This window comes from Chryseobacterium pennipullorum, assembly GCF_003384725.1.
GTDB classification, from domain to species: Bacteria; Bacteroidota; Bacteroidia; order Flavobacteriales; family Weeksellaceae; genus Chryseobacterium; species Chryseobacterium pennipullorum.
Map to the genome: position 1 here is coordinate 57,672 of NZ_QNVV01000012.1, position 57,671 is coordinate 115,342.

Here is a 57,671-nt window from a genome sequence, read left to right on the forward strand (position 1 = left end):
TCTTTAATTTTTTTAATTCGCTGGCGATGGTTCTATAGGTGATGATACGGTATGAATTTACGGACAGGTGGGCGTATTGAAGCACCTCCATGCCGTTCCGTCATACAGTTTCAGGCATTTTGCTGTGGTGTCATACACCATCATTCCTTCCTGTGGAGATGCAATTGCATTTACCTGAAGTGTGCTCATTCTGCTGATGACAAACCCCTGGGTATTGGATTCTAAAACAGCATGGGCTGATTTTCTGAGCATCGGCCAGTTGTTGCTGTTGCCGCCGGCTCTTTTTAAAAGGGTAATTCCAAATTTGGAATCTATCCCTGCAGTTCCTGTATTGGCATTATCGTAGCATACACATTTCTGTATGAAATAATCATTGGTTGCAGGATAATACGTGTCACCAAATACCGGGGAGGATGTGGATACAAAATTGTTGGTTGCTCCGTTTGTTCCCTGTTGTTTAATTTCAAATTTAAATGTTTCGTTAGGCTCATCAAGTCCGTCATTTACTGACGTGATGTTAATTGCCACACCATCTTCATCGTTATTGGGACTTGAAAACCCTGGGATCACCCCTCCATCATAGTTTCCGGGAGGTACTGTGATCAGATAAATACTACTTCCCGGGGTGTGAGATATGGTTGGAGTACCGTTTGAATTGGCAACAGGCGTTAAGCTGATATCACTATCTGTAATAAATGCGGTCCCATTCGCAGGATTTACCAGTTGAACAGCTACTGTGGTTGCTCCCGTTACAGCACCACTAATTCTCAAAAACAAATTACCGTTGCTTGATCCTTCACATGAAGATAATGCATTAGAGAACTTTAAATCGATAAGCGGGTTGAGCGATATTCTGATGTCATCAAGGAAGTTACCCAGACCCGGACTTCCACCATCAACAAGAGCTCTGAAACCTACACGGTAAACACCGGAGGTTCCTGTAAAAGTATATGTACCTTGGTTAAGTGACCATGCAGACATACTCGCTGGGGTCGTGGTTGCTTTTACAGTGGCAATGTTTACCTGATTCTGATTTTCAATAACCATGGCGGCCTGTTCTGCAGCAACAGATCTTGCTCTGTGTCTGAAAGAATACGTAATGATATCTCCATTAGCCAGGTACATATTCTGATAAATCATTGAACTGACGAATGAATTCAGTTCGACGAAATTGGTTCCCTGGGCAGCAGGAACATTATTAAAGCCCGTACCCCATACTTCAATAGGATGGCAGGCACCCGAACTTCCGGCGGTACAGGCTCCGGCCTGCGTAGGGTGCGAGGTGTACCATGGGGATGTTGCTGCGGTACCGGCATCAAAGGTAGCACCGAATCCGAAATTAGCATCAAGCTGGTTCACTGTAGCATTTGCCACACCAAACTCGAGACCTGGATTTACCACCACTCTTGTCTGAGCAAAACCGGTTTGCGAAAACGTTAGCAATGAGAGTAAAAAAGCAGAGAACGACAGTTTTTTTGCATTCGCTGAAAAAAAAGTTTTTTGAATAGTAGTTTTCATAATCATGTTATATTCTTATACCAGTATGAATGAATGTTTTTAAAATAAAAACACTTTATAGTGAGAAATTTAGTAAAAAGTGAAAAATTATTTGATAAATAAATATGAAAAATATCCATATTTTAAAGTGTTTTAAATGTCCTAATTTAAATTATCGTAAAAATAATTTTTGTAATTATAATAGCTTATGGTTGCAAAAATACTAAAAAATATATTTATTGTATTGATTTTTTACACCTTTAATTCGTTGTAAAACAAGTGTTTCGTACCACATTTTAAACAAAGATTACAGAATAATCATCATAAGTGATTTTTATTTATATATTCTTAATATTACAATGCTTAGTGAATTATTATTAATTTGTGTTTTTTATTGATTTATTGTCAATGAAATGTATTTGCATATAAAAAAACATTTATAAATAGGGAAGCCCTGATATTCAGGGCCAGACTATGGATGGATCTCCGGAATTATTCATCCATCGCAGGAAAAGCTTATCATCCGTTCACGGATACAATAAGAGGCAGCCTTATTCAGACTGCCTCCTATTCAAAATATATTAAAATTGTCGTGCTTTTCAGCGTTTGTTTCATCTATTTATTCATTCTGCTTGATTTGTGGGTTATTATTAATCTCTTTATTCGGGATCTGGAATCTGAATTTATCAGGGGTCAGATTAAATCTTCCAAAAGTGTGGTTGGTTCCTGAATATATTCTTTCCAGGGGAATATTCAGCCTTTTCATATCAAACCAGGCGTAGCCTTCACCCCATAGCTCTATTCTTTTTTGAAGGATAATTTCATTGATGAGCTCACTTCCTGATTTTGAAGACAGGGTGTATGCCTGATCTCTTTTTGAAGAAATTTCGAACAGTACCTGTCTGGCTTCAGCTTCTCTTCCTTGTCGGGCAAGCGCCTCAGCTTCTATATAGTACAGGGAGGAGGCCCTGATGTAAATATAATCCCCTTCAAAGAGGCTCGGATCTTTGAATTTCCAGCTTACATATGGCGGATAATTTTTTGTCTTTCCGTTGAAAGTATAAGACGCATTTTGGCTGCCATTGAAGACCTTTTTACGGTAATCGGTCTGCGGAATCTCATCATAAAGACGTTTGTCAATCAGCTTACGGATCTGGGCCGCACCTGCATACCCTTCGTTGGTATTATCGAACATGGAAAAGAAAGAAGCATAGTAATTTCCTATACTCATTGTAGAGATGGTATTGTGGAACCCCCAGATCACCTCAGGATTGTTGATGTTGGAAAACCCTGTTGTTGTATAATCGTTTTCTGTCATTAAGGCAATGCCATTTTTACTTTGGGCAGCATATTGACCTGCTTTTATAAAATTTCCTGTTTGTAAATAAACTTCGGCAGCAATAGCTTTAGCTGTCCTTTGATCAATCTGGGCCCGGGTCGTACGGGCAAAGCTGTCCAGAAGTTGGATAGATTCTTCTATATCTGTTGTAATCTGTCCGTATACTTCCTGGACGGTGGATCTTGGAAGTCCCTGTTCTGGATTGGCACTCGTAAGTACTAAAGGTAAGCCTGGTTCGGACTCATGTCCTTTGTAATCATGAGCATAAAACCGGATCAGGTAAAAATAAGAATAGGCTCTCAAGGCCAGCAATTGTCCTTTAATTGCTCTGTTTTTGGTACCTGTATCGTTCCTGAGCTCATCAAGGAGCTTGTTGATGATAAATATTCTGGCATAGAAAGTCGTCCAGACAATTTCAGCGGCGGAATTACTGGCATTTGTTGCTTCATAATTATAAAACATTCCCAGGTGTTGATTCGTAGACTGGATAACATCATTAGACATCAGGTCAGCTCCTGATTTTATTCCCATAATTCCAAAATCGGAATGAGAAGTCGTACCCCCTGCGCCATTACTGCGGAGATCCAGGTATATGCCACCCAGAATTTTTTCAGGGCTTGATTGGTCCGTATTCAGCTGCTCGCCGGAAATATCTCCGTCCGGTAAGGTATTGAGATCACTGGCACAGCTGGTGGTAAGGCCAATGGCTATCGTTGCGATAAAGTATTTTATTGTTTTCATAGATTCTGTTAAAAAGTTAGTTTAAAGCCTAAAGACACACTCGACAGCAGGGAATACCTGTAGGAATCGGATACTCCGGTTAATGAAGCTCTTGGATCATAACCTTTTCTTTTCGACCATAAGTATAGATTGTTTCCTGTCAGATAGATTTTCAAACCGGATAAGCCTGCCTGTTGGGCAAACCCTTCAGAAAGCTGATACGACAGGGTAACATCCTGGAGGCTGATGTAGTCTGATTTGATCAGATACAAGGTGGAGTTTCCGTTCTGATTCGTTGAAGTAAGGTCTACCCTCGGTAAAGCCGCACCAGGATTTTCCGGTGTCCAGGTTTTGTCCAGATCGGTAGAATAATTGGAACCATACGTATCTGAATGGAACAGGCTTCTGTAAATGTCATCATAGCCGTATCCACCAAACTGGTAGGCAAAATTAACCGATAAGTTCAGCCTTTTATAGGTGATATCCGTCCCGAATCCACCATATACTTTTGGAATTGCAGATTTTCCGGTATTGTAGTCGGTTGCTTCCTTATAATTGTTGGTTACAGTCTTTTCTAATTTTTGGGTGACGGGATTCAGTGCAGTACGGTACCATAAGGCATCACCATTTTCGGGATTTACCCCTGCAAATTCCTTCAGATAATAGGTATATCGGTCACCCCCTTCGGTAAGAATAAACAGTCCGGTAACCAGTCCTGTATTTCTCTGCTCCGCCGGCAGCTTGGTGATGGTATTTTTGTAGTGGGTGGCGTTAGCATATATATTCCATTGAAAATCGTCGGTGCGAAGAATATCTGCATTGATGTTGGCCTGTATTCCCCTGTTCGTCATATCGCCGATATTTCCATACTTCACATACGACCCTGAATTAGAAGGGGGCAGGGGAAGAGTATAAATCATATCAGATACTTTTCGCTCAAAATAATCTGCGTTCAGCGTTAGCCTGTTTTTGAAAAGTGAAACTTCAAACCCGGCGTTCAGATTTTTGGAAGTCTCCCACTTAAGATCTTTATTTCCCTGCTTCTTCAGAGAAAGAACCGGTTTGTCATCACCAAAATTATTGATCCCGTAAATATCCTGATAGGCATAATAATCTCTCGTGGAGCTATCGATAAGGATATTATCATTTCCCTGCTGTCCGTAAGATACTTTCAGCTTTAAGGCATTGACCACCGAATTGTTTTTTAAGAAATTTTCTTTGGCTACATTCCAGGCAGCTCCCAGTCCGTAGAAATTACCCCATCTACTTTCCGGAGAGAACACAGACGACCCGTCTCTTCTTATATTGGCATTAAAGAAATATTTATTGTCGTAATTATAAAGCAATCTTGAAAAATAACCTTCTACTGCATATTCATAGCCGCTTCCTGATAAATCTGTTATTTTCACGGCATTATCAAAAGACAATGAATTAGGGAGTAAAAGCTGTTGCTTTGTGCCTGATATTCCTTCGTTTTTAATCTTGTTCAGTTCATGTCCGATGAGAATATTAAAGTTGTGTTTATCCAGTTTTTTCTGATAGGTAAGCAATTGCTGGTGATTCAGGGTGTATTTAAACTGAGAACCTCTTGTTATCGTTCCACCGACGGAAGAAGAGGTACCGCCTTCTGTATTTCCAAACTGAAGGTTTCGTACATTTTCAAGATAAGCCCCGAAGTTGTACGTGAAATCCAAACCTTTAATGATTTCATAATTTAATCCGAGATTAATATTGCTAACATTGGTTGTTGTTTGAGATTTATCTTTCTGAAGGTTGCCTACGGGGTTTTCAAAAACGGCATAGGATCTTGAGGCTCCGTTAGGTCCACTTCCGTCTCCATAATCATATAAAGCATTTCCGTCATTGTCATAAAGCCTTTGGTAGCGATTGTCGCGGAGAAAAACGGGATAGAAAGGGGCGATATTTCTGGCGAACTGGAAGGGATTCGAAAAGCCTCCCGTTTCCCCAAAGTCTTGTTTGCTGTAGGTATAGGACAGGGCTGTGTTTAACTTTAATTTTGAGGTAATGGAGTAGTCTACATTGGATCGAATTCCAAACCTTTCAAATCCGGAGGAGATAAGATAGCCTTTATCGTCAAGATAATTTAAAGAAGTATAAGACTTTACCTGATCACCATTGGCATTGATTCCTACTGTAGCCTCCCTTCTCAGAGCAGGCTTGAAAAGCAGTTTTCTCCAGTCATCCTGATAGAGCAGCTGTGCATCAGAATTGAATGAGCCATCCTGTCTGATCAGCTGATTGAAAGGAACATTATACACATTATATCCGAGCTTTCCCAGTGCGCCAATTCCTACATCATGCGGGGTAGGACCGGAAGGAACAGCACCCGGCTGCGTCAATCTGGCAATTTCTCCAATTCTCGCCCTGTTATAATAAGCCGTGTAATAATCCTGTGGTGAAGTGTAGACCGGATAATCTTCTATAGATCTGAAGTTAACTCCGGTTCTTACATCAGCCTCGATACTGAGTCCCTTGCTTTTGCCCCGTTTGGTGTTGACAATAATTACTCCATTGGCCCCCCGGGAGCCATATAATGCATTGGAAGAAGCATCTTCCAGAAAAGAAATACTTTCGATATCTGATGCCGCAATGCTGTTGAGGTTTCCACTGTAAGGAATTCCATCCAGTACAATTAATGGATCGCTGGAAGCATTGATAGAGCCTATTCCCCGCATTCTGATTGTAGGCTGGGAGCCGGGCTGACCGGAAGAGATCACCTGTACTCCGGCTACTTTACCTCCGATTCCCTGGAGGATATTTCCGTTTTGAAGATTGGAAAGATCTTTAGCCTTTAATGATTGTACAGATCCGGTTATTTCTTCTTTTTTCTGCTTTCCAAAAGCAACGACCACCACTTCTTTGATGGCATTTTCTTTGGAAAGGCTGTCTTTCGTTTGTGCGAAGCCATATTCTGCAATGAGGAGCAGGGCTAATACACCGAGTTTGCATTGTTTTTTTCTCATTCTATATCATATTTAAGTTTAAAATTGAACGGGTGTATTACTGTTGATCTCTCCGGTGATGAGATAATAAGTTCCTGCCTCCTTTTTCAGGGAGGGTGTAGTAGGGACATATGAAGTTAAGGGAGAGTTACCCTGATCAGATCATGCTTTGAACTGGCCGGGCTTTAATTCCTACAGTAAGGTGTATTTCTTCGGAAGGTTATGACATCATCATGGTACACATACTCATCATAGATTCAAAACACAGGTCTTTAGAATTGATGTGATGTTTTGAATGGCCATTTTCTGTACAGTCTTGCGGCTGAACAGCTGCAATAGCCGTGATGGTAAACTGGTAAGAATCAAAGTCGTTCTTATTCATGAGAATAAAGTTTATTTTTTTTAACTGGGTCAAAATTATTTAATAATTCATAAAGATGGCTAAATACGGGTATGAGAAAAATCATATTAGTCTACTAAATTAGTAGGTTATTGAAAATAGATAATGATTTTAAAGTGTATGTTGCTGTAAATAAGCTGTTTATTTGTTTTTGTTAAATGTTAAAAAGTTTTAAAAAAAGTGCACTGAGCATAATGAATTAAAATTAACATCATAAGTCTATTGTTTTTATAGACTTTTTGTTTATTTTATGACATCGGGAGTAGGGATCCTCCGTAAATAGTTTAACCCTTACAGGATGACAACTCTGTGATTAAAATGGAAGTGTGGTAATAGTAGAATGTTGTCCTATTTTGTAGGCTCACAAGAGTTTTAAAATCTGTGAAAATCTGTGGGATCTGTGGGAAACTATATCTCTCGCGGATTTTGCAGATCACGCAGATTTTATTTTAATACTTTTTATCGGCTTAATGAGCTTAATTTGTCGGATCTGTTTTAATCTGCTTACTGCCTTGAAGCAAACCAAAGAATAAAGACAGAGAGCCTTTCTCTAAAATGAAATCTGTGAAAATCTGTGTGATCAGTGGGAAACTATATCTCTCGCGGATTTTGCAGATCACGCAGATTTTGCATTTATTATCTTCACGTCTCTTCCCTTGAAGCAAAAGGAGCCACAATTATAGACAGAGAACCTTACGCTAAAACGAAATCTGTGAAGATCTGTGGGAAATCGAAATAGATTCTTGCCTAAATATTGCTTTACACCGTGTATCCCAATAAAAAAGGAGCCTACCTTTCGATAGACTCCTCGGTGAAAACAAGATTAATATGATATTTATAACTTTTTAATATCCGGAGCTGTCAAAGGATTTTGATCCCAGCCTCCACCCAGAGCGCGGTAGACTGCGACACTGGCTTTAAGCTGATTGACTTTTTTCTCCACCAGCTCAAATTTTGATTCGAGGGCATCACGCTGGGTCAGTAAAACTTCCATATAATCAGCGCGGGCGTACTTGAATAGATCATTTGAAATATCAATGGATTTCGTTAAGGCATTCACCTCTTTGGTTTTGATATTGACGCTGCTTTCCAGGTTATGGATTTTAGACAGCTGATTCGCTACTTCGATATAGGCGCTTAGGACCGTCTGTTCATAATGATAGACGGCCTGAATCTGTTTTGCATTGGCATTGGAATAAGCTGCCTTGATGGCTCTTCTGTTGATCAGAGGAGCAGTAAGTTCTCCTGCCAGAGAAAACAAAAAGGATTGCGGTTTAATGAGATAAGTCGGGTTAAAGGCCTGCAATCCGATACCGGCAGCAAGGTCAAGGGAAGGGTAGAATCTTGCTTTGGCCACCTGGATGTCGAGTTTTGCAGCAGCCAGCTCATATTCTGCCTGCTTGATGTCCGGGCGGTTTTCCAAAAGCTCCGAAGGAATTCCGCTGTATACCGCTTGCGGAAGAATAGCATCAAAAGAATCCTGAGTCCTTTCCACAGATTGCGGAAACCTTCCCACAAGATAATTGATTTTATTCTCCGTTTCAATGATTTTCTGTTGAATATCGTATTGCATGCCCTGGGTTTTCAGCACCTGGGCTTCAAACCTCTGGACTGCCAGCTCGTTGGATCTGGCATTCTTTTTCAGATCCCTGATAATGTCGAGAGCGTTATTTTGGATTTTAATATTTTGATTTAAAATAACCAGCTCATTGTCCAGGGCTAATAATTCGTAATAAGAATCTGCAATTTCCGAGATCAGGTGGGTTACCATGAAATTCTTTCCTTCGATGCCTGCCAGATAGCGCTGTACCTGAGCTTTTGTGGCATTGTGAAGTTTACCCCAGATATCCGTTTCCCACTGAGCCTGTGCTCCAACTCCAAAGTCGAACAAAGGTTCGGGCATTTCTTTCCCCGGTTCTATGTCTGTATTGGCTTCCATTGCTCCGATATTGGTGTACCGGCTTACTTTGTCAACGCCGGCGCCAGCCTTTAAACCAACCGAAGGAAGATATTCTCCTTTTCGGGCTTTGATTTCATTTTTAGACATTTCGATTTCCTGAAGCACGATATTCAGCTCCTGATTATTCTGAAGTGCCTGATTGATCAATGCCTGAAGGTTCGGGTCGCTGAAATATTCGTTCCACTTTAGCTTTCCTGTGTTTTGGGAATCATTTTCTGCGGAGCTGTATTTTTCAGGAACCGTTTTATTTTCTGTGCGCTCTGCTATTTCTATAGGTTTACAGGCAGTAAGACTTAATAAGAAGACTGCCAGACCTGTGTATTGATATATTTTTCTTTTATTCATAATGGATCATGTCTTCGCTTAGAGGTGATTCGTCTTCGTCTTTAATCATTTTTTTACCGTCAGACCATTTGGCAAATATGTAATAGAGACCCGGGATCACAATGACCCCGAATACAGTTCCTATCAGCATTCCTCCCAATGAGGAGGCCCCAATGGTGTGGTTTCCTATTGCACCGGCACCTCTAGCAAAAACAAGCGGCACTAATCCTGCGATAAATGCAAATGAAGTCATCAGGATAGGTCTGAAACGGGCTTTAGAGCCTTCTACAGCAGCGTCCAGAATAGAATCACCGGCCTGTCGCCTTTTGACGGCAAACTCTACAATAAGTACGGCGTTTTTACCTAATAACCCGATGATCATGATCAGTCCAACCTGTGCGTAGATATCATTTTCCAGTCCCATTGCTTTCAACAAAAGGAAAGAGCCGAAAACCCCTACCGGTAACGAACACAATACAGCAAACGGAATCAGGAAACTCTCATATTGTGCGGCCAATACAAGATAAACGAATACAAGTACCACCAGGAAAACATAAATCGCTTCATTACCACGCTGTGCCTCGTCAAAAGATAATCCTTCCCAGGCTACTTTGTATCCGTGAGGTAAAGATTTAGCCGCAGTTTCGTTGATAGCCTGAATCGCATCAGCGGTGGTGTAGCCGGCAGCAGGAAGTCCTCTGATGGCTGCCGAATTGTACATATTGTAACGGGTAATTTCGTTGGGTCCCTGTGTCTTTTTCATGGTCATGAAAGCAGAATAGGGAACCATTTCATCCCTGTCGTTTTTTACATATAAGTTCATGATATCGGTAGGAAGCCTTCTGAACTCCGGGGAAGACTGTACATACACTTTAAAGAACTGCCCGAAACGGATGAATCCTTGCTCGTAGGTGCTTCCAATCAGGATGTTGAGGTTATCCATGGCTTTTCCTATAGAAACCCCCTTCTGCATGGCCGCATTGTTATCGAATACCAGCTCATACTGGGGATAGTTCGCCGCAAAGAATGTGAATACTCCACTAAGCTCTTTACGTTTTTTAAGCTGAACGATAAAGTCCTTATTAGCCTTGTCAAAGTCCTGATAATTGGTCGTTCTGTTCAGGTCTAGCAATCTCATGGAGAACCCTCCTGAAGATCCGAATCCGGGAACGGCAGGTGGTTCAAAGAATTCAATCGTAGCTCCAAGGTCTTTTGATTTTTCTTCAAGCTCCTTCATGATTTCTTTGACCGAATGTTCACGATCGCTCCATGTCTTAAGGTTAATCAGACAGGTTCCCGCATTCGATCCACGTCCTTCCGTCATGATTTCGTATCCTGCCAGTGAGGATACCGATTCTACACCATCTACCCCCATTGCTATTTTCTGCAACGTTCTCGACACTTTATTGGTCTGTTCCAAAGTAGATCCCGGAGGCGTCTGAATAATGGCATAGACTGTTCCCTGGTCTTCATTCGGGATAAAACCACCCGGAAGTGCTTTGTTGATTACAAAGATTCCGGCACAGAAAGCGATCAGGATACCCCATGTCACTATTTTACGGTTGACAATTTTTCTAAGGAAAGCCGCATATTTACCGGTTACTTTATCAAAACCGTTATTGAAAGCATCTAATGCTTTAGTGAAGATATTAGACTTTTTAGGTTTTCCATGATTGTTTTTCAACAACATAGCAGCCAATACCGGAGTTAAGGTAAGCGCTACAACTGCTGAGATGACAATGGAACTTGCCATGGTAATCGAAAACTGGCGGTAAAAAGTTCCAACAGGACCCGTCATAAACGAAATGGGAATAAATACGGCCACCATTACAGCCGTAATGGCAATAATTGCTCCTGCAATTTCTCCCATCACCTCCTTTACTGCTTTATAAGGTGTCATATTACTTTCCTCCATTTTGGCGTGAACCGCTTCAATCACAACAATGGCATTATCAACCACAATTCCGATGGCTAATACCAAAGCGAAAAGCGTGACCAGGTTGATGGTTAATCCGAAAAACTGAATCACAAAGAAGGTTCCGATCAATGAAACGGGTACTGCAATAATGGGGATCAGGGTAGAACGCCAGTCACCAAGGAAGATGAAGACCACGATCGCTACGAGGATAAAAGCATCTCTCAAGGTATGCATTACCTGCTCAATGGAAGCATCAAGGAATTGTGAAACGTCGTAACTGATTTTATAATCTACTCCCGGCGGGAAATTGCCTTTCATTTCCGCAAGTTTTGCTTTCACGTCTTTAATCACATCGTTGGCATTACTTCCGTAGTTTTGTTTTAATACAATAGAAGCGGAAGGATGCCCGTCCAGGTTAGAATAAATATCAAAAAACTCACTGCCAAGCTCTACTTTAGCCACATCTTTTAACTTAACATTTTCCCCTTCTGCATTGGATCGAACGATGATGTTTTCATATTCTTCAGGTTTATTGTACTGGCCCTTATACGTCAATACATATTCAAGGGACTGGGCGGCAATACCGGAACTTTGCCCGATTCTTCCCGGACGTCCGATAATACTCTGTTCGCCGATCGCCTTCATCACTTCATCTACAGAAATGTCATACGCACGCATACGATCAGGGTTTAGCCAGATACGCATTGCATATCTCCGGCTCCCCAGGATCTGAGATTTGGCAATCCCATGAATACGGTTGATTTCCGGGATGATATTCACCATAGAGTAGTTGTACAGGAACTTTTCATCCATACTTTTATTCGTACTGTAAAGGTTCACGTACATCAGCATGCTTGGCTGAATCGGGTTGACGACAACGCCTTCTTTTTGTACCAGCTCTGGCAATAGGGGCATTACCTGATCTACTCTCGTTTTTACCAGCACTACTGCCTCATTCGGGTCAGTTCCGGGATCAAAAACTACATTTACGGTGGCTTCTCCGGCACTGGTGGCATCGGTGGTGATGTACCGCATTCCCTGAACACCATTAATGGCATTTTCAATGGTGATCAAAGAGGATTTTACCAGTACATCAGCACTGGCACCAGGATAGGCGATAGAAACGGCTACTGTTGTTGGGGCAATCTTGGGAAACTGTTCGGTAGGAAGTTGTTTCATGGCGATACCTCCCATAAACAGGATGACCACCGATATCACAATCGCGAATACCGGCCGGTGTATTACTTTTTTAAACATAATGCTGCTTTTGGATTACTCTGCATACAGATCGAGGTTCGACATTACTTTCTCGGGTTTTTGATACCTGGAAGCGATTTTCTGGTTTTCCTGTACCATTCGGAGACCGTCCAGAAGGATTCTTTCATCCTTTCCAAGTCCGGAAGCAACCACATAAATGTGCGGGAGTTCAGCAGCAACTTTTATTTCCCTGGCTTTTACTTTGCCCTCTTTGGTGATCACATAGACGTATTTCTTTTCAAGCTCTTCAAACGTAGCTTTCTGAGGAATCATCATGGCATTCGCATAAGGAGAAGTAATGACGATATTTCCTGTCTGTCCGTATCTCAGCAATCCCTTTGGATTAGGGAAAGTGGCTCTGTAGGCGATATTTCCTGTTTCGTTGTTAAAGTCAGATTCGATGGTCTGTACAATACCGTCCTGTGAAAATTCCTTGCCATTGGCCATTCTCAGACGAACATGCATCGGGTTGCTATCCTTTTTAGTGTCCATCTGATCCAGATATTCCGCTTCAGGAACGTTAAAATATACCCACATTTTGCTGTTGTCAGAAAGTTCGGTAACCAGCTCACCTTCATCTACAAGGCTTCCTTTCCGAACATGCAGTTTTCCAACAATTCCGCTAAAAGGAGCGCGGATTTCTGTAAATCTCAAATGGGTATTCATTGAAGACAATTCAGCCTGGGCTTTTTCATATTTTGCTCTGGCCATGGCCATTTCCTGAGGGGCTACGATGTCTTTATCAGAAAGATTCTTGGTATTCTGATATTCTATCTGCGCATATTTTGCCTCAGCTTTGGCACGGTTGACATCAGATTCATAAAGGTTGGGCATGATTTTGAATAACAGTTGCCCTTTTTGTACAAATTGTCCTTCATCTACATAAATAGACTGGATGTAGCCTTTTTCCTGCGCCCGAAGCTCAATATGATTGATAGAACGGATTTGTGCTACGTAATCTTTGTTAACCAAAGTATCTTTTACAAGAGGACTTGTTACGTTGAATGATGCTGTTTCTTCTTTTTCTTTTTTTTCAGATTGACAGGCTACAAACAAGAAAATAAGGCACAAGTGTATATACATGAGACTTTTCTTGACCATGATAATAATGTTTTTGTAATAATTTATAATTGAAAAATAGACTTCCATGCTCTCCCAACAGAGTAGAAGAGTACATGAGGGATCAATACAAAGCTTTCCGGAAATTCAGATCACAATTACGGATTGGGCATGTGATTCCTTTCCCGGATTTGAGAAGGATCCCTGATAGGGGTTTTCGTAAAAATTACAATGATATCACAGTCTGATGACCCTGTACTGGATGTACAGATCATCATCTAGAGGCTTTAAGTGTTCTGAGTGTGCCAGTGAAACAGCAATTTTTCTGTCGTGAAACGTGGTGACAAAACCTGACATCAGATGCCAGAAACCGTCTTTGAACAATGCAATGAGCTCCGCAGAGCCTGAGGTTTCTACATTGTCCTCGTTTTCGGTATCATTTTCAGAAAGATCTGCCCTGATTTTATTGTACCGTGGGTGACTGATATTATAAACGTCATTGGCTTCATGAGTGGTAAGAAAAGCAAAGGATTCTTCGATGTCTTTCTTCTGATGAACCAGCATATCAGTGGTAAATTCAATGCCGGAAGAAGTATCTGTTGAGATATACTGCTGAATTTGCCCATAGTACCAACCTAAAACGGTAAGCAACGCAAATAATAGGCTGTACACATATTGATGAAATCTGTTCCGCATTCCGGAGACAAAGGTACTTAAACTTAAAAATAACTGCAACCACCTGAGATTAAAAAAGTGTTAAAATAGCCATATTTTATATATCAGGTTGATTTGGATAAGAAGAGGATAGATCCGGCTAAGTTCAACTGAGCCGGTATCCGGAATTTTACCTCAACAAAAAAATATAAAAATGAATATTGTTTTAACAGGTTCCATTGGGAACATCGGGAAGCCACTTACAGAATTGCTTGTCCATAAGGGATATTCAGTGACTGTGATCAGCAGTACTGCTGAAAGAATAAAGAAGATTGAAGATTTAGGAGCAAAATCCGCAATAGGAAGCATGTTCGATGTGGATTTTCTGGCTCAGACTTTTAGAGGGGCTGATACAGTCTACTTAATGGAAACCATGGAGGCGGCAGGCGATATGTTTGATAAAAGCATTGATTTTATCGGAAGGATCCGTGAAATAGGACAGAATTATAAAAAAGCCATCGAAGAATCCGCGGTGAAGAATATTGTTCACTTAAGTAGCATCGGAGCCCATACGGATATAGGAACAGGAATGATTGTCTTTCATCATCATGTAGAAAACATTCTGAAAGAGTTGCCGGAGGATGTAGCGATCAGGTTTATCCGTCCGGTGGGGATTTATTTCAATATGTTTTCGTTTATCACTACGATTAAAAACACGGGATCTATCGTTTCAAATTATGGTGGTGATCAGAAAGAACCATGGGTATCACCGGTGGATATTGCAGAGGCTGTCGCTGAAGAAATAGAAAAGTCTTTTAAAGGAAGAACGGTAAGGTATGTGGCCAGTGATGAAGTTTCACCCAATGAAATAGCGAAGGCACTTGGTATTGCAATGGGTAAACCTGGTTTGCAATGGAAAGTAATTTCTGACAGGGATTTATTGGAAAACTGGTTGAAAATTGGGTTCAATGAGCAGGTCGCCAAAGGTTTTGTGGAAACTCAGGCAGCTCAGGGGAACGGAACCTTATATGAAGATTATAACCGGCATAAACCTGCATTGGGAAAGGTTAAACTGGCTGATTTTGCAAAAGAATTTGCTGTGGCTTATCATAGTGATAAGTCAAAAAAATATAATGGGAAGGATAACGAAATCGTTGTCAAAACAATTTGTAATTTTATGCATTATGGAGCAGAGAATAACTAAAAGGATTAAAACGGTCTCTGAGTTCCACCGATCACGGGGCCTGGCATCTCCTGAGCATCCGTTGATCAGTGTGATAGATTATAGCACTGTGAAGAGACCTCATGATATTGGTGAGGTCAACTGGATGTTGGATTTTTATCAGATCTCTTTGAAAATAGGACTCAATGGCGTCTTAAAATATGGGCAGCAGGAGTATGATTTTGAAGACGGTACTATGTTTTTCATTTCTCCAAATCAGGTGTTCAGGATTAAAGAAGAACCTGTTCCACATGCAAAACAATCAGGATGGATGCTGTTGATCCATCCTGACTTTCTTTGGAATACCTCCCTTGCCAAAAGGATCAAACAATATGACTATTTTGATTACTCCATTACAGAAGCGTTGTTTCTTTCCAAAAAAGAAGAACAGATCATTCATGGAATTGTAAAGAATATTCAACAGGAGTATCAGGCCTCTATTGATAAATTTAGTCAGAGCATTATTATTTCACATATAGAGACTTTACTCAACTATGCGGAGAGGTTTTATGAAAGACAGTTCATTACGAGAAAAATCAGCAATCATACCCTTCTTGATCGTTTGGAAGATTTGCTGAACGGGTATTTTAGCAATGATCAAGCTGTTTCATACGGATTGCCAACGGTGCAGCATATTGCCAAAGAACTTCATGTTTCGCCTAATTATCTCAGCAGGATGCTTACCCTGCTCACAGGACAGAGCACGCAACAATTCATTCATGATAAACTGATTGAAAAAGCGAAAGAAAAACTTTCTACCACCGATTTATCAGTCAGTGAAATTGCTTATGAACTGGGTTTTGAACATCCGCAATCTTTTTCAAAGTTATTTAAAAATAAAACCCTGCTTTCTCCTATGCAATTCAGAACTTCATTTCGATAAAAATGAGGGTACTTTAACAGTTTTATGGTAGGTTTTTTGTGGTAACAGTCGGTAATCAGAAAAAATAATTATATTTTTGATTGTAGCTTTGTTTGCCCGGTTATTTTAGATGAAATAATTTTTTAAAAGGATTGCATCCAATCCATCGTGCAGAAGGAAAGTCTATCATTACTATGAAAAAAAATCTTACCTATATCTTACTTTTTGGTTTCCCGTTGTTGTGGGCCCAAAATAAACTGACTGAACATCCGGCTTACGAACAGAACCGGATTGCGTTAGAAAATGAAAATAAAGCACTGGCGTTTGATGCCGATATCAAACTATCAGATGCTGAGAACATACTGGATAAAAAACTTTTTGCATTGCGTAAGGAGCTGATCAGTGAAACAGAAAAGCAAAAGATCCCTTTGTACAACCGGTCGTTTAACGAATTAAAACCCATGATCGAGGGCAGCAGATTGTTTAAACTGATACAGACGATGCCTAAAGGCGGGTTGCTGCATACCCACAGCGGAGGGGTAACCGATATGAAATGGGTGATTTCGGCAGCCAGAAAGTATAAGGAGTGTTATGTTTTTGATCAGCAGGATACGCAAGAGTTTATCTATGGGCAGCTGGCATTTTTTGAAAACGGCAAAGTTCCCAAAGGATTTACCAATTTGGATAAAAAGCTGACTGCAAATCCTCAATTTGAAAAAGAACTGCTGGATCTCCTTCTTCTGAAGCGGGACAACCTATGTTCCTATAACGACTATTGGATTGAGTTTGAAAAGCGTTTTACACGCATTAATTTGCTGTTGCCTTACCGTCCTTTTTTTAAGGAATATTACCTGAAAGGATTCCGGGATTTAGCCAAAGATAAAGTGCAGCATGTGGAGATCAGATACGTTTTTGATGAGCTGTACGATTTTCAGCATGGGAAGTATCCGGTAAAAACATCCGTTACGGATCTGCAGGATATCGTGAAAGAAATGAGAAAAACAGATCCTAACTTCAGCGTAAAGCTAATTTATTCCAGCTTCAAATTTCTGGATCCTGAAGGGGTTGAGAAACAGCTTGAAATGGCTTTTCAGCTTAAAAAAGAATTTCCCGATATGATCTCTGGCTTTGACCTGGTGGCCGATGAAGCCGCCGGGAATAGCATTTACACATTCCGTAAAAGCTGGGAAAAGCTGAATGCGCTCAGCAAAAAGTATGGTACAGATATGCCGCTCTTCCTCCATGCCGGTGAGAGCAATTCTGTGTATAACACCAATGTCCTGGATCTTGCCTTGCTGAATAACCAGAGGATCGGTCATGGCCTCAATCTCATTTATTTCCCCAAAGCAATGGAAGCAATCAGGAAACAGAATAAGCTGGTTGAGATCAGTCCGATCAGTAACCAGGTCCTGGGGTATGTGAGTGACTTCAGAAATCACCCTGCGCGGGTTTTACTGAATAACGGGGTACAGGGTTCCATCAACAGTGACGATCCGTCGGTGTATGGATATGAAGGACTAAGCTATGACTTTTGGGTAGCATTTGTCTATTGGGAGCTTGATGTGAAAGCACTGAAAAAACTGGTATTCAATTCTATTGCTTATTCTTCCCTGAACGAAAGCGAAAAAGCGAAAGCCATTAGTAATCTTACCGTACAATGGGATGATTTTATTCAAAAAGCCAATCTGCAATTGCGCTGATCAGTGATTGGCCGATAGATATAAAAGCCGTTATCACAATTTGTGATAACGGCTTTTTCTGTTTGCCCGGATAACTGTATTAAATCGTTTTAAGATAAAGCTCCTGTAGCTCTTCTGCCGTAAAGGCTTTAGACTGAAGATTCTGCACCAGCTGTCCCTGTTTCATAATTCCGATATTCGAGGCCACACTTACTGCATTGAAAATATCATGGGTAGCCATGAGTATGGTTCTCCCTTCCTGTCCCAGCTGACGGATAATTTCCGTAAACTCTGCAGTGGCAATAGGGTCCAGACCACTCGTAGGCTCGTCCAGTAAAAGGACTTTGGCATCTTTGGCCAGGGCAATCGCTATTCCTACCTTTTGGCGCATTCCCTTAGAATAGCCGCCCAAAGTTTTATGATGGGCCGCTTCCTGCAGTCCGGTATGTCTCAAAAATGCGGACAGTTCAGCTCTGGTATAATTGAATCCTGCTATTTTGGAAAAGAAATCGAGGTTTTCCATGCCGGTAAGGTTAGGGTATAAAAGCACGGTCTCCGGAATATAAGCCAGTTCTTTTTTTATTTTTTGCGGATGATCTGTCACCGATATAGTATTGATAAAAGCATCTCCGGATGTAGCTTTGATGAGTCCCAGAAGAATATTGATTGTTGTACTTTTGCCTGCTCCGTTTTGGCCTAACAAAGCATAAATTTCTCCCTTCTCAACTTCTAAATTAAGGGATTGAAGTGCTGTGAAATCATTATATTTTTTGTGTAGATTAATGGTTTTTAACATAGTTTTCGGTATTTATTTTGTGAAAAAAGAAGAAGTAAAACGATGATGATCAAATACGGTAAGAAAAGCTGCAGCATATTCAGTTTTTCAGGTTTTGCGAAATGGTCTACGGTTTGTGTGGCCCAGTTCACGGATTCTGCATTCTGACCTGAAAAGATAAGAGGATAAGAAAACAAACGTTTTCCTTCATGAAACTTTTGCAGTGCCGCACTGTATTGCAGGTGATTATCCATTCCGGTCTGAGCCAGCCGGCTCTCGGTAAGCTGAGTATGGATGTTGGGAAGAAAATAACCAAGGAAAACGGCGGCACGGTTACGCTTGTCCATTTTTTCTCTGTAAAGAAGTGCAGATTGTGAGGCTTCCGCATCTCCCATATGCTGCATGGCGTAATACCAGGTCCAGGTGAAGGTATCATTCTCTTCTACGGTAAACTTCCTGTACTGAGGATATACTTTGTAAAACTTTTCCATGGTAGGTTTCTTGGGCTCATCCCATTTGTTGTGGTAACCTTCACGCTGTTCCATAACTGCCTTAAGGGATTCCTGAACAGGATAAGACTTTTGGATCAGCAGATTACACCCCATCGGAATAATGAAGTTCATAGCAACCCACGCAATAAGAAGGATGAGGGCATTCTGAGCAGATGATTTTCTGAACAGGATGATCCAGCGGCATAATACAAACCAAAAGAGAATATAAAGCCACCCCGAGAGGATAAAAAGTATATAGAACTTGTCCAGAGGAATCCGGATCCAAAGTGTGGCAATGATGATCAAAAGAAGGTAGATCAGGCTTACCGCAATACCCCGTATGATTATTTTGGCATTTAGAAATCTTCCCAGATGCCCGCTTTGTACAGAAAGAAGTTTCCAGGTTCCTTTTTCTTCCTCTTCGGAGATAAGGTTATAACAGAAGGCAATAATGACCAGTGGGAAAAGAAAAATAAGGACAAAGCTAAAATCGAAATTTCCGACAGCAGCATTGGCAGGATTATAAAAATCCGAATTATAACGCTGTTCTTCCAGATTTCTTATGGTAACGCCCTGTATCGACGGATTCAGATCGCGCATACCTATATTCAGTGCTGCAAGCTTTGGCGTTTCATTCACCAGGTTGAATTTGACGTAATATAAGATCAGGCCCAGATCATCTTTGTGAAATTTTACATTGCGTGCAATGCTTTCTTTTTGAAAATTGCCGCTCTTTGCAATGATGTCTTCATTTCTGTCCAGGAATTTTTTTCCGGTATATATCGCCATAAGGCCTGCCGCCAGTAAAAATACCAGGGCGATAAGATAGGCCTTGTTGCGGTAAAATTGTTTATATAAATAATGATTCATTAGATAAGTTTTAGGTTTCTACTGCTTATTTCGATGATGAATACACAGGCTGCCAACCAGAACAACAGGGCTGCAGCAGATATCCACTGATTCTTCATGCTTTCGGTAAGAGAAGTATACTCATACTCGAAATCAGGGAATTCTTTCCAGTTTTTTCCGTCGATCACAGCCGGAGGACCTCCTTTTTCCGGTTTTATATTGCTGATATACTGTATCTGCAGATCATTCAGCCGCTGTGCCATCTTGTAGCGGTATTCTTCGGCCTGTTTCTGAAACTGGATGTAAGAGAAAAAATCTGTTCCCGTTGCTGCCATAGAAAAATGTCTGATGGCCAGAGAGGGATCTATAAACCCGAACAGCTCAGAGAATTTCTGCTGCTGGTGATACTGTTCCTGTAACCTTTTCTGGTGCGAAATGTAGATCTGGGAACTGATCTTTTCGCCCTCCTTCATCACAAACCCACTGTAGTTGAAGGGCAGCTCATTGGTATTGGTTACTCCGTAGTGAAGAAGCAGAGAATCTTTAATCTTTTTGAAATGAGGATCATCCGGATTATGGCTGTCTCCCGCTTTCAGAATATCTTTTTCCAGCTGGGTTTCAAAAGCAATACGGGATGGGGTAGAGTACAGATTCTGTGCAGCAAACTGGATGCCTTTCGGAAGAAAAATTACCAGAAGAAGCCAGCATCCGATCAGGCTTACCAAAGCCGTTGCAGAAGTCCTGCTTACTGATGATATTACCACCGCCAGGGTGCTGATAAAGAAATAATAAATCATATAAGCGGGCAGGAGAGAAAGTATTCTCAGTACAATATCGTTAAGGAGAACCGTTTCCGAAAATGCGGCAGTAAACAAGACCACGGGTAATACAGGCAGCAGAAAGAATAATGAAAACTGCCACAATCCAAGGATCTTGCCCCAAAGAATATCCCTGTTGGACGCCCCCTGAATGCTTAGTATTTTCAGTGTGGTGTTCTCACGCTCCTGAACAATAAGTCCGAAACCAAGAAAAAGGATGATCAACGGAACAATGCTCTGAAGAATGAATGCACTGCTGAAGGCTCCGAAACGCACCAAAGCTCCGGAACTTCCTGCCTCGGAAAGATTGGCGGTATTCTGTTTGTGGGCTTCCAGAAAAATAACATTACCCAGATAATCATCCAGTCCGTTATCAAAAAGACTTAAAGGATGAGCGGTCCGGAACACCAGGTATCCGTAGTGGGCCATCCTGTGCGGATGCTTGTCTGGCCGGTCTTCCCAATGTTCCCGCACCTCGCTGCGGTATTCTTTGATCTGGGAAACGTTGTCTGTATATTGCATGAATCTGACCCCGATGCTCATCATACAGAATAAGAGCACAATAACGGTGATAAGCAGGTTTTGTTTTCCTTTGATCAAATCCTGCCGGGTTTTTCTGACGATACGTCGTAAGTTTGACATAGGCATAGTTTAAAAATTATAGGTAGCAGTTAATAGATAATTTGTGGGAGCTCCCGGAAAAAGTCTGAGATAATTCTGTGCACCCACCCAATAAGACGTGTTGGTGATATTATTGACCGTAAGAGCCAGCTGCACTTTCGACTGTAAAAGAGTATAATAGACCGCAGCATCCACAGTGGTGTAAGCCGGAAGCTCAAATCCTCGGGTAAACCAGGGAACTTTAGAACTCTGGTACAGCATACCTAACCCAACTCCGAAGTCGCTCAGGAAGCTTGTTTTTGAAAAATTATAACGGGTCCAGATATTGACGGAGTTCTTAGACGTATTCTCCTTTCTTTGACCTATGAGAGTTGCGTCTGCATCGTCTACTATCCGGGCGTCAATATAACTGTATCCGGCGTAGATGTGCCATTGAGGAAGAATATAGCCTGTCACTTCAGCCTCAAAACCTCTGCTGCGGTCGGCACCACGCTGGATAAGCTGATCCGGTTCTGCAGGATTATTGGCATTGATCAGGATATTTTTCTGATTGATCTCATATACCGCAAGACTGGCCGAAAGCATCCCGAACAAACGCCCTTTAACCCCTATTTCCTTAAGATCAGAAGTTAAAGGTTTGAATTGGGCAGCAGATTCCGAACCGGTAAACCGCCCGGTGTTGGGCATTAATGTCACCGTATTGGACTGGGGCTGGTATCCGGTAAGATACGTTCCATAAAGGTTGATCTGATCCGTCAGGCTATAGGTGATTCCCAGTCTGTATAAAAACTTATTGTTGCTGAATGAAGATTCATCGGCTTCTTTAAAGTGGGTTGTATCTTTAAACCATTCATGACGGATCCCGGACAATACTTTGAATTTTTTCCACGTAAAAAGATGCTGAATATAGGCTGCATGAGTGGTGGTAAGTGCAGCAGGCAGCTGGGTCGTCACATTGGTCTTATACAAATCTGCTCCCTGATAATTTTGCGCTCCAGGACTTAAATCGAAAGGAGTGACGTTCGGTTTGGGTACTGTTATTCCCTTGTAGAGGATCGTTTCATAAAGTTCTGCATTGGCAGGATTATAAGAGGATGCCACAGAACCGTCTTTCATCAGAAATCCTCTTGCAGCATTCTGCAGGCCTCCTTTTCGCTTTTCCCAGATCTGGTTATCGTACCCGATAAGAGTTTGATGTTCCACCTGCCCGGTTTTAAAGTTGAAATTAAAATAGGCATTCAGGTTGTCCGTAGCCCAGTTTTGCTTTCTCTGGACAAACTGCATCATAGCCAGGCTGGATATGGGTTTGTTTTCAATATCAGGGACGAAAGCCCCCGTAGTGCGATGCTCCTGAAGATCTTCTTTCCACAGCTGCTTCATGTAAGAGGCATTAAAGCTGATATGCTTATTAATAAGCCTGGAAAAATTTCCCATAATGATCAGCTCTCTCGTTTTAAAAAAGTCGTCAGGAGCTCCAAGATTTAAACTTTTCGGGGTGCTGTTAAGGTCGGTTTTCCCTGCTACCGCTCCAAAAATAGGCTGGCCGCGGTCCAGGTTTCCATTGAGATGATTGATGACCATCTCTACATTCAAAGAAGTTTTTTCATCCGGGATATAGGTAATGGAAGGCGAGATCAGAAAACCACTGTTGTTAATATGATCCCTGAAAGATTTTGCATTCTGATACGCCCCATTAAAACGGTACAGTAAAGTTTTGCTCTTATTCAGAGGTCCTGTAAGGTCTGTTGTAATCCGGTAGGTATCAAAACTTCCGCCTGAGAGACTGATTTCGTGCCGTGGATCTGGTAAAGGCTTTTTAGTTACCATATTGATGGTCCCTCCGGGATCTACGCTGGACATGGTGATGCTGGCAGGACCTTTAAAAACCTCCACGCGTTCTATATTGGAGGTCATCGGCTGCAGAAAATAATACTGCCTGGTTCTCATTCCGTTGATGATCTGACCTTCTTCATTCTGGCTGATTCCCCGGATGTTGTACTGATTGTAATAGCTTGAAGGAGAAACACCGCTTATATTTTTCAATACTTCTCCCAGCTGAAAGGCCTGGCGTTCACGGATGAACTCTTTGGTAATGGTATTAAGCGTTAAGGGAAGATCCTTATTCTTCATGGCTGTTTTAGTGGCGGCAAAAGAATAATCAGAAATATAATCTTTTGATTTTCTGCCGATGATCTCTACCGTTTGTATTGATCCTGAAGCAGAGTCTTTGCTCACCGACTGAGCATTCAGTAAAGAGGATGAAATAATAGCTCCCAAAGCAGAAAGCTGTATGGTTTTGCCGGAAATGAGGTTCATGACTTCCGGACCGTTAAAGTGGTTGATGCGCATTACAAATAGAATGATACAGACATCTGTGATGTCGTATATTAATAAAAAGGATTTTGTATACAGAGAGGTATACAAATGCCCACAGAAATAGACTTACAGATCATAAAACCTGCAATAGGTAAGTGGCTGCAGCGAAAAAATAATCAGGCTGCAGTATAGAAATCTGCTGGGGGTGCGCGGGAGCTGAAAAAATCGAGTAAACACCGATAGGTAATGGCCTTCGGTTGAGGCATTTCACTGTCGTTGGCAGTGTTTACAGCAAAATCTACCGTTAAAGATTCCGGCAGAACCACATTGTTCATATGCAAATGGAGGGCACACTGGCAATGGTCATCCTTGGAGAAGGTAGGTCCTTTTTCTTCCTTAGAATCTTTTTTAGGGAAGGTTTTGGTGGTTGCGTGCTTCGCATGTTCAAGACATATACTTATTCCACTGACGTTCGATAAGAAGATCAGTAACAAAGAAAAGACAAAAAAGGTTTTCAATGTTTTTTGCATAAGAAGCGTCAAAAATAGGGATAAAATTTTATAAAATGAAACTTTGTTGCAATAATAAATAGAGAACAGACTCAATATAATCATCCAAAACAGAAAATCGATGCTTAATGTGTTTGTCTGTACGATATGGCTAAAGACTGTGCTAAAGTAGTATTGAATGTTATAACCAATTCAGGGATAGATTAATCAAGATTTTCAGCAGCAAAAATATGATGGCAGATAATAGTTTTGAATAAGGAAAGGCTCAAAACTGTAGAGTAGAGCTGGTGAAAAAATAATGTAAAATCTACAGAAATAAAATCTTTGCACCAGAAAAAATACCCTCCGTACATGATATTTTTAATCACTAAAATCCTTAAATCTAGGTAGTTTCCCATTCGCATTTTATTTGTAAGTTAGTTCCGCCAAAAATAAAACAGGATAAAATATACCGAACGATTTTGATGCAGAAGGATTCGGGTTGTTTCATCCCTCACGATGTAAAAGAAATGATACACCATAAACCTAAAATTTATTAACATGAAGAAGACCCTGATTATTCTATCCGTAGGCGCTTTGCTTGCTGCCTGTAAAAAAAAGGCTGAACAAAAAACAGATGCTGCCCATGATACTGTCGCTATAGAAAATTCCAGAGCAGCAGAAAAATCTTCGGGTGGAACAGATCATTTTGATATCAATTCCATACCGGTTTCCACTGCTGAGGTGGGTGATCTTCCCTTTTTCAGTTTTCCCAAAGGGCTGGCATTTCAAAACAAGCCGGTACAAAGAAGTTATGATATGCTGTTTTTCCCGCTTAAAGGCGTAATGACGCCTATAGAAGGAAAAGTCTGGAAGACCTATGTTGTCAACGAGAAAAGCAATACAGAAGAATGGTCGTTGCCGTATTTTTTGAAAAGCTATGATGACGCGATTACAAAAGTGGGTGGAGTGAAAATATTTGACGGTAAAGTTTCCCAGCAGGAGCTTGACAGAATAAAAGAAGAAGCCAAATACTTTGGCGAAGAAGGCTCTATAGATTATTGGAATGAACCTGTGAAAGTATATGTCATCAGAAGGACCAATGGCGATGATATTTATATTCAGCTCTATGGAAATACAGCGACCGGAGCCATACAGATTCTACAGAAAGCCCCGTTTGAACAAACCATTTCAATCCTAAAATCTGATGAAATAAAAAAAGAATTAGATGCAAAAGGCAAGGCTGTACTGCATATTAATTTCGATACCGACAAAGCGAGCTTACAACCCGATGGCAAAACAGCCGTAGATGAAATCACAAAAGTCCTGAAAAACGACAACAATCTAAAACTGGCTATCAACGGATATACCGATAACAGCGGAAATGATGCCCATAATCTCCAACTCTCAAAAGACCGTGCTACAGCCGTATTGAATGCCATCACCACATCAGGCATCGATAAAGCGAGACTTTCAGCAGAAGGCTTCGGCAGCAAAAATCCGATTGCAGATAACAGTTCTGAACAAGGGAAGGCGCAAAACCGTAGAGTGGAGCTGGTGAAAAAGTAATATATAAAGACTGCTGTAAAGTTTCCCGAATTTAGGCTAACAAATAATATAATTTCTTTTAGATTTGCTCCAAAGTCAGGAGACTTCGGAGAGAGGGGGGCTATCAGTAAACATCCCATAATCGCAAATTCAGGGTACGACAGAGAATCTGGTGAAGCAGAATTGAATAAAGGGATTGCCCAATTGATTGCTTATGGCGCATTATTCTTAGCCAACCCCGATCTTCCCAAGCGTTTTGAATTAGGAGCTGAACTCAACGCACCAGATAGAAATACTATGTTTTTGAGGAGGAGTACAAGGCTATACCGATTATCCTTTTCTACAGGATTAACAGTTTTTTAGCCTTTAATGATCTTTATAACCGGATGATTGAGTGAGTATTGTTGCTTAGGGTATACTTTACTTAAAATCCCAACGAAAGCTGGGATTTTTTGATTTTTGCTTTACAAAGTTCTGAGGCTTTGGGCTTGTAAATAGAATCATTTCTTTTGAGCTTGAACCAAAGTCATGAGATTTTGGAGAGCAGAGAGTATATGATTTAAATCCATATCTAAATCTAAATAACGAATTTTCCAGATAATTTTGCTTCACAATCTGGATCATTCATAATAAATTCATTGAATGTTTTTCTTAAAATTCCATTATTATGTTTTAAATAATCTTTGAAGATCGCAAGTATATCTTCTTTGAAAGTATCAAATGTTTCTCCTCGTTTTTTACATTTCCTGTGGTATTCATCAACAATCATTTGTTTCCAATCATAATTATCTCCAGCAATTTTAGTTTTATATCTATACTCAATGTCATAAATTTCCATCCAACGTTCCTTTCTAGTTGAGTTTATGGTAGGTGTACAATCAATTTGTAAATTCCAATTATTTAAATCATCTAAATTTGTATCAGGAGATATAATGCTTAAAATTATTTCATGATTATCTATGTTTGAATATGGATAAAATACTTCTTCTCTAATGATTGGATTAACTTTGACATTATATGGTATGTCTTTTTGTCCTTTATTTGGGGCTTTATTACAATTTCCACAAGTTGGAACTAAATTGTGGAAATTTACACTGCAAAACGGATATTTTCCTTTAGAGATGTAATGGTCATAATCGTTTTTAGCTTTGTCATTAATTGGAAGTAAACTTTCCATGCCACAAAATGGACAAACGGATGTTTTATTTAGATTTCGAAAGGTATTAAAATGAGTTATCAAATCACCACACTTATCCTTTAACAATTTATATGCAGTTTTAGAAGTTAGCATATTATATAAGACACCTTCAGAATTATATAGTTCTTTGACTTCTTTTCTTATGCTTTCATGAAGATCTTCATATTTGTATGGCATTATCACATTATTACATACACCTTCTACATTATTATTATTTGTATATGCATCTTTTACTTTATTTTTATCTTGTGGAGTTGGTAATGCTATATAAGCATTGAACAATGCTTCCAATTTAACATCTATTTGAGTTTTGTAATTATCTATAATATCTTGAAAATCTGGATGAATTAAATAACCATGGGAATAAACTGTTTGAGTATCATCAAACATTCTTGTGAAGAAAAAATCTAAATAATTATGTAGATTTTCTATAGGATGTGGCGATATGGATTTGTAGAAGTAAAGCATTACTTTTCTCTTTTTTCAAGTTGTTCTTTTATATTTCTAAGTTTACTGAATAAATCGAATTTTTCTACTGAATCACCAAAGTCTCTGTTTAATCGCTCAACTACATTTTTTAAATCATTCATAGTCTGGATATTCTCTACCATATCAATTAATTCTTTTTTAGCCATTTCTGAAATTCCTTCTGATTTTTCGAAAATTTCATCTAAAATGATTGAAACAGAAGTACCATATACTTGAAATTCTGGGCTTGTAAATTGAATCAAACCGTTAATTTTTTCAAATTTATATACGTCTTCACTAAATGAATCTGAAATAATAAATGGGGAGTGAGTTGTGAGTATCAATTCTTGATTTCTAACGGTAGTTATGTTGCCATCATTATCATAAGATTTAGCGGCTGCAAGATTTAATGTTTTTATAAATTTAGCTCTCCACTGTGGATTGAAATGAGTGTCTGGTTCATCCATTAAAAATAAACACCCTTCATCTTGCATCATCACGACGGTTCCAACTACCTCGTTGAACTGGTGTTCTCCATCTGATAATGATTTATAATAAATATCCTTCTCAAATTTTCCTTCTTCAAGAATTTTACTTATTACAATTTTTTCAATTCTAAAAACTAACCTTGATGGATCAGGTTTAGACATTTCATCTGAAATGTTTAATATTTTATTTGCATTTAGAATTTGTCTTCTTGTAATTGAGTTAACTAAATATAAATTGAAAATTTCTAATTCATAAAATACTTTAAATAAAGAAAAAGCATTTATGAAATGAAATTTAAAAGTGTCTTTTATAGCCTCATCAATAGAAAAATCTAATATCAAAAGATTATATTTTCCAACTTTTTTTTCTTTCCATATCGAGGCACAACATTTTAATTTTTCTAAATTTTCAGCAATATTTTCACTTACTGGTAAAACTTTTTTAAATAAATCATCTGTGTTTAGTGTAATTCGAAATGAAACTAAGTTTTCAATTTGAAGTACTTTTTTTAGAATGCTAGCTTTAGTTTCCTCTCCCAACAACATGTTTGCAATAAAGATTGAAAAGTTTGCATTATAATCTAAAAAGAATAATCTATGGTTTTCCGCTAACTCTTCTCCTTTTTCTATTTTACCTTTGTTTTCAAAGGCTTTAAAATAATGGTATTTTAATTTGTAATAGGGATTGCTTATCAGTTCATTTTGACCTGAAGTATAGGCTATAATTTTCTTTGGTAATAGTAAATGTGTATTTTCATCAACACGCTCAAATGTTAAACCTCCATCAATACTTACAGAAAATTCAGGCTTGTCGCCCAAAGGTTTATTGATTTTGATTTGTTTGTCATAACTAACATAACCTTCAACTTCATCTACTATAACTGATGGACTTTTGTATGGTAAAAAATATTCAATTTCAAAACCGAAATTTTTACTGTTTTTTTCTTCTTCGCTAACTGTATCTAAATGATATATTTCTAAGAAGTAGAAAATCTCTGAAAACAACTCTAAAAAATTTGATTTTCCACTTCCATTTAATCCTGCAAAAACTTTTGTGGATAGTCTATCCTCTCTAAATGAAACATTGAATTCATAGAGTTTGTTCGCCGCAAGACTTCTGAAATTATCACCTAAAATTTTTACACTTTTTATCTTCATTCGATTACTTTAAAATAAACACCTGAGCGTAATTGATCGCCTTTGTCTTTTATAACTTCATAATCTTCGTCACGAAGATTCAACTGAATATTTTCATTTACTGCGTCATAAAAAAACTGCTCTAATTTTATGAATTGATTTTTACCTTTTAAAGCAGAGAAAACAAATGATTTTATATCATCTGCTTCGTTTAATTTTGGATTTGTTTTTAATTCTTCGGATGAATGATAATTAGAAAAAACAACTCGTTCACTTTCTAAAAAATTTATTAATATTTCACTGTTAAAATAATATTCTGAATATTCTTCTTTTATCCAATTGGCGACCATTTCAAAATTAACTTCTTCCCATGTAAGTTTTGTTTTAAATTGTTCTTTGGCTTCCTGATTGAGTTGACTTGTTATTGACTTAATTCCGTCAAAAGATTTCATTGCCTGTGACAAAGATTCTGGAATTTGATACGATTTTAAATTTTGAAATGGACTAGCTATTTTATTGATAGATTCAATTTGCTCAAATAAAGCTTTTGGTATCATATTATTTGCTAAAGCAATGCTTTTTTGAATATCAGCGGTTTGTTTGATAAACTGTTGCATTGATTTGGATAACTTGGTTTCTAAACTAATGTCTAAAATACTTTCTGCTTTAATTTTCTTTTCAACCTCTCTCATCTGAGCACTTACATCTAGTTTACTTAAGTCTAACTCACCTTTGAACGCTTTTTGACTAAGTGAACCAAATAGATTTTCTAACTCTTTTAAACTCTCTTTATGATGCTCTTTTACTTTTTCTGCTTTTTCTACTATTGTTGCAAATTTGTTTTGGATTTTGATTGGAGGAACAATTATTGGAATCGAATTACAAATACTTTTGTTCATATATGCAACTGTTGTTTTAGAAGCATTTGCATGCATGAATCGCTCTTCAAAACCTAGAGCAAACATTAAAAAAATATTATTTAATTCTCGGTGACATTGAAATGAATGTAACTGTTGGTTTATTATACATTCAACTTTATTAATAGATATAATATTTAGTTGACCTACACAGGTCATTATTACACTATTTGAGGGTATAATTTTACCTCTAACATTAGTTATTTCTTCAAGAGTTAAACCAATATTTTCTTTTGATTTGTTAAAAAAGGATTTGTTGTTTAAATCTTCTGTTTTAATCCACGGAATATTTCCACTAAATGATTTTGGTTTATCTCTTCCAGGAACAATGCAATCAGTATATTTGCCAACACTAGTCTTTACCCATTTTTTTTCGTTTTTAACAGGATCACCAAACATATCTAGAAAAGTACTTCTCAAAAAATTTTCTAATAAAATAATACTTTCTTTACGTTGTTGTATTAAGGTTTCAACTTTTGTTAATACTTCTACAATACGAATTTGGTCTTTTCTTGAAGGAACAAATATTTTTTCATTTATATAATTATCTAATTTTAGATTTATAATTCCAGTTGTTTTATTCTGGTATTTTAGAGTTTTACCTCTGATATAACCAATAAATAATTGATAAAAAAAATATCTTGGGTATATTTTAAATTTATCGGGTCTTAATACTGCGGTAAAATTATTACATAAGTATATTTCATCTGTTACCAAATCAAAATATACAACTCTTCCAACTGGTTGAGTGGGAGAACCTCCTGATTTTTCAATAATAACATCACCTTGCTTTAATTGCTTTTGGTCAATTTTCCGTTGGTCAATTTTCCGTTGAACAATATTTGAAAAATTAATATTTCCAAGATTGGTAAAATTTGCAGTTCTAATAACATTTATACCATTGCCATCAATTACCTCTTCTCCCCATTCACCAGGAATTTTATCCGTAATTAAATCTTTGATTTTAATTTCCATTAAAAAAGTTCTTTTAATTCGTTAATTCCATTTTCTATTTCAACTTCTAAATCTGATAGTTGAGATAGTATTTTTGATGGCTTATCATATTTAATTTCCACATAAACTTCTTCTTTGTATTTACTTAAACTTAAATCATAATCGTTGTCAATAATTTCCTGTTTATGTACAAAGAAATGTTGCTTAGTACGGTCTATCTCTTTTTTAGGATTTCTTTTCTTGTATTTATCAATAATTACATGTAAATCTTGAAAATCACGCTTGCCATTTGATAATATTTTTGGATTACGCTTATCGTCTAAGCTCCAACCATCGCCTTGCATTTCATAGAACCATACATCTTTAGTTTCACCACTTTTCGTAAATATTAAAATAGCTGATGCTACACCTGCATAAGGTCTAAAAATACCACTTGGCATTGCAATTACTGCTTTTAGTTCACATTTATCAAGTAGTAATTTTCTAACGGTAATAAAAGCTTTACTGCTACCAAATAAAACACCCTGTGGTACTACTACACCGGCTGTTCCACCCATTTTAAGCATTTTATAAATACGCTCTAGGAATAATAATTCACTTTTGGTTGAAGAGGTTGTAAAACTGGGGTTTAAATCTCCTTTGTCCATACTACCTGCAAACGGAGGGTTGGCCATTACAACATCGTAAAAATTATCTTCATTATAGTTTTTACTTAAAGTATCTTTATAATCAATTTTAGGTTGGGTAATTCCATGCATCATTAAATTCATTAACCCAATACGAATCATTGTAGGGTCAATGTCAAAACCATAAAACGTTTCTTCGTTTAATATTTTTTTAGCTTGTTCATCCACTAACTTATCTGCAAGTGTTCCTCTAACAAAACCATTATCGTCTTTTTGTTTGTAATTATCACTTGTAAATTCAGTAATGATGTATTTGTACGCAGATAATAGGAAACCTGCTGTTCCACTTGCTGGGTCTGCAATTTTGTGTCCTAATTTTGGTTCAACCAATTCAGTAATTAGTTCAATAATATGAGTTGGTGTTCTAAATTGTCCGTTTTTACCAGAGCTACGTAATGAATCCAAAAGAAATTCATAGAAATCTCCCTGAGCATCAATAAAACGATTCTCTTTTTCTAGTTCTTTATAAATATCATCGATAGTTTTAACTGCCTCCGTTAACATTCTTCCGCTAGGAATCAAGAAAGCAGCATTAGCCATATGTTTTGTGAAAAACGAATTGGCATCATCTAATTGTTTTATAAAAGGAAATACTTTGCTTTGAATGTGTAACAACATATCATCACTGGGCATATTTTTGAAAAAGCTCCAACGGAGTGTTTCTTTTTCTACTGCATTTTTTTCGTCTTTTTCGTCTACACCAGGTGGGAAATATTTTCCTGAAAAAATAGATTTAGAATTATCGCCCTTGTAATCAGCATCACTTATTTTCCTTTTATCCATTTCATCTAGCTGCTTGATAAAAAGTAGATATGTTATTTGTTCAATTGCGTTAAGTGGGTTTGATATACCCCCAGCCCAAAACTTATCCCATAAGGTAGCTACTTTATTCTTCAATTTTTGTGTCAACATGATATTCTAATTATTTAAAGCATTCAATTAATTTTAAAAAACATAAAAGTTGTTTTTTATATGATAATCTGAATCTTTGTTTATTCTGTATTTTTTGATAATCGATTTTAATACCCTTATGAGATTTAGCTTGAATAAGAAGAATACTTTATATATTTCATCTATTCTGAATTTTTCATTTTTTAAGTTCATTAATTCCTAAGTCATGTAAAAGTTTAATGACAATAATAGATATTAATTTTCAATTAATCTGCTAAGATAGTTATTACATAAAAAATAATAAAATAAGTAAAATCGAATTTTAAAATTTTGATGTAATTTTTAACAAGTATGATAACTGGAAACAGGGAAGTCTACCGAATGTACAACTTAATTGAAATAAGTTTTTATTAGAATGTATGTTACTCAACAATTGAATTAATGTAATCATAGTTATCCTTACAATTTCTTACAAGTCTATTTTAACTTTTAATACATTTAATAACATTAAAATTTTAAGAAATTTTTTCTGGTTTAAGCTGACATCATAAACAAAAAATAGCGCCAACTGTCTTTAGTTGGCGCTATTTGGCTATTTGTGAACTTGGCAGGACGCTATCCAAACTCTTTCTTTACTGATATTGAAAATATATCAATGTTAAGTATTTGAAAATTAGCTTAATGACGGTGTATTGAATTGAAGGTTTTCAAAATATATTGGCCAGTCAGTAATAAATTGTCTTCCAAAACCCATTGACGATAATCTTTCAAAATCATATTTTAAAAGATTCATCCTGGATATGGAAGATTGTAATACTTTAGATACTGTCTGCTGATTCTGTTTTTGGCATTTTCAAAAAACGTTCTACCTCTTCTGTGAATTCATGAAGCAAAAATACCCGCATATTCCTGCAAGGATTCTCTGAAAGTGAGCACAGTGAAAGTTGATGTCCTTGCTGCAGTTCCATGGTTTCAAAATAAGCAGGGATAGTTTTTTTATTTTTTTTCATCATGATATTCTCATTGTCCATGGTAATTTCTAAGGTATTCAGCCCTTCGGATAATCCTGTTCCTGTAGCTTTTACATAGCTTTCTTTTAATGTCCAGAGTTTGAAAAAAAACAGGGTTCTTTCCGTTTTATTGAGTTTTTGGAATTGTTGATACTCTTCTGTTGTTAAAGACCATGAAGTTAGGTTTTCTTTTACCTCAGCTATTTTTTCAATGTCAACACCTGCAGGATTCTTTGAAACCACACCCACAACCCAATCTCCGGAATGCGAAATATTAAAATGAAGATGGGAGTGATGGGGAAGATAGGGTTTGCCAAATTCCTGGTATTCATAATATATTTCATCATTTGTTAAGCCATAGTGTCTGCACAGAATAGTACGGATGATTAAATCGCCCAATAATGATCTTACTGCATCAATGGACTTCCGGAATCTCTGGATTTTGGCCTTTTTATCGGGTGAGACATATTGGATAAGCCCGTTAAATTCCGCCTCATCCAGGAGATTATTAATATCGATACAATAAATATGCATGTTAAGACCATAGGAGAAGTTCCCAGTTATTTTTTTGAGCCAATGAAGCCAGTTTCTTATCCGGGTTAACCGCTACAGGATATTGTACTGAAGACAGCATCGCAATATCATCACCTGAGTCTCCGAAAGAAGCACAGTTTTCCAGCGTAAATTGGTTGCTGTGAGCGTGTTGACGGATGAGTTCGGCTTTTCGCTTTCCGCTAACGGCACGGTCCTTCATTTCTCCGGTATAAATTCCTTCTTTGGTTTCCAGGCGGGAAGAAATAAGCTCTGCCCCTAATTCTTCGGCCAGAAGTTGCAGGAAAATATCCAAAGATCCTGAAACCAGAACCATCCGGGTTCCTTGTCCTTTGAAGGTATTGATGGCTTCAAGAGCTTTTGGAAAGAGTTTCTTATGATATTTTTCCTGATAACATTGAGCTTTTAGAGAGTTCATCGTTTCAACGGAGATCCCTTTATACTGGCGATAGATCGATGCAGTTGCTTTTTCGCGGCTGATTTTATCCAAAATCGTCCAGTATACAAAACGAAAAGGAAGCATGGCCTTCCAGATAGAATACCTGGAAGGCGACATGCTATGTTTTTTTATGTAGAGTAAGGGGTCCACAATATTACTTCTGGACAATGTTCCGTCCACATCGAAGTAGGCGGCCTGCAGGTTGTTAGGTAAGTTTTTCATCCCGTTATTGATTTGAAAATTGACCTAAATAACCCGCCAGATCAGGTGCATATTCTTCGCCCACACAACCCAGGTGATCCCCTTCAATGTCTGTAATATCTAAAGTTCCTAGGCTGATTTCTGACCACAGTTCTACAATGTCATCATTGATTCCGGTTGAAGTCGTAGTCCCCTGATCTTTAGCTTTAAAATACCGGATATCACCAAAATAAGGCGGAGACACAAACCGGGAAGCTTTAAAGTTTTGGGCAAAAGTACTGTAGGTACGTTCCAGCAGTTCTTTGGGCATTTCACGTCCGGATAAGCGTTTCATGGCATCCAGATAAGCATCAAACCTTTCAGATTGGCTGGCGGCTTTCATTTTGTTAAAAACCGAACTTACCTGTACCAGTTCGCTGTTACCCTGCATCGTAAAAATAGCGCCTTCCGGAAGTTCGTTTTTATTTTGCTGTAAAGTTTGGGTTACATATTTCATGAACAGTTTTCCGTTCATCTCTCCAAAACCTGCATCTGCCGGGGTAATTCCTAAATTCGGCAGAAAACGGAATTCCACAAACAGATCATCATATACTTTAAACGGAACACGGATGGCGTCTATAATGCACAAATCAGCAACTTCAATTCCCTTTTCACTCAGCCTTCTTGCCATTTCTACAGCAATCATGCTTCCAATGGAATAGCCGATAAGTTGTACCTTTTTAGCACCATTTTCAATAATAGAAGCACAATAATCATCTGCAATACGTTCCACCAGCTGATCGCTTTCTAAAGCACAATAGGCATCAAAATCTCCCACGGAAATTCCATAGACCGCTCCGGAATTCTGATTGACCATTTCACGGATCAGGTGTTTATACCTTTCCAAAGTTCCACCACCTGCATGAAGGATGATACGATGCATCCCGGATGAATCCCCTCCGAAATGGGTAAGTGTACCGATACGGGTTTCTTTTTTGGTTTCTTCTGCCTTCTTCTGAACGCCTGCATTGTTTTCCTGATCTCTAAAGAAATCTGCCAGATCTGCAATGGTAGGAGAGGTTAGAATTTGTCTTAAAATCAGGTCAAAAGTCAGATGCTGCTGCCCTTTTTCTACGAAAATATCCCTCAGTTTTCCAGCCATCTGAGCGGATATCAGGGAGTCTGCTCCAAAATCGTTAAGGTTCTGATGCTTGTCGATATAATCAACGCCAAGAGAGCTGCACCACAAATCATGGATTGTTTTTTCAAGTACATCCTTGAAATCCTGATTGCCTGTAGTAGTTTTACCGGTATCGAGAATGCATAATTCTTCCAGTTTTTTACCATCTACTTTACCATTAACGGTTACCGGAATTCTATCAATAACCTGAAGATGGGAAGGAACCATATACGCAGGGACTTTTTTACCTAAAAACTGTACTATTTCAGAAGTAAAATCGGAATCAGACTGATTTCCGGAAGGAACTATAAATCCAAATAAAGTTTTGATTTTACTGTTTTCAGTATGGGTTTTAGCGATCACTACGGCATTGGAAACATCAGAATGGGTAGTTAATGCAGATTCTATTTCACCTAGTTCAATACGGTGACCTCTTATTTTAACCTGCTTATCTCTTCTTCCTAAAAACTCAATTTCTCCGCCGGGCATATATCTTCCCAGATCTCCGGTTTTATACATTCTTTTACCGTCTGAAGGATGCAGAAAGAAACGTTCATCAGTAAGATCAGGATCATTGAAGTATTCCAGTGCAAGCCCTGAACCTGTAATAAACAGATCCCCCGATTTCCATTCCGGACAGTCTCTCATCTGTTCATCCAGAATACGGAATCCTTGATTAGAAAGCGGTCTTCCGTAGGGTATACTATTCCAGTCCGGCTGTAATCCTTTATAAATGTGGAAATTGGACCAGATGGAAGCTTCCGTTGCTCCACCCAGGCTGATCAGCTGTACAGAAGGAACCAGCTGCTTTAAAGTATCAGGGAGGTTCAAAGGAATCCAGTCTCCTGATAACAAAGCAAGTCTGAAATGACTTAGAGAAGTGCTGATTGCCTGCTTTTCAGTTTCCAGAAAATTAACAAACATCTGCATAAGGGCGGGAGCCGTGTTCCATACGGTGATCTGATAATTTTGCATCAGTTCCAGCCAGTGAGAAGGATCACGCTGGCGGTCCGGCTGAGGGTAGATAAGAGTTCCGCCCAGCCCTAACATTCCAAAGATATCATACACTGATAAATCAAAACCGAGCTGTGATAAAGCAAGAACACTGTCTTTTTCATCGATGTTGAAACGTCTGTTAATGTCCTCAATGGTATTCATCGCTCCTAGATGGGAAATCACTACTCCTTTAGGCTCGCCAGTAGAACCTGAAGTATAGATCACATAAGCCGGAGCATTATGATCTTGTTTTGTGTTGGCAGAAATTTCACCAAGATTTATTTCTTTGTTAAATGATAAGGCATCTACAGCAATAATGTGTACGCCGTTTTCTGTTCCGTACCCTTGCTGATTGATTTCATCAGAAGTCAGAACATACTTAATTCCTGCATTTTTAATGATCTTTGTTCGTCTTTCAACAGGCTGGTTGAGGTCTATCGGAACATATACACCCCCCAGAGCAAGAACCGCCAGTACAGAAGTTACCTGATGGTGGGATTTAGGAAGGGTAATCGCTACTTTATCCTGCTCTTTGAAGCCCAGTTGTTGTAATTGCCAAGCAATAGCAGCTGTTTTTTCTTCAATATCCTGATAGGTAAACGAACCGTACTGATCTACAATAGCTGTTTTATCAGCATTTTTTTTGAAGTTTTTGAGGACGGATTCATGAAGTAAAGATTCCGGCAGCATAGCAGGTTCATGATTCAGTTGGTCTCTTTCCTCCTGATGCCTTGAAGGTAATGTAATCAGGTCTTTTTTGTGCCACGATTCCGGATGATCTGACAATTCGTTGAGAAGCGTTTCAAAGGTTGAAAACATATCGTCAATCATCTGTTCTGGGAAAATACCATCACGGGTATCCCAGTTCACAGAAAGTCCCTGCGCGGTATCTACCACCTGGCAGTCAATAAATACCTGAGGTGTCTGGCTGATATTGTAATCACCGATCTGTCCTTTTAGTCCTGCATTTTCGCCCGTATCAAGCAATCCGATGGCACTCGTTAGTACAACGGGTAAAAGAACTCTTCCGTTCTGTTGCTTTTTAGTCATTTCACGAAGTACTTCAACACCGGTAAATAACGGATGGTCCAAATCGTCAAACAGCTGAATATTCATATTCTTTGCCGCCTCACTGAATACTTTGGGTTCCCTGTAATCTACTTCAAGTAAACTGACCGAAGTGAAATCACCCACGATCTGATGAACTTCAGGATGAAGAGGCATACGATTAAGAACAGTAAGGTTAAGACAGAAATGAGCGGTTTCGCTCCAGCGTTCCAGTACTGAAGCGTACACTGCTGCCACTGCAGAAGTGGGAGTAATACCATGTGAGTTGGCGGTTGCTTTAAAGCTTTCCCATTTCTTTTTTTCAATCAGCGTGCTGTTTCTTGTAAAATGATTGGAGGTGGTATTTTCCCTGCGGGAAACGGGAAGGGTAGGACCTGCGGGCAACGTTTCCACACGGTTCATCCAGTAGTTCCGGTCTTTGGCATAGGCAGGAGTTTCACGGATTCCTCTTTCTGCAATGGCATAATCTCTGAAACTAAGGCTTAAGGGGGAAAGCTGAATATCGGGATTGAAATAAAGCTTTTCAAATTCAGCCATCAGCATCCACATGCTGATCCAGTCTGCAATCAGGAATTCCATAGAAAAATGAAGTACAGATTCTTTTTTCTGTTCCCATTGTGTTGTGGTTACCGCAATATCAAATAACGGCCATTGTTCAGTGTCATAAACACGATGGCTCATCTGCCCCCGTACTTTCTCCAAAACAGAAGCCTGTTCCTGAATGGCCAATGAAGAAACATCCTGATAACTTACCGTGAAGCGTGGTGTTTCCTGCTGAATGCTCTGAAACCCCTGATTGCTCACCGTAGCCCTTAGCATTTCATGCCTTTGAACCAGTCTGTTCCAGATATTTTCTACAAGTTCATGGTCTAAGGCATTGTATTTTAATTCCATATACAAATGACAGGCAACTCCGCCGTATCTGAATCCGGGGTTTCTTCCCAGAAGATAAGCAGATTGTACATCGGTAAGGGGAAACGGTTTATAACGGTTTGGCAGGTCATTCTGGATGGTAATGGTTTTGTTTTCTGACTCCAGATAGTTAAGGATCTTTTCTTTGTTTTCCTTGAGAAGCTCTAAGTCATTCGGTTCCATAACTCCTTTCGGAGCTTTGAATTTTAATTTTCCGTCTTCTGTCCAGAGCTGAATTTTCTTTTTTCGCATGCTGTTCATCAGCTCCTGAACATCAACGGATTCTATATAAGTTGTCATAGGGGTATTCATATTATTGGGTTCTAAAAGCAGATTAAGAGATACTCATTTCTTCTGGCTCAGCCGGAACGTGGCTGGCAATCTCGATAAGTCGGCTTATTTCAATCTGCTCATAGGATGCATCGGGTTTTAAGGTCGGAGATCCTAAAGCGTGGGTCAGGTCATGCCACAACCGGGTACATAATAATTCAAGGTGAGCTCTCTGTTCCGGTTTTTTTTCGCCTGTGATGAAGCTTTTTATAGCGAGCAGGTCCTTTCCAATAGCTCTTGGCCATTGTTTCTGAAGAATTTCCTGATAAGTAGGCGGAAATTCAGGTCCTAGAACCATAGTGCTCTTTTCATTCAGATGATTTCCGGCAGATACATTTCTCAGCAATTCATTGTGTGGGATATGAAGCTGGGCTTTCCATACAACAGGTCCATGGGTATCGGTAAGAGATAAAGTTCCTCCGGAGCATCCGATAGAGATGGTATGCAGTAAATGCTGATGGTTGTCAGGATCGTTTGGATTGACTTCATTATGGGCACGAAGGGTAAGAGGCAGACCGCCCCATTCTCCGGTAAGTACCTGGAATGGTCCCGAATCTTTCAGAACATGATGAATGTTCAGGGGTCTTGGGTTAGGCAAAAGATCAATCATCATCTGAACCAATGGAAATGATACCTGAGTGGCCAGCGCAATATCGATATAGACAGCTTTTTTCGTTTCAAAAAGATGTTGGGCCACTTTAGAAAACCGTCTGAAAGCCGGGAGATGAACATACAGGTTACCTGTAATGAAATGCACATTGTTCGATTTGGCTGCCCGTAAACAGGTGGCCAGATCATTGTGATGAATGGGATGTTCCTGTATCACATGAATTCCCTTTTCCATGCAGTAAAGAGCGAATTCGGTTCCTTTACCGCCCATAACTCCTGAACGGAGGATGATGCACGCCAGATCAACCTCATCAGGGTTTATTTCTGTAATATCTTTTAAAAGTGGGATGCCGTAAGCTTCTGCGCATTTTTTTGAACGCTCACTGCCACCGGCAATCAAAGCTTTGATCTCAAAGTCATCAGACAGATTACTGAGCGCTTCCAGATAAAACTGTCCGAAAGTAGAGCCAATGACTACGGTTCTTATTTTTCCTGATGTATATTTTTTGATACTGTTCATTTTTTAATCTTTATAAGGTTCCTTCTTCCTCCACGGAAAGTTCTTCAATTGAATGATCAATGATCTGGATACTGTGTGGGGAATCTGTTTTTTCCAGATGATCCATTACATAGTCAATATCCTCAATGGAAGCCGCATGATGTAATCCGTGTTTTAGTTTACCATCCAGTACTGCTTTTACGATAATGGCGGCTATTTTTCCGCAGAAAGGAATGATTTTTCCTACTTCATACACGGCAGTCTGTGTTTTTTCCTGACCTTCTGATTCTCCTGTCAACTGGACCATAAGAATGAAATATGGACTTCTTCCCAGCGTATCCATTTCTACGGCAAAGCACAATTTTTCAATCATAGCTTTAGGATTGGTTTTATACTCAAAACTGGCACTGTCGAGAGCTGCAATTGATTTTTCTCCTTCTACCGCAGCATACCATTCTCCGTTTTCCAGTTCAAGCCTTTGGGCTACCAGTTGGGTTTCATCATCAAAAAGAGGGAATACAGTAATTTCTCCGGGGAAGAAAGGAAGTTCGACTCCGGTTTTTCGTGATAATACATTCGGTACAACACCATTTCTCCAGGCCGCACGGGGAACATTGTTGGAATGTAATGATCCTTCCAGGTAATCTTCCGCACCGGCTTTTGAAAGCTGTCCTGAAGTTCCGTAATAGCTAAGCAGAGAATGGACTTTGTCAAACTGCTGACCAAACCAGATCGGGAACAATCCTGAAAATCCCGGGGTAGCTCCGGCAGCATACACTATGATATTATCTCCGGTTTCCAGCGGATCACTGTGATAATCATTATCTATTCCGGCATCTACCATGTTGACATGATGCTGTAAACATATTTTAGCGATCCGTCTTGAGTAACGATGGGATGGAGCAGCGCAATTTAAGATCAGATCACAGCCGGAAATGAAACGGGCAATGCTTTCATCATTTTCTACGTCTACCTGTTCCCAGATAGCTCCGGGAAGTACTTCCGACTGTTTTGCTTTTCCTTTCTCAGGATTACGCCCTCCGATTTTTAAGGGACCAATACCATATTGTTGCAGGGTAATGCAGGCATGATGGCCTACTTCTCCGTATCCTCCTATAATTCCTATCATAATTAAATTTCTCCTATTTCCATGGTTTCCAATTCCTGCTGCATTTTGAGGTGCTGTATCTGCACTTTAGCGGCAACATCTTTTAAAGTCGCTCCAAATAATTCTCTCAGGGAAAGATTCACTTCAAACTGTTTTTTTACCTCTGTAAGAAAACGGGTAGCCGATAAGCTGTCGCCTCCTATTTCAAAGAATACGTCGTTTCTTCCTACGGCTTCTAAAGCCAATAGCCCTTTCCAGATTTCAGCGATGCCTTCTTCCATCTTTCCGTTTGGCTTTTCAAAATCTTCCGTACTTTTTCTCACTTCCGATTCTATCATGGTTTTTACCAGTCCGGTAAAGGATTTCCGGTCTATTTTTCCATTCGCACTCAACGGCATCCACGGAAGGATAACCAGCTTTTCAGGAATCATGTGTGGTGGTAATAATGTCTGAATGTGGGAAAGAATCTGTGTTTCCTTTAATTGAGGACGGTTTTTCGGACACTGCGTATCATATACAAGGGTGAAAGAATCCTCAATCTCTTCAGAAAGGACTTTTGTAAAGCCTGTTTTCAGAAAATAATTTTTCCAGGATGCTTTATTTAACATCGGACTGAATACTTCTCTGCGCTGAGGATCAAAGTGCTGGAAACCACGGTCAATAACTCCTGAGCTGATAAGAGCAACCGGCATCAATAGTCCGGCCTCAACAGCGAGAAGCCGCCCTCCGTTTTGGAGAAGAAGATGGCTGATGAATATTCCCTGATCCGGTTGAGGGAAACGATGCAGTGTATTGATGGCCACCACAAAATCAAAATGATACCAGTATTCTTCGGGAACCTGATTGTTTTTCAGTTCAATTCCATCGACCTGATAGCCTGCTTTAGATAATGTTTCAATGCAGCTGCGAACCATAGCACGGCCTTCGTCAATCACAGAATATTTAATGCTGTTATTTTGAGTCGCTTGAAGCAGTTTCTCTGTTAAAACTCCAGTTCGGCCTCCCAGAATAGCAATTTTCAAAGTTTTTGCGGAAGTGTTGGCTGCCTGGTTAATTTTTTCGGCTATACATTCAATTCCTTTCAGTGTACTTTGGTCATGGGTGCTTAAGATCTCAGGAGATAAAAGGTCATCATCCAGTAAAGATACAGAGGGTAGAATGTTAGATAGAATCTGACGAAGCATGGGCTTACGTTCATCAAGTCTTTCTCTGAAAGTGTTCAGAAAGGAATCATCAGAATTAACAGTACTTGGTTCAGCAAATAACAACTGACCATCTTTTTCTGTCAGAATATCTTCTTCATGCAGCCAATTGAGCCACATATCCAGTACGGGAGTCTGCTCAGGAGCAATGCCCATTTCATTAATGATTTCAGCTTTTAATGCGGTGATCATAGACGGTAAGGCTGGTTCTGAAAGTAAAAGATCAGAATCATTAGTTCCTTTCATAGTGTGGTTTGATAAATCCAGTAATTCGTACAGGAAATTGGCAACCACCTGCTTTTGAAGTTCATATCCGGATTGGGCAGCAGGAGAGGCGGCTGCAAGTATATCAGATTCGGTTTCTTCAGTTAAAGCTGCTTTTTCTCCAACAATACCGGCAATCAGATGGGCAGATTGATGAATGGAAATTACCGAAGCTGTTGCCTGAGCGACGCCCGGAAAAGTTTTCAGGGCAGACTCAATTTCTCCGAGCTCGATTCTAAATCCGTTTATCTTTACCTGATGGTCTATACGGCCTAAAAATTCCATATTACCATCCTGCCAATAACGTCCAAGATCACCGGTCCGGTACCATCTTTCGTTATCGAAAGTAACAAAACGGCTGTGGGTAAGTTCCTCATTATTGGTATACCCTGAAGCAACTCCTTTCCCTCCAATCCACAATTCTCCGGCAACGCCATCAGGGCAATCCATTCCCAAATGATTCACTACTCTGTATTTCTGATTGGCCAGAGGTTTTCCGTACGGAATTGATTTCCAGTTGGGATTAATCCCGTTTACAGGGAAGAAATTGGACCAGATGGAAGCTTCTGTGGCTCCACCCAGGGCAATAAGCTGACCGTTTTCTGATCTTTCTGTCAGTCTGTCCTTTAAATCTAATCCTACCCAATCTCCTGAGACTAATACCAGACGAAGGCTTGACAGATTATTTTCTGACGAAGAACTCAAAAGCAACATGTCAAAAAGTGCCGGAACTGAATTCCATAGAGTTACGTTGTACTTCTCAACCCACTGAACCCAAAGAGAAGCTTCTTTTCGGTCTTCCTCACGAATCAGTACCAGCGATCCGCCTACTGCCAGCAATCCGAAAATATCATACACAGACAAATCAAAATCCAGAGCAGATATGGCTAAAGCCCGGTCTGAAGCGGTTACGCTAAATCTGGTATTGATATCCTGAATGGTATTCCACGCTGCGGAATGGGTAATTTCTACTCCTTTAGGCTCTCCGGTTGATCCCGAAGTGAAAATAATATAAGCCAACTGGTCTGTACCTGAATTTGCAGGGGCTTCCAAAGGCTCTACTTCAGAAAGTTCATCAAGATTAATGATGGTAATATGCTGCTCCTGTGCCAGATTGTTGAGATGTGGAAATTCGGCAAGCGTTGAAGAATCAGTAACTATATACTCTATGTTTGCCTTTTTAAAGATCTTTTTCTGGCGTTCTGAAGGCTGGTCTACACCAATCGGAATATACAGTGATCCACTCCCCAAAATTCCCATCACAGCGATGATTTGAGGGTAACCTTTGGGCAGTACAACTGCTGCACGACTATTCTGCCCAGCTCCGTTATCAACTAAAGCACGTGATAGTTTTAAGGCCTTGTTGGCGAGTTCTCCATAGCTCATTTGAGCTGTATTTCCCTCTTCCCAATAAAGAGCAATATCCTCAGGATGTTGCAAAGCATGCTGGAAAAAAGCCTGATGAATAAGTTGGGGCTGAATTTCTGCTGAAGTCCGGTTGGCTTCAGTTCTGATTGTTCTTTCCTGTTCGTTCAAAAGATCCGGTAAAGGATTCTGCCAGTTTTCCTGTGATGACCAGTTCAGTAAATAGCTGTGGGTGCTGGCCAGAGACTTCACTCTTTCTTCCTTTACAAATTCAGAATGAATATGCCATTCAATTTGTACATCTTCAGTTACTTTTATCATCATTAAAACCGGAGAGGTGATGATGGGAATACTAAAGTCAGAGGAGCCATCATGAAGAATTACGGAAAACCTGTGGTTCAGTAATTCTTGTGCTTTATTGGAATCTGAGGTGACAGAATCATTCAGGTCACTGCAGTGTTTCAGAAAACTTTGATCCCATCCGATATTTTCAGAAGGATTAAGTAAAACGGAGAAAAAGTCGTTTTTACTGATGATATTCATCTGTTCCCCGGTTTCCTGATCCGGCAGGTCGAGCAAGGTTTTTAAGCAAAGTGCAGCTGTAAAAGCCAATATGTTTTCCGGCTGTAAGTGATATTCTTTTGATTGATCTCTAATAGTCTTCCAGGTTTCCTGGGAAATATGAAGTCTTTCCGTATTCCATGTATCATCCTGGATGAGCTGGGAGATTGTTTTATAATGAATTGAATCCGTTGTCATGAGTCATCGTAATTTAAGAGAGTGATTTTCTTGTTTGGGTAATGGTATCCATCAGTGAATTCAGGTAGGTTTCACCCAATGCCTGAATAAAAAAGTGGTGACCTTCAAACTCCTTGATGTGAAATTCATCTGTGGTCACATCTTTCCAGTATTCCACAATTTCTTTGGTTGCATCATCCTGTGTAGCGCAATGGGCTTCAATAGGAATCTGAAGTTTTTGTCCTGTGTATCGTAAGGATTCATGGGTACGTAGATCTCCTCTCAGTTGGGAGAGGGTAAACTGTAACATTTCCGGATGATTCAGAATGGCTTCCGGAGTACCGCCCATTTTTTTGATTTCTTCAATAATTTCGGCATCAGTACTGGCGCTGCTCAAAGGGTTCGGATCCTGCATATGAGGAGCATGGCGTCCGGCAACAATCAGTTTTTCAGGGAGCTGGAAACCTCTTTCCTGTAAAGTATAAGCGACCTGAAAGGCAACTGCTGCTCCAAAACTGTGCCCGTAAATAATATAAGGAGTGCGTACCACTTTTGGAAAAACCGATAAAAAAGCTTCTACCAGTTCGTCAATGGAGTCTGCGGCCGGGGATGTAATATGATTGCCGCGCCCCGGGATCTCCACAGGAATAAAGTCTATGTCACTCATGTCATGGGTGGCATTGCACCAGCTTCTGTACAAACCGGCACTACTGCCGGCTGAAGGAAAACAAAATACCTGAATGCGCTCTTCCGAAGGTCTGAACGAATCTGTGTTTTCTTGTTCCTCCTGTATTTTTCTATGGTTAAAAGGAAACCATCTTTGTAAAATATTCATATAGTTTTAGTTTTAATTTGTTTTTTATGAATCTGCACTCAGTTGAATGTCCCAGTTTTCAGCTTCTACAATCTGGTGTACCCATGCTTCATACAGCGTTACGATTTTTTCAAGCTGCTGAAGATCAAAGGCTTCTTCCACCACATCCCAGTTGATCAGGTATTCATCACCTCTGCGGTAGATCTGATGGTCAATGACTACCTGCGGAGTCTGGCTTACAGCATAGACCTCTTTTACGCCTTCAGGGAAGAAATTGTTTTCCATATCGGCTGACTCACTGCTTAGCAAACTGGTATACACAACGGGCATCACCGCTTTTCCGGGATTGTTTTTGTTTAAAGCTCTCAGGACTTCCAGTCCATTTTTAGCCCGGTGCTCCACGGCCTGCCATATTTGTTCCTGAATGGCAGTGGCTTCGTATAAGAAGGTTGCTTGATTTTCAGGGAAATAAGAGATTAAGGCCACATTGGTAAAGTCACCCATGACCTCGTTAACGTCCGGGTGAAGCCCCAGACGGTTGAAAAGCGTCATATTTAAAGTAAGAGCTTTCCCGCCACTCCAGTGGGACAGAAGTTTTGAAAAGATGGTTGCCAATACGGCTGTAGCACTCAGATTGTACTGTCCGGCTTTTTGGGTTAAAGCTTCAATCGCTTTATCTGATACGGCAAATGTGTACCTTCTGAATTTTGGATGTTCAATTTCAGACAATGGTTTTATAAACGGCAATTCCGGTCCGGAAGGAATGTCTTTTAACTTGGATTCCCAATAGTTTTCGGCTTTCTGCAGGAATTGCTGATGTTCCAGATGCCATTTTTTTTCATCGGCAATATATTGCTTAACGGTATATCCTGGCTTCTTTACTTCCTGACCCTGATAGGCTTTAATGATTTCCCGCATCAGAAGATCGGCGCTCCAGGCATCCAGTAAAAGTAAATCGACGCTCAGATGTAAAATGGTGTCGGCAGAATGAGCGCTGCTCACTTCAAAATGAAACATGGGCCACTTCCCAAGAGGATATTTATGGTGGGAACGTTCTGTTCTGATGGCTTCGGGTGTCTCATTAGATATTGTAATCTGATAATAAGGCTGCTGTGGTAAAACTGCCTGGGTTCCATCTTCGTAAATAACGGTTCTAAGGGCATCATGTAACCCAATGACATGATTCACTACTTTTTCAAGTTTTTCGACATCAAGGTTGGGCCATTTCAGTTCACTGTAATAGTGTGATCCTACGTTTCCTAATTCAAAAGTATTGTCTCGTCCCATTAAAAAGGCCGCCTGGATAGGAGTAAGAGGAAATCGTTCGTATTGTTTTTGATGTTTTTTAAAGGTTTCGGACTGCAAATAGGCAATCAGGAAAGTTTTGCTGGCTTTTAACTGTTCAAGCAGTTCAGGAGAAAGAGCTCCTTCAGGCGCTTTGAATTTCAGTTTGTCTTCTTCTACCCAAAGCTGTACTTCTTTCTGTTCACATGCATTAACCAAAGATTGCAGGGTGTCCGTATGTTTTTGCCATTCTAAAGATTCAAGTTCTGTCTGCATGGCTGCTTTTTCAGATTGAAAATCTATGGCACCGGCAATAAGGGTATGCAGATAAAAGTGCTGTACGGAAAGGTTTAAGTTGGCTCTGATCTGTTCAAAATCATAACCTCCCAGCTGACAGGCTCCAATATTATAATGCACACCTTCTGCTTCCAGCAGCTGAGAAATAAATCCGGCTTCCAGCATAGAAAACCGCAGTGATTCTTTATTGTAAATGGGATAAATGGCTTCCATATCTGCGATCATGTGAACGGCAAAAGCTCCCTGATCCAGCCAGTTATGGTTAAAATTAAGCTGCGTCGCTGAAATAACATTTTCATGAGAAATCAAGGTGAGTTCCTGATTATACGGATCGAAGTAGTAATACCCTTCCTTTACATGTTCTACTTTGTCCCTGAAAACGGTTACATAAATCTGTACAGGATATATTCCTCCGGAAGAGGCATAATTGAAGCGTACATTCTGATCCATGGACTGGGCAGAGCATAGATTTAAATAGCCTTTAAATTCTTCAAATGAAACAGGTCTGTCGATGAAAGTACGGTAGCTCTTTCTCCATGCACTGTATACATCCGGTGTTGGGCTGTCTGCTAATGAAATCCGGTTGTCGGAAGAAAGATCAGTACGTTGTGCAATCCGGCTTTTCTTGTAAGACTGTCTTGGTTCCAACTGATCAATGAAAGGTAATCCGCTAAGGTATTTCATTTGTTCAGCAGTATACAACAGGAACTGAGGCGGGACAGAATGATTTCCGGTTTCTTCAAATTCTTCAAACCGGATGTTTTTGGCCTGATAATATTCAATCAGTTCAGCAACAGAAATCAGTCTCACCATATCACCTACCGTAGGACGATCCAGGAAGTGGGTTTCCAGTTGATTGGCGAGCCGGATAATATCCATGGAAGAAACTCCCAGTTCACTGAACTGATCCTGCTCATTGAGTTCCGGCAGATCAAATACTTCCCGCACAACTTTCAATACAGGATGGATGCTTCCGTTTTTTGAATGGGTTGTTTCCTTTCCGGTATCAGGTTTTTCAGATCGGGATGAGGTTTGTTCCGCAGCTTGCCGGATCAATGCATTTCGGTCAATTTTTCCATTGGCTGTTACAGGATAGTTTTTCAATGGAATAATGCTGTCCGGGATAAAATAGGGTGGAAGATATTTTGTCAGCTGTTTTTTGAAATCAGACTCTGAAAAAGCATCTGCGTTAGATTTCACATAGGCTACCAGCTTTTTGTGAGCTGCTTTTTCTCCAATAGGCAGAATTACAGGATCCAATGCCGGATTACACTGTTGAAATGCCATCTGGATTTCTGCAATTTCAATACGGTATCCGTTGATTTTTAACTGATCATCTTTCCGTCCCAGGAATTCAATCATTCCATTTTCTATATACTGTCCGTAATCACCTGTATCATACAATCTGATATGGAGCTTAGGATGGATATAAAATGCTTTTTGGGTTAAGTCTTCACGGCCCCAATATTCCATTGCAAGACCTTTTCCGGCGATATGCAATTTTCCTTTGACAAATGCCGGACACGGACGTCCTGATTCATCCAGTACATAAAATTGCTGGTTGGATAGGGGATACCCATAAGGAATGGAAGTCCATTTTTCTTCGAGTGCTTTCACTTCATAATAATTTGACCAGATGGATGCTTCTGTAGCGCCCCCCATACTCACCAGACTGACGTCAGGTATTAGCTTTTTCATCCTGTCAAAAGTGGAAAGCGGAATCCAGTCCCCTGATAAAAAGACTTTTTCTAAAGACAGATTGTTCTGCTCCTGAGTAGCATCAAGCAAAATGTTGAATAAGGCAGGAACAGAATTCCACAAGGTAATCTGATGTTGGGTAATCAGGGATTTCCATGCTATCGGATCAATACGTTCTTCTTCTGTAGGAACAACAAGCTTTCCGCCTGCTCCCAGCACTCCGAAGATATCATATACCGATAGATCAAAGCTATAGGCTGATACTCCAAATACAGCGTCATTTTCGGTTACGTCAAAGCGTCTGTTAACGTCTAAAATAGTATTCACAGCAGCTTCATGAGTAATCACAACTCCTTTAGGCTTTCCGGTAGATCCGGATGTGAAGATGATATAAGCAATGTCCTGAGGGAGAATGACCGTTTTTTCAAAATCAATTTTTTCCCAGGTGATATCAGACTGTTGTAAGTGCAGGAAATTTTCAGTTTGTATTTCGTTTAAATCAAATTCCTGATCGGTAATAAAACCCTGTGCTTCCGCTTGCTGAATGATCTCAACGGTTCTGGCTTCAGGATTGTTGTGAGACATCGGAATATAAGATCCCCCATATTGAACAATACCAAGAATAACGGCGATGGATTCAAATGATTTTTGCATCTGAACCACAATTCTGGCTCCTTTTTTAATCTGATTACGTTGCAATAATGCCGAAATATGATTGGCTTTTTCAGTTAATTCTTTGTAAGAGTACGTTTGTTCTTTAAAAACAATGGCTTCTCTGTTGGGATCTTTTTGGGCGTATTCCAGAATTTGCTCATGCAGCAGAAGTTCGGGATAATTGTATTGAGTCTGATTGACAATCTTTTGGATTTCACGCTGATTATTAGGTCTCAAATCATCCAATGTTGACTCCCAGAATGAAATTTCCTCGACTGCATTTTCAATTAATCGTGTATAGGTTTCAAACATGGAAGCAATCAATCCGTCGGGGAATATGGTATTTAAAGCATCCCACGCCACTACCATATCTTCGTTTTTAATCATTACCTGTGAGTCTAACCAAACCTGTGGTGTCTGAGAAGAAGAATAGCCTACTTCGCCAAACACGGAAGGATCACCCAGGTCATTTCCATCTTTGCTTAAACCTAATGCGCTGGTAAATACGACAGGGTAGAACAGATCCGCTGAAGGATTGATACGGTTGAGCTCTCTTACCACCTCAACGGCAGAATACGTTTTGTGCTCCAGGTCTTCCTGCATCTGCCATTGCAGTGCCAAAGCATTTTCTTCTACGCTGCGGTTGAGACAGTTGACGCTTAAAAGGGACAGATGGGTGAAATCCCCAATGACTTTATCAATGTCAGGATGAACAGGATCTCTTTCAAAAACGGTTAGCATCAACCCAAACTGTGGTCCGGAACCCCAGGCAGAGAGTACTTCTGAAAAAAGGCTCATCAAAGCTGCTGTAGGAGTCAGTTTTTTCTGTGCGGCATGTTGACAGAATTTTTCCCATTGTTCTTTGGTAAAGGTGTGTTCAAAATGAGTAAATTCTTTGGCGGTATGACCAAAGGCACTGATCTGTTTTTTTAATGGCAGTTGGGGCGGCGGAGATAAGCTGTCCATCCTGTTCAGCCAATACGCTTTATCATCTTCATACCGGTCAGATTTTTTTCTTAATTCAATGTACTGAAGATAATCACGGAAAGAAGCTTTGATTTCCGGAAGAGCGTTTTGAGAATAAGCGTTTTTCAATCGCTGCGAATATAAGATTGAAAGGTCTCTCCAGAACAGACGCAGACTTAATGCATCGCTGGCGATAAAGTCCATTCCGAAATGAATGCGCCATGTGCCTGATTCCATTTCACTGACCCTGAGATCAAATAAAGGTTTGCTGAGTGGGATGATCTGGTTTTCCATCTCTCCACGGATCTCTGCAAGATGTTTCTGTAAATCTTTACCTTCATTGATGCTGTGCAGAGGAATGATGTAATTCATTTCCGGAAGGATTTTCTGGAAACCGTTTTCATCCACTCTCACGCGAAGCATTTCGTGTCTTTTGATCAGATCATTGATGGCAAGCTGTAAAGCGTGTATGTCCAGATCTCTGGTGTTCATTTCAAAATATCCGTAACAGCTGATGCCGCCCCAGGGCAATTCTGCATTTCTGCCTACCACGTAAGCATTTTGGATGTCTCCGAGTCTGAAGCTTTCATATCTGGAGTCTTCATCATTTTTGTATAAACTCAAGGTTGTATTTTCAGAAGAAGTAAGCTGTTGTTCATTGACCTGCTCAAAGATGAATTCTGCCCAGCTTTGTAAGGTAGGTTCTCTTAAAAAGTCTGTACTTCTTACTTCTATACCCAATTCTTTTTTCCAGCGGCCTGTAAGGTCAGCCATGGCAATAGAGTCTAATCCTATGGTAAACAGATTTTCATCATTTTCAAGTTCTTCCAGCTCATCTTCATCGAGCTTTAATTCTTCCATCAGATTTTTTTGAAGGTATTCAAAAGCTTCTGACACACTGTTAAGTGTTACCTGTGGAGATTCTTGTTCTATAGTTATCACAAAATAGTTTTAAATGTTATTGTTTTATCTGAATAATGCTGCTCAGCATCAGGTGGTTTTCAACCCGAATACTTTTTCCTGGAACTGATAATTCGGGACATTCACTTTTCGTAGTCTGCATCCTTTGTAATAGGACTTCCAGTCAATTTTTTTACCTTTTATCCAGTCTGAAAAGACATGCTGTTCCAGATCCGGATGGTTCTGAGTATCTAAAAAGGACATTCCTTCAAAATCCTGATCCTTTATTTCAGAAATATCAGAGCTGTTTCTCCAAAGACCTTTAATAGAAATACTATCCGATTCATCGGCAAGAACAGTTTCTAAAATCCTGAGGGCTTCGTTTTGATCGGCTGCCCAGATTACCTGTTTTTCTTTGAAGTCAGCTCTGGATACATTCTGGCTGTAGGATAATTCATCCATACTCAGATTTTCGTTTTCCTTTAAGAAAGAAGCAAAAGCGGCCCATTGATCTCTGATACAGGACAGGTTTCTGGCACTGAAACGAAGCGGCCACTTCCGGGAGGTTTCATTTGGTTTTTCCTGCCGATAGGGAGCAGGATTTTGATATTCTTCCAATACGATATGAGCATTGGTTCCGCTTAATCCGAAAGAACTGATCGCTGCTGTTCTTGGCTTTTGTGAAGCGTTCCATTCTATTGTTTTTGTTGGAATTTCAATGCATGAGTCAGCCCAGTTGATATGAGAAGAGGGGGTGTTGAAATGCAGATTTCCGGGAACTTTTTTATGTTCTAAGGCTAATACGGTTTTAATAAATCCTGCAACGCCCGCTGCGGCTTCCAGGTGGCCAAGGTTCGATTTTACAGTACCCACATACACCGGAGATTGTCTTTCTTTAGGAAGTAAATGGATAATGGAGTTCATTTCAATAGGGTCGCCTATTTCAGTTCCTGTTCCGTGGGCTTCGATATAATCAGGGCCATTTTCGCTGATCCCAGCTTTCTTCCAGACCTCTTTCAGTAACATTTCCTGTGAAGGGCCGTGAGGTACGGTAGGACCGGAAGATAATCCGCCCTGATTAATTCCGGATGCTTTAATAACTGCATGAATGTGATCGCCAGCCTTCACGGCATCCGCCAGCTTTTTAAGCACCACAATACCGCATCCTTCTCCACGAACAGTTCCATTGGCTTCCGCATCGAATGATTTACTGCGGCATTCCGGGGAAAGGATATTCAGGGAAGAAAATAATGCTGTGGATTCCTGGAAAAGCAACAGATTGACTCCACCCGCAAGTGCCATGTCACAATCGCCCATCCATAAGCCCTTACAAGCCTGGTCAATACTCACCAATGATGAGGAACAGGCAGTATCAGTCGTAATTCCCGGTCCCTGGAATCCAAAGAAATAGCTGGCTCTTCCGGACATAAATGAAAATCCGTTACCTGATACATCATAAGGTTCAAACTGGGCAGTCAGTTTTCTTTCACTGGCGAGCTGCTGCATATATTCCATCAGCATAACACCTGCATACACTCCTGTTTTACTTCCACGCAATGAATCCGGGGCATATCCTGCATTTTCCAGGGCTTCCCAGCAGACTTTCAGAAATAATCTTTGCTGGGGATCGGTACGTTCTGCCTCTCTTGGGGAAAAACGGAATAAGCGGTGGTCGAACGCTTCGATATCTTCTTCAAGATACCCGGCTTCTTTTAAAAAGGGACTCCCTTCCCATGCTCCGCTTAACGTATTTTCTGTTCTCTTTTCCGGAATAGGACCAATGAGGTCTTGCTGCGATTGTAAGGCTTGCCAGAATTTTTCCGGACTGCTGGCTCCTTTGGGAAACCTGCAGGCCATTCCTACAATAGCAATAGGTTCAAAAAGAGAATCCTGGTTGTGTTCTAATTGTTTTTTCAATCTTCGGATTTCCTCAAGAGCTTTTCTGAGGATATCCGAACGATCTGTAGTATTGTTTTCCATTGAATTTTGTTTTGGTATTTACTGCAATTCCTGCATTAAAAGCTGTAAAAGATCCTCTTCACTTTCTTCTTTTTTATCGTCGACAGAGGAATCCGGAACTTTTTGCGTTAATTCTTCAAGGTGCTGGCTTAAAAGATCCACTGTGTTAAAGTCATAAATAAGACTTACGGATAATTTGATATCAAGCAGTTCTTCGAGGTCAGTTCGTATACCTAATGAGTGAATAGAATCCAATCCCAGTTCAAAAAGAGGAATTGAAGGATCTACCTCATCGATATCAATTTCAAGTTCCTCTGCCACCATTTGCCGGATGATTTCCCGTAAAGGTTTATCCTGAATTTTAGGAGTGTTTTGTTCTTTTTTATTCCCTGAAGTAGTTTCCTTGTGAGTAAGCAGTGACAACAGCTGATTATGATTAAGCAGCTGATACAGCGGAGTAAAACGTTTCCAGTCGATATTCATAATTCCGGGAGTCGTGAGAGCTGATGTGGCAGCCAGTTCCAAAGCTTTGTCGATGGCAACACTCATAGGAATGGTCAAAATACCAGACGCTTCAAGTTCTTTTGCTTCCTCGTCTTTCATCAGTCCTTTTTCTGCAAACCTTCCGAAACGGACTGAAATGGTTCTTTTCCCTGAAAGATTTCTGTTAAAAGCAAGGCCATCCAGCAGTAAGTTGGCACTTGAATATCCGGCTACTCCGTCTCCTGACCATAATGAAGCAATAGAGGAGGTGTACAGGGTAAATCCAACCTTGAAGTTTTCAAATTGCTGATCCAGCTGTAAAGCCCCTTCGTATTTCGCTTTCCATTCAGCTTCAAGCTCTTCGGTATTGGCTTCAGTGACTTTATTTCGGGTAATGGCTCCGGCAGCATGAATCAGATTGATTTCTTCGATGCCTTGTTTTTTTAACGTGGAAGCAATGGCTTCCATATCTTCAGCAGAATCTACTTTTCCGGCAATTGCTGAAATCAAAATACCCTCTGATCTGCATTGTTCCACATACTTGCGGAAATCCAGCTGTGGCGGGCTGAGTTTCATTTTCCTTGCCTGGCTTTCTTTTGCCTGTAACCATGATGGATTACGGGACAGAAGATAGATTTTTTTGCACCCTGATTTGACCAACTGTTCGGTAAAGATCCGGCCCATTTGTCCTAATCCGCCTGTAATCAATACAGGGTTTTTCCAGTTGCCTTTTGGTTGTTTATTTTCAGAAAAAATGTCAATTTCTCTTGTAAGCACAGGAGTGTAAACCGTAGTTTCTCTTATGGCAAGCTGATCATCAGTGAAAAGATTTTTAACCTGAGAAAGGAAGGCGATTTCCTGAATAGATGCGAGATCAATGACCCCTTTCCATCTTTGTTTTGCTTCGATAGGCATGGTTCGGGCCAGTCCCCAAAGCGCTGTTTGAAAAGGATTGACTTCTTCTGTAGTATTGACTGCTGCTCCTTTAACTGTACATAATCTGAAACTAAGATTTTTAGTGAGATTCAATAACAGATCTTTGCATACAGCAAACACTGAGGATAATCCTTTAATATCTTCAATAGGAGGGGTAAAGAGTATTAATTCTTTGTTATCCTCTGTCTGACTTTTAATTAGCTCTGAAATAGTACTGAATACAGATAGGTTTTGATGTACCTTTTTTTCAGATTCCTGTCCAACAAAAGCTATTTGAGGTAGATCTTCAGAATTCTTTTCAACCGCTGAAAATACCTGTTGAGCTTGTTGAATATTTAAGAAAACCCATAGATCCTGTTGAACGGACGGATTTGCTTTTTTCTCAGTGTCTTCAAAGTTGATGTCCAGCTTTTCCCATTGCTCTTCATATACGAACTCATTTTCTATTCCTGGTTTTAAAAATTCGGTCAAGATTTTTCGAATTTCCATAGAGGTAATTTCCATCAAAGGATATCCTTCAGAATCACAAAAACTGAACTGAGCTTTCATTGCATCACTATCTGCTTTCAGCAATTCTCCTGACGCATGAACAGGGCCGTGAAATGGTTGATAAAAGTTAATCTCATCATAACGAGAAGGCACAAATGGTTCGGAAAACTGTTCAAATATTTTGGCTGAAAATAAAGCATGCATACAGGCATCCAGCAGTTCAGGAGAAGCCAATAAATCCTTTGCTTTTTCATTCTGCTTTACAACAGCTTTCATGCTTCGGTCATCGGATTTCACCTGATTCACCAAACGGAATTCTGTACCATATTCTATTCCCCATTGATCTAATTGATCATAAAATACCAAGGTGTCGACAGGGGTTAAAGAAGCATCATTAACGATCACTAAGGGGTCAGGAACACTACTTTCAGAACGAAGTTTAAAATTACCTTTTATATGAAGCATCCAATCCTCCTGTTCTTTTCTGCTCCTGATTTCCCAGAAGCCATTTGCTGTAAATGGTTCTTCATGGTCATTATACATTAAATCCAGTTGTACCTCTCTTTTTTCCTGCAATGAATGGAAACTCATCGGCTGGAAAATCTGTACATTTTTTAAAGTAATCTTATGACTTTTCTGAAGATAAAATAATGCTTCAACAACCATGGAAAGATATCCTGCGCCTGGAAAAATATAATTTCCGTTCACGATATGATCTTTAATGAAAACTTCCTTTTCAGGGCTGAATGATGAAGTAAAACTTTTTTGGTTATCCTGCTTCGTATCCAACTGATGATGAAGAATAGAAGCAATAATATTCCCTTTTTCAGGTTGTTGAATATTTCCGGAAGCTGCCGGATCTTTTCTGCTATTGATTCTATAAGATTCCGAGATATAAGTTCCCATAGCCAGTGGAGCAGGAGGGAGTGGTACTTTTCTTATAGGTTGATTTCCTAAAAGAGAGGTCCATTCTATTTCAACTCCTTTTGCATAAGAATACAACAGGAAATCGGATAATTGATCTTTTGTGTCAGTTAATGAAACCGAAACTTTTGAAGCATCATTCAGAAGATTCACCGTAACTTCCTGTATTGAAGAATCTCCTGTTTTGTCAAGCCAGAATTCTTTGTTAGCTGCTTTTTCAGCTTTTTCCCAATGATGATTTCCTGTACGGAAACTAATTCTGTCAAGAAGTTGTGCACGTTTTGATCCGTTTTCCAGGATAAACAGCAACAACGCTTCTTCAAGGTTCAATAATCCACTGAAAACAGCGCCCAGATAATCTCCATCACCGGATGTATTCAAGATGACATCGGCTTTTAACATAGAAATAATGGAGTCTGTCCATATCAATGCCTGAGCAAAACGGACCGCTTTCTGTTCCAATGTTGTAGCAGGATTTAGTGAAAGATCGGAAAGAGATTTACCGAATAACTTCGTCAGAATATGATCAATTTTTGTGATGGACAGCCTGAACAATTCTTCTTTTCTCCAGCTTTGAAGAGATTCCGGATTAAAATCATTGAAATTTTGAATATGTACAACAAGCTGATTTCTTTTTCTCCTTCCTTTCAGTGAAACAGTATTGAAAATATTTTGCTGGTCATGTTGGAATTTTTCGAGTTCCGTTATCAATTCTTCTGTGTTATTCAGCCAGGCACAGAGGGATTCTTCAAATATTTCCCGTCCATTCATCAATGTATTGGACAGGGCTGCAATAGAGGTATTCTTATCAATACTATGTAAAAGAGAAGAAACATATTGTTGTAAAGTGGTTTCATTTTGCGCAGAAATGAGAATCGGCCATTTTTTACTTAATATATCCGAAGATTTATTTGTTTTCTGTTCAGGGGCTTTCCCCAGAATTGCATGAACATTTGCTCCGGTCATACTGAAGGCACTGATTCCAATATATTTTTCCTTGTTTTCCCAGTTTTGAGTTTCTTTGACCGGGACAATTGGTTTTTCATGCCACTTAAAGCCGGGATTCAGCTCTTCCAGATGCAGTCCGGGAGGGATCGCATTGTTTTTAAGGATCAACAGAGACTTAATTAAAGAAGCCACTCCTGCTGCGGGTTCAAGATGTCCTATATTGGATTTCACAGACCCTACAAAAAGTGGTTCTGCTGCTGATTTTTCACTTCCGAATACCTGGTAAAGTGCTTCAAGCTCCACAGGGTCTCCAAGATAGGTGCCTGTTCCGTGAGCTTCTACATATCCAATATCTCCGGCGGAAAGCC

Annotated in this window: 32 protein-coding genes (1 of these 32 only partly in view); 4 read left to right on the top strand and 28 right to left on the bottom strand. The window is 39.7% G+C overall.

Annotated elements, in window-relative coordinates; genetic code table 11:
• Positions 1-57: 57 nt before the first annotated feature.
• The 8 genes from DRF67_RS13865 to DRF67_RS13895 all read right to left on the bottom strand — a co-directional run bounded on the left by DRF67_RS13865 (position 58) and on the right by DRF67_RS13895 (position 14,172).
• Positions 58-1,518, bottom strand: coding sequence for a hypothetical protein (locus tag DRF67_RS13865; RefSeq protein WP_123912745.1), 1,461 nt, complete (start codon positions 1,516-1,518; stop codon positions 58-60).
• Between the two features lie 598 nt (positions 1,519-2,116).
• The gene (locus DRF67_RS13870; RefSeq protein WP_115928889.1) at positions 2,117-3,577 is read right to left on the bottom strand and encodes a RagB/SusD family nutrient uptake outer membrane protein; all 1,461 of its coding nucleotides are present in this window, start codon (positions 3,575-3,577) and stop codon (positions 2,117-2,119) included.
• Positions 3,578-3,585: 8 nt separating this feature from the next.
• Positions 3,586-6,540, bottom strand: a complete 2,955-nt coding sequence (locus DRF67_RS13875; protein ID WP_115928890.1) for a SusC/RagA family TonB-linked outer membrane protein — start codon at positions 6,538-6,540, stop codon at positions 3,586-3,588.
• A gap of 199 nt (positions 6,541-6,739) precedes the next feature.
• Positions 6,740-6,901 carry a hypothetical protein gene (locus tag DRF67_RS21575; RefSeq protein WP_165851800.1) on the bottom strand — a complete coding sequence of 54 codons (162 nt, stop codon included), beginning with the start codon at positions 6,899-6,901 and terminating at the stop codon, positions 6,740-6,742.
• A gap of 853 nt (positions 6,902-7,754) precedes the next feature.
• Positions 7,755-9,224, bottom strand: a complete 1,470-nt coding sequence (locus DRF67_RS13880; RefSeq protein ID WP_115928891.1) for a TolC family protein — start codon at positions 9,222-9,224, stop codon at positions 7,755-7,757.
• Entirely contained in the window at positions 9,217-12,378 is a 3,162-nt protein-coding gene (locus DRF67_RS13885) for an efflux RND transporter permease subunit (RefSeq protein ID WP_115928892.1), read from the bottom strand. The genes DRF67_RS13880 and DRF67_RS13885 overlap by 8 nt, the downstream gene beginning before the upstream one ends.
• 15 nt (positions 12,379-12,393) lie before the next feature.
• Positions 12,394-13,479 (bottom strand): efflux RND transporter periplasmic adaptor subunit, encoded by a 1,086-nt coding sequence (locus DRF67_RS13890; RefSeq protein ID WP_115928931.1) that lies wholly within the window; start codon positions 13,477-13,479, stop codon positions 12,394-12,396.
• Between the two features lie 195 nt (positions 13,480-13,674).
• Positions 13,675-14,172, bottom strand: a complete 498-nt coding sequence (locus DRF67_RS13895) for a hypothetical protein (protein WP_165851801.1) — start codon at positions 14,170-14,172, stop codon at positions 13,675-13,677.
• A 133-nt stretch (positions 14,173-14,305) separates the two neighbouring features.
• On the opposite strand from DRF67_RS13895, the gene DRF67_RS13900 reads away from it, so the two are divergent.
• The 3 genes from DRF67_RS13900 (at position 14,306) to DRF67_RS13910 (ending at position 17,875) form a co-directional block, all read left to right on the top strand.
• Positions 14,306-15,295: an NmrA family NAD(P)-binding protein gene (locus DRF67_RS13900; protein WP_115928894.1), complete on the top strand. Its 990-nt coding sequence runs from the start codon at positions 14,306-14,308 to the stop codon at positions 15,293-15,295.
• Positions 15,276-16,196 carry a helix-turn-helix domain-containing protein gene (locus DRF67_RS13905; RefSeq protein WP_115928895.1) on the top strand — a complete coding sequence of 307 codons (921 nt, stop codon included), beginning with the start codon at positions 15,276-15,278 and terminating at the stop codon, positions 16,194-16,196. The genes DRF67_RS13900 and DRF67_RS13905 overlap by 20 nt, the downstream gene beginning before the upstream one ends.
• A gap of 173 nt (positions 16,197-16,369) precedes the next feature.
• Positions 16,370-17,875, top strand: a complete 1,506-nt coding sequence (locus tag DRF67_RS13910; RefSeq protein WP_115928932.1) for an amidohydrolase family protein — start codon at positions 16,370-16,372, stop codon at positions 17,873-17,875.
• A gap of 79 nt (positions 17,876-17,954) precedes the next feature.
• Here DRF67_RS13910 and DRF67_RS13915 read toward each other — a convergent pair whose 3' ends face one another.
• The 6 genes from DRF67_RS13915 to DRF67_RS13940 all read right to left on the bottom strand — a co-directional run bounded on the left by DRF67_RS13915 (position 17,955) and on the right by DRF67_RS13940 (position 24,631).
• Positions 17,955-18,650 carry an ABC transporter ATP-binding protein gene (locus tag DRF67_RS13915; RefSeq protein ID WP_115928896.1) on the bottom strand — a complete coding sequence of 232 codons (696 nt, stop codon included), beginning with the start codon at positions 18,648-18,650 and terminating at the stop codon, positions 17,955-17,957.
• Positions 18,644-19,990 carry a DUF3526 domain-containing protein gene (locus tag DRF67_RS13920; protein WP_115928897.1) on the bottom strand — a complete coding sequence of 449 codons (1,347 nt, stop codon included), beginning with the start codon at positions 19,988-19,990 and terminating at the stop codon, positions 18,644-18,646. The genes DRF67_RS13915 and DRF67_RS13920 overlap by 7 nt, the downstream gene beginning before the upstream one ends.
• Positions 19,990-21,429, bottom strand: a complete 1,440-nt coding sequence (locus tag DRF67_RS13925) for an ABC transporter permease (protein WP_165851802.1) — start codon at positions 21,427-21,429, stop codon at positions 19,990-19,992. Before DRF67_RS13925 ends, DRF67_RS13920 begins: the two co-directional genes overlap by 1 nt.
• A gap of 9 nt (positions 21,430-21,438) precedes the next feature.
• A complete protein-coding gene (locus DRF67_RS13930; protein WP_115928899.1) occupies positions 21,439-23,757 on the bottom strand; it encodes a TonB-dependent siderophore receptor in 2,319 nt (772 codons plus the stop codon).
• 143 nt (positions 23,758-23,900) lie between these two features.
• Positions 23,901-24,242, bottom strand: coding sequence for a hypothetical protein (locus tag DRF67_RS13935; protein WP_123912747.1), 342 nt, complete (start codon positions 24,240-24,242; stop codon positions 23,901-23,903).
• Positions 24,243-24,436: 194 nt separating this feature from the next.
• Positions 24,437-24,631, bottom strand: coding sequence for a hypothetical protein (locus tag DRF67_RS13940; protein ID WP_115928901.1), 195 nt, complete (start codon positions 24,629-24,631; stop codon positions 24,437-24,439).
• A 142-nt stretch (positions 24,632-24,773) separates the two neighbouring features.
• Here DRF67_RS13940 and DRF67_RS13945 point away from each other — a divergent pair, with 142 nt between their 5' ends.
• A complete protein-coding gene (locus DRF67_RS13945) occupies positions 24,774-25,781 on the top strand; it encodes an OmpA family protein (RefSeq protein WP_115928902.1) in 1,008 nt (335 codons plus the stop codon).
• Between the two features lie 556 nt (positions 25,782-26,337).
• On the opposite strand, the gene DRF67_RS13955 is transcribed toward DRF67_RS13945, so the two are convergent.
• The 14 genes from DRF67_RS13955 to DRF67_RS14020 form a co-directional block, all read right to left on the bottom strand.
• Positions 26,338-27,426 (bottom strand): hypothetical protein, encoded by a 1,089-nt coding sequence (locus tag DRF67_RS13955; protein WP_123912748.1) that lies wholly within the window; start codon positions 27,424-27,426, stop codon positions 26,338-26,340.
• Complete coding sequence (locus tag DRF67_RS13960; RefSeq protein ID WP_115928904.1) at positions 27,426-29,072, bottom strand: restriction system-associated AAA family ATPase; 1,647 nt, start codon at positions 29,070-29,072, stop codon at positions 27,426-27,428. Before DRF67_RS13960 ends, DRF67_RS13955 begins: the two co-directional genes overlap by 1 nt.
• Positions 29,069-30,943 (bottom strand): restriction endonuclease subunit S, encoded by a 1,875-nt coding sequence (locus tag DRF67_RS13965; RefSeq protein ID WP_115928905.1) that lies wholly within the window; start codon positions 30,941-30,943, stop codon positions 29,069-29,071. Before DRF67_RS13965 ends, DRF67_RS13960 begins: the two co-directional genes overlap by 4 nt.
• Positions 30,943-32,520, bottom strand: a complete 1,578-nt coding sequence (locus DRF67_RS13970) for a type I restriction-modification system subunit M (RefSeq protein WP_115928906.1) — start codon at positions 32,518-32,520, stop codon at positions 30,943-30,945. The genes DRF67_RS13965 and DRF67_RS13970 overlap by 1 nt, the downstream gene beginning before the upstream one ends.
• Positions 32,521-33,317: 797 nt before the next feature.
• Entirely contained in the window at positions 33,318-34,043 is a 726-nt protein-coding gene (locus DRF67_RS13975; protein WP_115928907.1) for a 4'-phosphopantetheinyl transferase family protein, read from the bottom strand.
• A gap of 1 nt (position 34,044) precedes the next feature.
• On the bottom strand, positions 34,045-34,722 hold the full coding sequence (locus DRF67_RS13980; RefSeq protein WP_115928908.1) for an HAD family hydrolase: 678 nt from the start codon (positions 34,720-34,722) through the stop codon (positions 34,045-34,047).
• A 4-nt stretch (positions 34,723-34,726) separates the two neighbouring features.
• Positions 34,727-39,148, bottom strand: coding sequence for a non-ribosomal peptide synthetase (locus DRF67_RS13985; protein WP_115928909.1), 4,422 nt, complete (start codon positions 39,146-39,148; stop codon positions 34,727-34,729).
• A 22-nt stretch (positions 39,149-39,170) separates the two neighbouring features.
• On the bottom strand, positions 39,171-40,295 hold the full coding sequence (locus tag DRF67_RS13990; protein WP_115928910.1) for a Gfo/Idh/MocA family oxidoreductase: 1,125 nt from the start codon (positions 40,293-40,295) through the stop codon (positions 39,171-39,173).
• 10 nt (positions 40,296-40,305) lie between these two features.
• Positions 40,306-41,403, bottom strand: a complete 1,098-nt coding sequence (locus DRF67_RS13995) for a saccharopine dehydrogenase NADP-binding domain-containing protein (RefSeq protein WP_115928911.1) — start codon at positions 41,401-41,403, stop codon at positions 40,306-40,308.
• A gap of 2 nt (positions 41,404-41,405) precedes the next feature.
• Positions 41,406-44,972 carry an amino acid adenylation domain-containing protein gene (locus tag DRF67_RS14000; protein ID WP_115928912.1) on the bottom strand — a complete coding sequence of 1,189 codons (3,567 nt, stop codon included), beginning with the start codon at positions 44,970-44,972 and terminating at the stop codon, positions 41,406-41,408.
• A 13-nt stretch (positions 44,973-44,985) separates the two neighbouring features.
• Positions 44,986-45,786 carry a thioesterase II family protein gene (locus DRF67_RS14005; RefSeq protein ID WP_115928913.1) on the bottom strand — a complete coding sequence of 267 codons (801 nt, stop codon included), beginning with the start codon at positions 45,784-45,786 and terminating at the stop codon, positions 44,986-44,988.
• A gap of 24 nt (positions 45,787-45,810) precedes the next feature.
• Positions 45,811-51,606, bottom strand: a complete 5,796-nt coding sequence (locus DRF67_RS14010) for a non-ribosomal peptide synthetase (protein WP_123912749.1) — start codon at positions 51,604-51,606, stop codon at positions 45,811-45,813.
• 48 nt (positions 51,607-51,654) lie between these two features.
• Entirely contained in the window at positions 51,655-53,544 is a 1,890-nt protein-coding gene (locus DRF67_RS14015) for a type I polyketide synthase (protein ID WP_115928915.1), read from the bottom strand.
• A gap of 18 nt (positions 53,545-53,562) precedes the next feature.
• Positions 53,563-57,671 carry the 3' portion of a beta-ketoacyl synthase N-terminal-like domain-containing protein gene (locus DRF67_RS14020; RefSeq protein ID WP_115928916.1) on the bottom strand. Its footprint extends 901 nt past the window's final position, so the window shows 4,109 of its 5,010 coding nt (coding positions 902-5,010); its start codon lies beyond the right edge, outside the window — the gene reads right to left on this strand; it ends in the stop codon at positions 53,563-53,565.

Bases quoted from the DNA above. Each gene is read 5' to 3' on its own strand.
- DRF67_RS13880 (WP_115928891.1), bottom strand. From the start codon at position 9,224: ATGAATAAAAGAAAAATATATCAATACACAGGTCTGGCAGTCTTCTTA.
- DRF67_RS13930 (WP_115928899.1), bottom strand. From the start codon at position 23,757: ATGCGCATCAACCACTTTAACGGTCCGGAAGTCATGAACCTCATTTCC.
- DRF67_RS21575 (WP_165851800.1), bottom strand. From the start codon at position 6,901: ATGAATAAGAACGACTTTGATTCTTACCAGTTTACCATCACGGCTATT.
- DRF67_RS13975 (WP_115928907.1), bottom strand. From the start codon at position 34,043: ATGCATATTTATTGTATCGATATTAATAATCTCCTGGATGAGGCGGAA.
- DRF67_RS13905 (WP_115928895.1), top strand. From the start codon at position 15,276: ATGGAGCAGAGAATAACTAAAAGGATTAAAACGGTCTCTGAGTTCCAC.
- DRF67_RS13870 (WP_115928889.1), bottom strand. From the start codon at position 3,577: ATGAAAACAATAAAATACTTTATCGCAACGATAGCCATTGGCCTTACC.
- DRF67_RS13900 (WP_115928894.1), top strand. From the start codon at position 14,306: ATGAATATTGTTTTAACAGGTTCCATTGGGAACATCGGGAAGCCACTT.
- DRF67_RS13940 (WP_115928901.1), bottom strand. From the start codon at position 24,631: ATGGGAAACTACCTAGATTTAAGGATTTTAGTGATTAAAAATATCATG.
- DRF67_RS13885 (WP_115928892.1), bottom strand. From the start codon at position 12,378: ATGTTTAAAAAAGTAATACACCGGCCGGTATTCGCGATTGTGATATCG.
- DRF67_RS13955 (WP_123912748.1), bottom strand. From the start codon at position 27,426: ATGCTTTACTTCTACAAATCCATATCGCCACATCCTATAGAAAATCTA.
- DRF67_RS13970 (WP_115928906.1), bottom strand. From the start codon at position 32,520: ATGTTGACACAAAAATTGAAGAATAAAGTAGCTACCTTATGGGATAAG.
- DRF67_RS13910 (WP_115928932.1), top strand. From the start codon at position 16,370: ATGAAAAAAAATCTTACCTATATCTTACTTTTTGGTTTCCCGTTGTTG.
- DRF67_RS13890 (WP_115928931.1), bottom strand. From the start codon at position 13,479: ATGGTCAAGAAAAGTCTCATGTATATACACTTGTGCCTTATTTTCTTG.
- DRF67_RS14000 (WP_115928912.1), bottom strand. From the start codon at position 44,972: ATGACAACGGATTCAATTCATTATAAAACAATCTCCCAGCTCATCCAG.
- DRF67_RS13865 (WP_123912745.1), bottom strand. From the start codon at position 1,518: ATGAAAACTACTATTCAAAAAACTTTTTTTTCAGCGAATGCAAAAAAA.
- DRF67_RS13915 (WP_115928896.1), bottom strand. From the start codon at position 18,650: ATGTTAAAAACCATTAATCTACACAAAAAATATAATGATTTCACAGCA.
- DRF67_RS13990 (WP_115928910.1), bottom strand. From the start codon at position 40,295: ATGAACAGTATCAAAAAATATACATCAGGAAAAATAAGAACCGTAGTC.
- DRF67_RS13980 (WP_115928908.1), bottom strand. From the start codon at position 34,722: ATGAAAAACTTACCTAACAACCTGCAGGCCGCCTACTTCGATGTGGAC.
- DRF67_RS13945 (WP_115928902.1), top strand. From the start codon at position 24,774: ATGAAGAAGACCCTGATTATTCTATCCGTAGGCGCTTTGCTTGCTGCC.
- DRF67_RS13875 (WP_115928890.1), bottom strand. From the start codon at position 6,540: ATGAGAAAAAAACAATGCAAACTCGGTGTATTAGCCCTGCTCCTCATT.
- DRF67_RS13965 (WP_115928905.1), bottom strand. From the start codon at position 30,943: ATGGAAATTAAAATCAAAGATTTAATTACGGATAAAATTCCTGGTGAA.
- DRF67_RS13985 (WP_115928909.1), bottom strand. From the start codon at position 39,148: ATGAATACCCCTATGACAACTTATATAGAATCCGTTGATGTTCAGGAG.
- DRF67_RS13920 (WP_115928897.1), bottom strand. From the start codon at position 19,990: ATGAATCATTATTTATATAAACAATTTTACCGCAACAAGGCCTATCTT.
- DRF67_RS13960 (WP_115928904.1), bottom strand. From the start codon at position 29,072: ATGAAGATAAAAAGTGTAAAAATTTTAGGTGATAATTTCAGAAGTCTT.
- DRF67_RS13925 (WP_165851802.1), bottom strand. From the start codon at position 21,429: ATGTCAAACTTACGACGTATCGTCAGAAAAACCCGGCAGGATTTGATC.
- DRF67_RS13995 (WP_115928911.1), bottom strand. From the start codon at position 41,403: ATGATAGGAATTATAGGAGGATACGGAGAAGTAGGCCATCATGCCTGC.
- DRF67_RS14015 (WP_115928915.1), bottom strand. From the start codon at position 53,544: ATGGAAAACAATACTACAGATCGTTCGGATATCCTCAGAAAAGCTCTT.
- DRF67_RS14005 (WP_115928913.1), bottom strand. From the start codon at position 45,786: ATGAATATTTTACAAAGATGGTTTCCTTTTAACCATAGAAAAATACAG.